Genomic DNA, 54,293 nt, shown 5'->3' with positions numbered 1-54,293 from the left:
GAACGGGCCTGGGACGAGAACGCCGACCCCTTCACCAACGCCGTCCGCATCACCGTCTCCGCCCTGCGCAAGCGGCTCGGCGAACCCTGGCTCATCGCCACCGTGCCCGGCGTCGGCTACCGGATCGAAGCACCCGGAGGCGACCGTGGATAGGAAGCCCGGCCTGAGCGTCCGCCTCAAGCTCACCCTCAGCTACGCCGGCTTCGTCATGGTCGCCGGGGCCCTGCTGCTCGCGGCCGTGGGCCTGTTCCTGCTGTACTACCAGCGCCTCGGCCTGGAAACCATGCCGGTGGTGATGTCGCCGCCGGGCCGGGTCCTCATCCGCGGCTTCGCGCCGTCCGCGATCGCGGTGCTGATCTTCCTGCTGGTGTTCGGCCTCGCCGGAGGCTGGGTGCTGGCCGGCCGGATGCTCGCCCCGCTGACCCGCGTCACCGACGCCACCCGCCTGGCCGCCGACGGCTCCCTGTCCCACCGGATCCGGCTCCCGGGCCGCAAGGACGAGTTCCGCGAGCTCGCCGACGCCTTCGACACCATGCTGGCGCAGCTCGAAGCCCACGTCACCGCCCAGCAGCGGTTCGCGGCCAACGCCTCCCACGAGCTGCGCACCCCGCTGGCCGTGACGCGGACGCTGCTCGAGGTCGCCCGCAAGGACCCCACCCGCGACGCGGGCGAGCTGGTCGACCGCCTGTACGCCGTCAACACCCGGGCGATCGACCTCACCGAAGCGCTGCTCGTGCTCAGCCGGGCCGACCAGCGGTCGTTCGCCCGGGAGCGCGTCGACCTCTCGCTGACGGCGGAAGAAGCCGCCGAAACGCTGCTGCCGCTGGCGGAGGAACGCGGCGTCACCATCGAGACGTCCGGGGAGACGACGCCCACGCTCGGCTCGCCCGCGCTCCTGCAGCAGCTGACGACGAACCTGGTGCACAACGCGATCGTCCACAACCTGCCCGGTGCCGGCACGGTGTGGGCCACGACCGCCGTGCGTCCCGGCAGCGTGGTGCTCACGGTCGAGAACACCGGCGAGCCCTTGCCGCCGCAGCTGGTGTCGACGCTCGTCGAGCCGTTCCGGCGCGGCACCGAGCGCATCCGCACGACCGACCACACCGGCGTCGGGCTCGGCTTGGCGATCGTCCACAGCATCACCCAGGCCCACGGCGGAACCCTGACCCTGGCCCCGCGCGACGGCGGCGGGCTCCACGTCACGGTCCGGCTGCCCATCTGCGTCGCCCGGCGCCCGCGGTGAGGTCCTTGAAGTAGCTGTGCGAGGTCGACGTGCGCAGGTAGCCGAGACCTTCGTAGAACGGGTGGGACTCGGGACGCACGACGTTCGAGCGGACCACGATCGCCGGCAGGCCGTGCCGGGCCGCCCACTGTTCGGCGGCCCGGACGAGCGTGCGGCCGAGGCCGGCCCGGCGGGCCGCCGCGTCGACGACCAGCCCGGTGATCTCGGCGTGTTCGTCCCGGTGCAGCAGGGCCGGCCGCCGTTCGACGCCGACGTACCCGGCCAGCCGGGACTCGTCGGCCGCGACGAGCACCTGCTGGGTGGCCGAAGCGAGGACGACCGCCAGCCGGCGGGTGACGGCTTCGTGACCGGCGGGGTAGCCGAGCTGGGCCAGCAGCTCGACCAGCCGCGGGGCGTCGGCGGCCCGCACCGGACGGATCATCGGAGCGCACCCCCGGTGATCGGGAAGTCGAAGTACGTGTCCGGGTAGGGCTCGTCCCGCAACGTGTAGTGCCACCACTCCCGGTCGTACCGCCGGAACCCGCACGACTCCATGATGGCGCACAGATCGCGCCGGTTCCGCGCTTCGGCCTCGGTGATCCCGGGCGCGCCGTGGTGGGAGATCGCGTCCATCAGGTCGTGGTCGCCGCCCATCGGGGCGAGTTCCCCGGTGTCGAGGTGGTACAGCGTCAAGTCGACCGTGCTGCCCCGGCTGTGTCCCGACTTCGGGGCCACATAGCCCTTTTCGACCATCTCGGCCCGGTCGATCTTCGGGTAGTGGCGCGGTTTCCGCAGGCCGTCCTCCGGCCGCCGGGACCAGCGCAGGAAGCAGTCCACCGCGCGCTGCGGGCGGTAGCCGTCCCACAGCAGCAGGCCGAACCCGCGCGAGGCGGCCTTCTCCTGCGCCCGGCGCAGCGCCGTGCCGAGCGCTCGCGTGCCGACGACCCGGTTCGCCAGGTAGCCGTCCACCGGCTTGCCCGTGAAGTTGTCCCAGGTCGCGTACTTGGCGTCCCAGCGGATCCCCGGGGCGCACTCGTCCACGAACACGAAGTCGTCGTTCACCGGGCCTCCGTGAGCACCCGGTCGAGGACCTCGCCGAGCGAGATCCCCGCGGCGGCCATCATCCGCGGGTAGCGGCTGTACGACGTCAAGCCGGGCAACGTGTTGACCTCGTTGAGGACCACGGTCCCGTCGCCGGTCAGGAACATGTCCACTCGCGACAGTCCCCGGCAGCCCAGTGCACGGTAGACGGCCTTCGCCGTCGCCAAGACGAGCGACCGTGCCTCGTCCGGGATGTCGGCGGGCACGATGAAGGTCGAGTTCTCCGAACCGCTCTCGGGGTTGGCTTCCTGGTGGATCTTGAAGAAGCCGTGGGACAGCGCGACCCGGTCCAGCTCACCGGTGCTCAGGCCGGGGCCGTCGCCCAAGAGGGCGCAGCCGATCTCGCTGCCGGCGACGGCCTCTTCGATCAGCACCTTCGAGTCGTACTGCCGCGCGATTTCCACCGCGTCGGCCAGGTCTTCCGCACGGGTCACCTTACTGACACCGAACGAAGACCCCGACCGCGCGGGCTTGACGAACACCGGGTAGGTGAGCCCGCCGGGGTCGGCCTTTTCGCCGGCGGGGACCGTCCGGAACCTCGGCGTCGCGATCCCCGCGCTCTTCACCGCCAGGTAGGTGAGCGACTTGTCCATGCACAGGGCGGAACTCTGGATGTCACAGCCGGCGTAGGGGACGCCGGCGAGTTCCAATAAACCCTGCATCGCACCGTCCTCGCCGAGCCGGCCGTGCAGGAGGGGCAGCACGACGTCGAGGCGGATCGTCTCGTACTTCCCGTCCTCCAGGACGAGCAGGCCGTGGACGCCGCGATCGGGGGACAGCACCGCCGGGCGGCCGTTTTCCCAGTTCGGCCCGTCGCACAGGAGCCAGGTGCCCTCGCGGGTGATCCCGATCCAGAACGGCTCGTACTTGTCCGTGTCCAGGTGTTTCGCGACCTCTGTCGCGGATTTGACGGAAACGGGGTGCTCTTCGGTGGATCCCCCGAAGATGATTCCGACCTTCACCTTATCCATGTCGCAGCTCGCTTTCGAAGGTCAGGCAGTTGATGAGGCAGTTTTCGACGGTGTCGCTCAGCGCGTGATCGGTGTAGTACGCGGTGTGCGGGCTGATCAGCACGTTCGGCATGCTCTGCAGCCGCACGAGCAGTTCGCTTTCCGGTGCGGTGGTCCGGTGGTCGGCGTAGAAGATCCCTTCCTCCCCTTCGAGGACGTCCAGCGCCGCGCCGCCCAGCCGCCCGCTTTCCAGCCCCTCGACCAGGGCGCGGGTGTCCACGAGCGCACCGCGTCCGGTGTTGACCACGACCGCGCCGCGCTTCAGCTGCGCGATGCGGCGGGAGTCGAGCAGGTGGCGGGTGTCCGCGGTCAGCGGCGTGTGGAGCGTGACGACGTCGCTCAGCTGCAGCAGCTCGTCGAGCGAGGTGTAGTCGGCGGAGTTGCGGGGGCGGATGTCGTGGGCCAGCACGCGGCAGCCGAAGCCGCGCAACCGGTCCATGACCGCCACGCCGATGCGCCCGGTCCCGATGATCCCGACGGCGAGGTCGCGCAGTTCCTTCCCGCGCACGGCGCTGAGCCGGTAGTCGTACACGTCCGCACGCCGGAGCAGGGCTTTGACGTCCCGCGCCACCATGAGCATCAGCATCACGGTGTAGTCGGCCACGCTGTCCGGGGAGTAGGAGACGTTCTCGACGGCGATGCCGATGCTCTTCGCGTACTCCACGTCGAGGTGGTCGTACCCGATGCTCCGCGTGGAGATGTACCGCACGCCGGCCCGGCCGAGCGCGCGCAGCGTGGAGTTCGTGACGGCGGTCTTGTGCGCGACGCTGATGCACCGGTTTCCGCACGCCAGTTCGACAGTGGCTTCGGAAACCGCGGCTTCCGTGATGGTCGGCACGACGCCGCAGCGCGGCGCCAGCTCACGGAACAACGCGGCCTCGTCCGGCGCGCAGCCGTAGATCGTGATGCCCAGAGCCGTGTCGGTCATGCCCGCCAGTCAAGGCGAGGCGATGTTGCCGCCACGTATGCGTTTTCCGATACACCGGCGATAGGGCGGGCCGCCGCGGCGGCCCGCCCTATCGCGGGGTCAGAGCAGGGCGAACCGCTGGGCCGCCGAACCGTTGCAGTCCCAGATCTGCAGCCGCGTCCCGTTGCCGGTGGCGCCGTTGGGGGAGTCGAGGCAGCGGCCGGACTGCGGGTTGCGCAGCGAGCCGTCGGCCTGCTGCGTCCACACCTGGCCGCCGACGCCGTTGCAGTCCCAGAGTTCGACCTGGGTGCCGTTGGCCGTGCCGTTGCCGTTGATGTCGAGGCAGCGGCCCAGGGTGCGCAGCGCGCCGCCGGCGAGGTGGAACCAGTGCTGGTCGACGGCGAAGGACTGGCAGTCCCACAGCTGCACGGCGGTCCCGTTCACGCCGTGGTCGTCGCCGTCGACGTCGACGCACTTGCCGCCGGGGCCGGTGATCGGGCCGCCGCCGGTGACGGAGAACTTCTGCGCCGCGGAGCCGTTGCAGTCCCAGATCTGCAGGCGCGTGCCGTTGGCGGTGGCGCCGCTGGGGGAGTCGAGGCAGCGGCCGGACTGCGGGTTGCGCAACGAGCCGTCGGCCTGCTGCACCCACTTCTGGCCGCCGACGCCGTTGCAGTCCCAGAGTTCGACTTGGGTGCCGTTGGCCGTGCCGTTGCCGTTGATGTCGAGGCAGCGGCCCACAGTGGACAGTGACGAGTCCGCGTTGTGCGCCCAGTGCTGGTCGGCCGCGTTGGCCTGGCAGTCCCACAGCTGCACGGCGGTGCCGTTGCCGCCGGTGTCGTCCCCGGAGACGTCGAGGCACTTGCCGCCGGGCCCGGAAACCGGTGCGGCGTAGGGCGGGGTTCCGGTGCTGCCCGCGTAGCCGACGGAGACCACATTGGACTGGACGGCGTCGTCCGCGGCGTCGCTGGGGTAGCCCGCGGTCATCACGCCTTCGAAGAACGAGCCGATGGAGGCGTTGCTGTTGTCGCCGCCGGTGCCGAGCACGATCGAGCCCTCCTGGTGCATCGGCATGTACCCGCCCGAGGGCAGCGTGCCGTTGTACCAGGTGGTGAGACCGCCGCTCTGGGAGTTGCCGCCCTTGAGCGCGAAGGTGGTCTGGCCGTTGTTCTTCAGCAGCGCGGTGACGAACGGCGTGGCGTTGCCGCGGTTGGCGGTGTTGGAGCGGTTGCCCTGGAACAGGCCGTTCTCGAGGTCGCCCGCCACCCACGGGCCGATTCCGGTGCAGGGCGGGAAGTAGCAGGTGGTGCCGAGGTTCACCGCGTCCATGTGGCCGTTGCCGGTGTCGGCGATCTGCGCCTCGACGTTGCCGTAGTCGAAGCAGCAGCCGCCGTTGACGTGCGTGCCGCTGGCGACCATGTACATGCCCTCGGGCTGGCCGTTGCGCGCGACGCCGGCGCCGACGTAGTGCCGGTACCCGGTGCCGGGGGAGACGTAGACGCCGTAGACCTTGTGCCCGCCGGCGGTGACGGGCAGGGCGGCCGCGTTCGCGCCGACGTCCTGCCCGCCCGCGGTGCCCGGGCCCTCGACGGTGAGGTCGTTGTGCCGCGGCGACTGGTCGTAGATGACGGTGATGGTGCAGGAAGTCCCGGCGCAGAAGGAGTCCTGCGCGGCGGCGTTGGCATACCCGCCGGCGGCGAGCAACCCGATGTCCGTTTCGGCCCGGTCGGAGGCGCGCTGCACGCGGTAGAGCGCGCCGCCGTAGGCCGAGTAGAGCGCCCGGGTGGTGCTGTGCGCGGCAACGCAGGCGGTACCGGCGGAACCGTAGATGTCGCACGGCAGCGAGCCGGCGGCTTCCGCGGGGGCGCCCAGGCCGAGGACGGTTCCGAGCACGAGCAGGAGGGTGGCGAGCAGGCTTCGACCGGCGGCGCGGGGCACGGGGACCTCACTCTCGAGCCGCAGGTCGACGACCCGGGCGGATTTTACAACGTTGTATTTCCGGGAGAGAAGGGGGACGCGGGAGGAGCGGTCGGGATGGGGGAAGGGTAGGTCCGGGTTCTCCGCCGTGTCAACGGGGTGGTCCAGTCCACCCACCGGACGGCCCAGTGGCGGCCGGGGGTGCCGGCTCGCGCACCGCCGGCAGCGGTGCCGCCGGGTCCGGCGGCACCGCCGGACCCGGCGGCGAGCACCCCGGCCCGGCGGCGCACAGCCACCACCCGGTGGCAGTTCGTTTTCGTTCCTTTCGCGAAAAGGCGTGGAGAATCAGTCCGGAAAACCGATTGCGGTCCACCCGACTCGCCGTCGTCCCCGGGTGGTGCGGTTCTGAACAACTGTGCGAATCCGTTTCCGCCGGGCTGCCCCGGGATCAGCCCATCGGGGCACTCATTCCCCGGTCAGCGGCTTCCGCGGCGCACACGATGGTGGCTCCGCGCGGAACCGAACGGCATTTTTCAGTACGTTTCCCCCATCCGGGACGGCCAACACACCTTGTCGCGGTCCCGGTCGTTTCGTACGTCTACTCGAGGAGTTCCCATGCTGAAGAAGCTCGGTATCGTCGTGGCCGCCACGGCCGCTGGCGCGTTCCTGGCCGGCGGCGTCGCGGCCGCCGGTACGCCGGACCACCACGGTCACCACGGCCACGACCACAGCAGCCAGCTCGGCCTGCTGAACCTGAGCAACACCGACGCGCTGCACAACCTGAACGTCACCCCCGGCGTCTGCGACAACAACATCAACGTGCTGGGCGTCCAGGTCCCGGTCCAGAACTCCCTCAACGGCATCGGCGTGCCGATCCTCTCGCCGGGCGAGAACGAGGCGAGCGGCGAGAACCCGGAGAACTGCGCGTCCGGTGCGATCGCCGACGGTGGCACCAGCCAGGACAACTGAGTCCCCGCGCCGCGGCCGCCCGTTGTGTGTGCGGAAGCCGGCCCTGGCGCGGAACCCGGTGTAGCACCGGAAGCCGTACTGCGTGCCCGGAACAGGGAGCGAGCTGCACACTCCGGTTCCCCGTCCCGGGCACGCCGCGGCGTCGGGTGTTCGCCGGCCCGGGTGGGGCCGGTCACGAGCCGGCCCCACCCCCGTCCGGCCGCGGGTCGAGCTGTCCCTTGTGGACGGCGCCGACGACCCGCCCGTCGGACAGCAGCCAAGCCGCCTCGTGCGCACCGAGGCGGTCCGCGGCCGCGGACCGGGTCTCGCCGAGCCCGACGGCCGGCAGCGGACCGGTGACGTACTCCGTGATCGGGTCGCCGGGCCGGACTACGCCCGCCTCGACGGCCCGGCGCAGCTCGCCGACGTCGAGCGCGCCCGTCACCTCCGCGACCGACGGCGGTTCCGGCGACGGCCGGACGCCCACCGGCAGCACCGCGTGCCCGCCGGCCGCGGCGAGCGCCTCGCCGGCCGTCGCCGTCGCGGGCAGCCCGGGTGCCGCCGCCGGCAGGGGACCGACGACGTCGGCGACGGTCGTTTCCCCCGCGTGCTCGACGGGGAAGCCGAGGCGGTCCAGCCACCCGTCGTCGTAGTACTTCGACAGGTACGACCGGCCGGAGTCCGGGACCACGACGACGACCAGGTCGTCCGGGGACAGCCCGGCGGCGACCCGCAGGGCCACGGCCACCGCGGTCCCGGCCGACGCGCCCAGCAGCAGGCCTTCTTCCCGCGCCAGCCGCCGGGTGACCAGGATGGACTCGCGGTCGCCGACCGGCACGACGTCGTCGACGACGTCGAGGTGGTAGGAGCGCGGCCACAGGTCCTCGGCGGTGTCCGGGTGCCGGTAGTGCCCGATGCTCTCGACCAGGTACGGGCTGCCATCGCCGCCGGAGTAGACCGAGTGCTCGGGATCCGCGCCGACCACCCGCACCCGGCCGCCGCTGACCTCCTTCAGGTACGCGCCGGCGCCGCTGATCGTCCCGCCGGTGCCGACCCCCGCGACGAAGTGCGTGAGCCGGCCGCCGGTCTGGCGCCAGATCTCGGGTCCGGTCGTCTCGCGGTGTGCCGCCGGGTTGGCGGGGTTGTCGTACTGGTCGGCGAGCCAGCCGCCCCGCTCCGCGGCGATCCGCCGGGCGAGCTGCCGGACGTGCGCCGGGTCTTCCCGCGGCACCGTCCCGGGCGTGGTCACCACTTCGGCGCCGTACGCGCGCAGGATCGCGATCTTCTCCCGGCTGGTCTTGTCGGGCACCACGACGGTCAGCCGGTAGCCGAGCTGGGCGGCCACGATCGCCAGCCCGATGCCGGTGTTGCCCGAGGTGCCTTCGACGATGAGCCCGCCGGGTTCCAGCGCGCCCGAGCGTTCCGCGTCGAGCACCATCGCCAGCGCGGCCCGGTCCTTGACGCTGCCGCCCGGGTTGAGGAACTCGGCCTTGACGTAGATGCGCGGGCCGTCCGGCGGCGCGATCCGGGCCAGCCGGATCAACGGGGTGCCGCCGATCGCGTCGAGCACGGAGTCGAACGCCTCGATCTCGGCGGGTTCTTCGGCTGCCACGCGCGCTCCCTCGGGTCCGGTTCTCCACAGCTGTCCCCGCCAGCGTGCCAGAAGCCCCCGTTGCCTAAGTGGGACAATGTCCCGTATCTTAACCGGGACGCTGTCCCATTTCAGGAATGAGTGGTCATGACGCTGACGTACGTACTGGTCCACGGGGCCTGGCACACCGGGCAGGCCTGGGCGCGGGTCGTGCCGCTGCTGGCGGCGAGCGGGCGGCGGGTGTTCACTCCGACGCTGACGGGTTATGGCGAGACCGCGCACCTGCTGAGCCCGGATGTCGGGCTCGGCACGCACACCGACGACGTCGTGCGGCTGCTCGAAGAGGAAGACCTGCGGGACGTCGTCCTGGTCGGGCACAGCTACGCGGGCATGGTCATCTCGGCCGTGGCCAACCGGGTGCCCGAGCGCATCGCGCGGCTGGTCTACCTCGACGCGATGGTGCCCACCGACGGGGAGAACGCGTTCGACGTCATGCCCATCCCGCGGAGCATGCTCGGGACGGGCTGGCGGATGCCTCCGCTGCCCGAGCTGCCCGCACCGTTCGGGCTGTTCGGCGTCACCGATCCCGGCGACGTCGCGTGGGTGCGCACGATGCTGTCCGACCAGTCGATCCGGTGCCTCGAAGAGCCGGTAGCCATGGACAACCCCGCGCTCGCCGCGATCCCGCGCACCCACATCCACTGCACGGTGAAACCCGATGGCTTCGATCGGCGCCCGGTGCCCGCCGTGCAACCGAACGGCGAGCCCGCGGACGTCCGGGAGCTGGCCACCGGGCACGACTGCATGATCACCGCGCCCGGCGAGCTCGCCGACATGCTGCTCGACGTGCCGGTTAGCATGCCGGTGTGACCGATTCCCGGGCGGCGGCGCCGCGACGCGCGGACGCGCGGCGCAACGCGTCGAACGTCCTCGAGGCCGCGGCCGCGGTGTTCGTGACGTCCGGCGTCGAAGCGCCGATCCGCGAGATCGCCGCACGGGCCGGCGTCGGCACCGCGACCATCTACCGCCACTACCCGACCCGGGCGGATCTGATCCTCGCGGTGTACCGGCTGCAGGTGGAGTCACTGGCCGAGGCCGGCCCGGCGTTGCTGGCCTCCGAACCGGGGCCGCACGAGGCCCTGATCAAGTGGATCGACCGGTTCGTCGACTTCGTCATCACCAAGCAGGGGCTCGCGTCGGTGCTGCAGTCCGACGAAGCTTGCTACGACCCGCTGCACGCGTACTTCCTGGAGCGGCTCGGCCCGGTGTGCACCGAGCTGCTGGAGGCGGCGGCCGCGGCGGGGGAGATCAACCCGGGCCAGGACGCGTACGAACTGATGCGCGGAGTGGGCAGCCTGTGTGCGGGAAGCACGAAGGGCTACGACGCGCGGCACCTCGTGCGGCTGCTGGTCGCCGGGCTGGCGGTCCGGCGCCCCTGAGGCGGGACGCCGGACCCGGATTCGTCAGCCGAAGTTCACGTCAGCCGAAGTTCACGTCACTGCACCACATGTAGGTCTGGTCCTGGTGCGAAGCCTGCCAGATCGTGAACACGACGTGGTGGCCCCGGTAGGCGCCGGACGTCTGGACGGTGAACGTGATGTCCTTGGCCGGGGCGTACTTGCCGGTCTGGGTGATGAAGTCGAGGTTGCCCCAGCCGAGGCGCTGGGTGGTGGGGTCGAACCCGTTCTTGCTGATGTAGACCCGCAAGTAGTCGGCACCGTGGCTGGCCTGGTCGTACAGGTGCATCGTGAAGCTGCTGCCGAGGCTGGTGGTTCGCCACGGTCCGGGCGTGTTCAGGGAGTCGTTGCGGGCGAGGGCGTTGCTGCAGAGCTGGCCGTCCGGGGTCGCGCCCTGGAAGTTGCCCTTGAGCCCGTCCCGCAGCGCGCTCATCCAGTTCCACATGGTGTCGGCGTTGGCCTGGAAAGCTTGCCAGCACATGGGGTCCTGCTGCTGCATGGCCGGGTTGGTGTGCTGGCTGCCCCAGTCCGACCAGCACTGGTAGGCGCGGGTGGCGGGGCTGACGATGGTGCCGTGCGCGGACGCCGCCGGAACCCCGATGAGCAGTCCGGCGAGGGTGCCGACGACGAGGGTGAGGACGCTCCGCCGGCGGGTGCCGGACCTGGAGCTGCTGCGCATACGCATGAATGGGCCTCCATTCTCGGGATGAGCGTGGTGATCCATGGGAGCGCTCCCAGCGTGCTGGGCAGCTTATCGGTCGCCCGGCAAAAGTTCAACCAACAGTAAAGGCGGATGGTGGGACTGTTCCTGCCGTCAGTGCCCGGCCGCGTCGAGCGGCCGGTCGTGGCGGCGCAGGGTGACGGCGGTCAGGACGCCCGCGATGGCGGACGCGATCCCCAGGACGGCGAGCGCGCCTTGGAGCCCGGTCCCCGCGCTGATCGCGGCCAACACGAGCGGGCAGGCGAACTCGCCGAGGAACAGCGAACCCGTCCACCGGCCGGTGCCGCGGCCGCGCTGGTCGAACGAGAGCCGGCCGACCGCCCACGTCAGCAGGGTCGGCAGCAGCATGCCGGTGCCGAACCCGGTGAGCACCGCGCCGAGCGTGATGACGACCGGCGACGCCGTCGCGAACACCAGCAGCAGGCCGGCGGCCGCGAGGCCGAACCCGGCGGGCAGCAGCACCCGGGGCGGCTTCCCGGCCAGGCGGCCGAACGCGAGCGCCCCGCCCGCGGTGGCCAGGGACATGATCGCGGAGATCGCGCCGATCGCCCCGGTCGACGTCACACCGACGCCGGTGAGTACAAAGGACAGTTCGACGATGAGCGCGTAGAAGACGACTCCGCCGAAAAGCGTTACGAGACAAGGCGCGGCGAGCTGCCGCCAGGGGAGTTTCGCCAGGGGCAGGGTCGTGGACCGCCGCCGGGGCTGCCACAGCTTCAGCGCCATCGGGACGGCCAGGGGCGCGGCGACGACGTAGAGCCAGAACGGCGTCCGCCAGCCCGACCCGCCGAGAATCCCGCCGAGCGCCAGGAACACCGTCGCCGACAGGGTGGCGACCAGCGTCTGCAGGCCGAGGTAGCGCGCCCGGCGCGCGCCGGACCAGTAGTCGCCGATCAAGGTGGTGCAGCAGGTCATGATCGCGCCCTCGCACAGCCCGACCAGCACGCGGCTGGCGAGGATCGCGCCGAGCGAGCCGAGGTATAGGGGCGCGGTGCCGAACACCGAGTAGGCCACCATCGCCAAGAGCAGCAGGCGTTTCCGGTCGATCCGGTCGGCGACCACGCCGGCGAACGGTGCCGTGAGCCCGATCAGCAGCGCCGGGGCGGTCAGCACGATCGGCACGAGCACCTCGGCACCGGGAGTGGCGGCGAAGGCCCGCGTCAGCTGCGGCAGGACGGGCGCGATGAGGACGGCGCCGAGCACGGACAGGCAGCTGCCGGCCAGCAGCAGGACCAGCTGCGGCAGGCTGGGCGTCCGGTCCGTGGCGGCGACGGCCGGGGCCGGGTTCAAGGCTGAGCGTTCGGACATGTCGGCACCAGGGCTTCCGTGAGGGTGCCGAAAGTGTGGGTTCCCGTGCGGCCGAGCGGAAATCACTTCTCCCGAACCGCGGTATCAGCGCGGTGGATGCCCGGCGACGTCGGCGGCGACGCGGGAGAGCAGGTCGCGCAGGTACTGGTGCTCGGGGTCGTGCTCGTACATCGGGTGCCACCAGAACGCCTCGACCAGCGGCCCCGCCTCGAACGGGCAGGGCAGTGCCCGGACCCCCAGATCCTTCGGGACGCGGTCGGCGAGGCGGCGCTGCAGCAGCGCCACCCGGCCCGTCCCGGCGACGAGGCCCGGCACCGTCAGGAAGTTCTCGGTGACGACCTGGACGTGGGGCTCGATGCCGAGCATCCGCATCTGCAGCGCGGCCGGCGTCGACGCGGTCGGCCCGTGGTAGGTGACCACCCACGGCATCGTCCGCAGCTGCTCGACGGTCAACCCCGTTTCGGCCGCCGGGTGCCCGGCGTCGACGAGGCACACCCAGTCGTCGCGGTGCAGGTCCCGGTGGGGGAGTCCGTCGAGGAAACCGTGCGGCAGCACCAGAAGGTCGATCGCGGTCAGGGCCTGCCGCGCGTTGTCGACCACCGCCGGGGTGTTGGCGAGGAACCGCAGGCGTGCGCCGGGCGCCTCGCGCTCGAGCGCGGCCGCGAGGTCCGGACCCAGCACGGCGACGCCGTAGTCGCTCATCACCAAGGAGAACTCGCGGGACGTCGAGGCGGGGTCGAAGTCCGGTTCGGCGGCGAAGACCCGTTCCACGCCGGTGACCGCCGTCCGCGCCCGGCCGCGCAGCTGCACCGCGAGCGGGGTCAGGCGGTAGGTGTTGCCGAAGCGCGCCAGCAGGTCGTCGCCGAAGTGCCGGCGCAGCCGGGCGAGCTGGGCCGACACCGCGGGCTGGCTGAGGCCGACCCGCTCGGCCGCGCGGCTCACGCTGCGGTGCTCCAGCAGCGCGTCCAGCGTGACCAGCAGGTTGAGGTCGAGGCTCGCCAGGTTCACGACCTCAGGTTATCCACCGCGCTGATATCGTGCATAGGGTATTTCGTCTTCCCTGATGCCGCGTGGTGCCGGACGGTGGGCCCATGGACCGCACCGATCCCGAAGCCGCGATCGCCGCCGCCGCGAAGCGGTGTTCGAACTGGGGCCGCTGGGGCGCCGACGACGTCCTCGGCACGCTGAACTTCCTCGACGACGCCAAGCGCCGCGACGGCGCCGCGCTCGTCCGGCGCGGCGTGAGCTTCCCGCTGGCCCAGCGGTTCGACGCCGATGGCCCGCAGAAGGGCTGGCGGCGCCGGACCAACCCGGTGCACACGATGCTCGACACCGGCCTCGACGCCGAGCGCGGCACGCAGGGTTTCCCGCACGGCATCGGCGGCGCCGACGACGTCGTGTTCATGCCGCTGCAGGCCTCGACGCAGTGGGACGGGCTCGGCCACATCTTCGACCACGGCGTGGCGTGGAACGGCCGCCGCGCCGGGGATGTGGTGACCAGCGAGGGCGATCGGGTCACCGGGATCGAAACCACGGCGGGCCGGATCGCCGGGCGCGGTGTCCTGCTCGACGTCGGCCGCGCGCTCGGCACCGGCGGCGAGCTGCCGGACGGGTTCGCGATCACTACCGCCCACCTCGAAGAAACCATGGCGGCGCACGGGGAAACCGCGCACGTCGGCCGCGGCGACGTGCTCCTGGTGCGCACCGGCCGGCTCACCCGGGCGCGGCGCGAAGGCTGGGGCGACTACGCCGGCGGGCCCGCGCCGGGGCTGTCGTTCACCACCGCGGACTGGCTGCACGGCACCGAGATCGCCGCGATCGCCACCGACACGTGGGGGTTCGAGGTCCGGCCCAACGAGTTCGACGACGCCTTCCAGCCGCTGCACCAGGTCGCCATCCCGCACATCGGGCTGTTCCTCGGCGAGATGTGGGACCTCGACGCGCTCGCCGCGGACTGCGCGGAAGACGGCCGCTACGAGTTCTGGCTGACCGCCGACCCGCTGCCCGTGACCGGCGCGGTCGGCGCGCCCGTCGCCCCGATCGCCGTCAAGTAGTCCACTTCGGACCGGACGAAGGAGTCCCCATGCCCGCCGTGCACACCGTCCTCGTGGTCGGCAGCGGCCTCGCCGGCACCGCGACCGCGATCCGGCTCGCCGCGCGCGGCGTCGCGGTCGACCTCGTCGAGGTCAAGCCGGACGTCGCCGCCCTCGGCTCCGGCATCACCCTGCAGGGCAACGCGTTGCGGGAACTCCGCGGGCTCGGGGTGTGGGAAAGCGTTCAGGAGAAGGGATACGGCTTCGACAGCGTGGGTCTGCGTGCCCCGGACGGCAGCCTGCTCGCGGAGCTCCCCGACGCCCGCACCGGCGGAGCCGACCTGCCGGCGGCGCTCGGCATGCCGCGGCCGGACCTGGCCCGGATCCTCGCCGAGCGCGCCGTCTCGGCGGGGGTGAAGGTGCATTGGGGATACACGGTCACCGCCGTCGCCCCGGAGGGGAGCGTCACCTTCTCCGACGGCTCGACCGGCCGCTACGACCTGGTCGTCGGTGCCGACGGGGTCCGCTCGGCCGTCCGCCGCCTGCTGGGCATCGACCTGGAGCCGCAGCCGACCGGGATGGGCATCTGGCGGGCTTTCGGGCCGCGTCCGGAGTCGGTGACGCGCACCGAAATCTGTTACGGCGGCCCGAGTTACATCGCGGGCTTCTGCCCGACGGGGAAGGATTCCCTCTACGCCTACCTCGTCGAGGACGCCCAGGACCGCAGTGGCCTGTCGCCGGAAGAGAAACTCGCGACCATGCGCGAGCTCGCGGCGGCCTACCACGGGCCGTGGGACGACATCCGCGCCACGCTCACCGACCCGGCCCGGGTCAACTACACGCGGTTCGACGCCCACCTGCTGCCGGCGCCGTGGCACCGCGGCCGGGTCGTGCTCATCGGCGACGCCGCGCACTCCTGCCCGCCGACCCTCGCCCAGGGCGGTGCCCAGGCCCTCGAAGACGCCGCCGTGCTGACCGAGCTGCTGCTCGCCGCGGACACCCTCGACGAGGACCTCTGGACCGCGTTCACCGAGCGCCGCCACGCCCGGGCCGCCGAGGTCGTCGCCGCGTCCGTCCAGCTAGGACAGTGGCTTTTGGACCGCGAACAAGGGGACGTGCCCGGTCTGATGGCCCGGATCGCCGCCCTCGTCACCCAGCCCGCCTGACCTCCCGGAGGAGACCGAGATGATCACCCACCTGCGGCACGTCGACCTCGCCGTGCCGGACCTGGCCCGCCAGCGGGACTTCTACACCGGCGCGTGGGGCCTGACGACCGAGCACACCGACTCCGGTGTCGCCTTCCTCGCCGCCGAGGGCTCGCCCGAGCAGTACGTGGTGCGGCTGCGCCAGGCGGACGACAAGCGCATCGACCTGATCGCCTTCGGTGCCGCCACCCCGGCCGACGTCGACACTCTCGCCGCTCGGCTGGCCACCGGCGGCGTCACCCTCGTCCACGAACCCCGCGCCCTGCACACCCCCGGCGGGGGCTACGGGTTCCGGTTCTTCGACAACGAAGGCCGCACCATCGAGATCAGCGCGGACGTCGCGGTGCGCGCCCACCGCAGGATCGAGGCGGGCGAGTCCGTCCCGGTCCGGCTCTCCCACGTCGTGGTCAACTCCGCGAACCCCGAAGCCACGCGGGCGTTCTACGAGAAGCACCTCGGGTTCCGGCTGTCGGACATCCTCATGCACCCGCGGATGGGCGAGATGATGTGGTTCCTGCGGGTGAACTCGTGGCACCACAGCATGGCCATCGCGCGCTGCCCGCACCCGTCGCTGCACCACGTGTCGTTCGAGCTGCGCGGCCTCGACGAGTACCTGCGCGGCACCGGACGGCTGCTGCGCGCGGGCGTCGAGAAGATCTGGGGCCCCGGCCGGCACCTGGCCGGCAACAACACCTTCAGCTACTTCCTCGATCCGCACGGCAACACGGTGGAGTACACCACCGAGCTGGAGCACGTCGACGAGGACACCTGGCACCCGCACCTCTACGACTTCAGCGATCCCGAGGTGTCCGACCAGTGGGGCACGGCGAACGCGATGAACGAGTTCGTGGCGCGGCGGTCGTTCAACGACCCGGACAAGGGCCTGTTCGCGGCCCCGCCGCTCTGATGCGCCTCGCCACCTACGAGCACGGCGGAACCGTGCGCGCGGGCGTCGTCTCCGGCGACGGCGTCCAGGCGTTCCCGGCCGGGATGACCGTGCTGGACGTGGTCCGCGGCGACCGGCCCGTCCCCGGCGGACCGGTCGTGCCGCTGGCCGAAGTGCGGTTGCTGTCCCCGCTCGACCCGCCGGCCGTCCGGGACTTCGTCGCCTTCGAAGAGCACGTCGAGGGCATGGTCGCGCCGGGTCGGGTGCCCCCGGAGTGGTACGAGGCGCCGACGTTCTACTTCACCAACCCGGCCGCGCTGGTCGGCGCGCACGACGACGTGCCGGTCCCGCCCGGCTCCCGGCGGTTCGACTTCGAGCTGGAAGTCGCCGCCGTCCTGGGCCCGGACGGGATCTTCGGCTACACGATCATGAACGACTGGTCCGCCCGCGACCTCCAGCGGCGCGAGATGAAGGTCAACCTCGGGCCGGCCAAGGGCAAGGACTCGGCGACGACGCTCGGCCCGTGGCTCGTCACGGCCGACGAGCTGGAGCCGTACCGCGACGCGGACGGCTTCCTGGCGCTCGCCATGCGGGTCTCGGTCAACGGCTCCGAGGTGGGCCGGGACCTGCTGTCCAACATGGGCTGGCCGTTCGAGGAACTGGCCGCCTACGCCGGCCGTGGCACGCGCCTGCGCCCGGGTGACGTCCTGGGCTCCGGAACCTGCGGCAACGGCGGCTGCCTGGCCGAGCTGTGGGGACGCGGCGACACCCGGGAGCCCCTGCGGCCGGGGGACGTCGTGGAGATGACGGTCGAAGGCATCGGGACGATCCGGAACACGGTCGTCCCCGGCGTCGAGCTGCCGCCGGTCCGCCCGGCCCGGTCCCGGCCGCGGCGGCGGTCGCGGTGACCGGCAAGGTCGTGGTCGTCACCGGTGCGGCACAGGGCATCGGCGCGGCGACCGCGCGGCGGCTGGCCGCGGACGGCGCGCGGGTGATCGGGGTCGACCGCGCCGAAGACCCCGGTCTGCCCGGCGTCGAACACCGCCGGTTCGACGTCACCGACGACGCCGGCTGGGCCGGGCTCGCCGCGAGCCTGGAGCGGGTCGACGGGCTCGTCGCCGGCGCGGGCGTCACCTGGCGGGCCCGGCTCGACGAGCTGGACGCCGCCGAGCTGGCCCACGTGCACGACGTCAACGTCGGCGGCGTCCTGCGCGCGGTGCGGGCGGTGGTGCCGCTGATGCGGGCCGGCGGGTCGATCGTCGTAGTCGGCTCGGCCGCCGCGCTGACCGGGCACTACCCGGTCGCCTACACCGCGAGCAAGTGGGCGCTGCGCGGCTTCGTCAAGGCCGCCTGCCTCGAACTGGGCGGCCGCGGCATCCGCGTCAACGCCGTGCACCCCGGCTACGTCGAAACCCCGATGACCGCCTCGGCGCCGCCCGGGTTCCGGGCCGCGAACGTCGCCGAGACCCCGCTCGGCCGCACCGGGACCGCCGAGGAGGTCGCCGCGCTCGTCGCGTTCCTGATCGGCGACGCGGCCTCGTTCGTCTCCGGCGCCGAGATCCCCGTCGACGGCGGCCTGACCGCGCACGGCGGCGTCAAATCGATCAGCGAAGCCGCCCGAACCTGAGAGGAACCCCCGTGTTCGAATACTTCCCCGGCAACTACGTCTGGAACCTCGGCGTGGTCGCCGCGCTCAACAGCGGTGGGCTCATCGACGAGATCGACCGCGCCTGCCGTCCCATCCGCGACGCCGCGGCCCGCGGCTCCGACGCCGGCACGCCGGACTTCCTGCGCGCGTGGACCGCGCTGACCGACCAGCTCGCCGGTCAGGCCGAAGAAGCGGAGAAGGCCGGCCACTCCCGCACCGCCGGCGAGCTGTACTTCCGGGCCACGAACTACCTCTGCCAGGCCGAGCGCATGCTCGCCCGCTCCGACCCGAACCGGCTGCCTGCCTACCGCCGGGTCCTCGACCTCGCGCGGAAGTCCTTCGCCCTGCGCGATCCCGGCGTCTCCCGGGTGGCGATCCCGTACGAGGGCACGACCCTGCCGGCCTACTTCAGCTCCGCGGGCCCGTCGGCGCCGGTGGTGGTGCTGGTCAACGGCCTGGACTCGACCAAGGAGCACATGTACGGCTCGGGCCACTGGCGGGAGCTGGCCGCCCGCGGCGTCTCGTGCCTGATGCTCGACCAGCCCGGCACCGGGGAAGCGTTGCGGCTGCAGGGACTCACGGCTCGCATCGACGCCGAGGCGTGGGCGGGCGCGGCCGTGGACTGGCTCGGGACGCGGTCCGATGTGGACCCCGGCCGGATCGGGATCGTCGGCTGGTCGCTCGGCGGCTACTACGCGCCCCGCGCGGCGGCGTTCGAGAAGCGGTTCGCGCTCTGCGTCGCCTGGGGCGCGAACCACGACTGGGGCGCGGTGCAGCGCCGCCGCCTCGAACGCGAGGGCGAGCGGCCCGTCCCGCACTACTGGGAGCACGTGCTGTGGGTGTGGGGCCACGACGACCTGGACACGTTCATCGAGTTCGCCGACGGCGTCCACCTCGACGGCGTCGTCGAGAAGATCACGGTGCCGTTCCTGATCGCCCACGGCGAGCACGACCGCCAGATCCCGCTGGAGTACGCGCACCGCTCGTACGAGCAGGCGGTCAACTCGCCGCGGCGCGAGCTGCGGGTGTTCACCGCGGAGGAGGGCGCGACCGAGCACATCGGACTCGACCACCTGCCCCACGTGAGCACGTACATCGCGGACTGGGTCGCCGACACCTTCGCAGCCACCGGGAGCCGGTGAGCTGTGCCAGGCTGGGGCGGACCCGACCCGGCCGGATGGCGGCGGCGTCGAGATGATCCACCAGCCGCTCAGCCGAACCCCGTGAACCTTCCGCCTCCCCGCCCCGACTGAACGGGGGAAGGAGGGCAGATGAGCGATGAGCTGCTGATCGTCCGGTGCCGGCTGGGCGAGCGCGACGCGTTCCCCGAGCTGGTGCGAGCCTGGCACGGGGCGGTCGACCGGTACGTCCGGCGGATGCTCGCCGGCCCGGACGACGACGTCGTCCAGGAAGTGTGGCTGGCCGTGTTCCACGGACTGCCGAAACTGCGCCGGCCCGAGCGGTTCGCGCCGTGGCTGTTCACCATCGCCCGCCGGGCGGTGACGAACCGGCTGCGCGACACCTACGCCCACGCCGGCCCCGAGCCGGCCGAGGAGCCGGCCGGCCCGGACGAGAGCGACGCGATCGTCGACCGGGAGGTGCTCGGCGAGGCCCTGGGCGCGTTGCCGGTCCGGGAACGCGAGGTGCTCCTGCTGTTCTACCTCGAAGACCTCCCGCTGGAGGCGTGCGCCCAGATCTGCGCCGTGCCGGTCGGCACGGTGAAGTCGCGGCTCAACCGGGCCCGGCGGCTGCTGCGCGAGGAACTGGTACGGAAGGAGTACGAGGCATGACCCCGGAAGAGCTGATCAAGCGGCTCGATCCGCCGTTGTCGCTGCGGCGGCGGGTGGGCTACGTGACGGTGGCACTGGCCGGGCTGCTCGGGAGCGGCCTCGTCGGGCTGCTGTGGGCGACCGAGCCCGGCCTTCCGCCGCGGACGGTGGTCGCCTTCGCCGTCCTCGTCGCGATCGGGCTGGCCTGGGCGGTGTTCGGCACCTGGGCGGTGGCGCGCCGGGCCCCGCTGTTCGCCCGCGACCGCGTCGTCGCCGGCTGGCTCGGGGTGGCGGCGTGGCTGCTGTTCACCGCGGGCGCGGTGGTCGTCACGACCCTGCGGCACCGGATCGAGCCCGGGCTGCTGGTCGTGGTGCTCGTGCTGGGCGCGGTGGCGGTGCTGCGGCTGCGGGCCGCCCGCCGCGGCCGGGCCGCGCTCCTGCGCCGGAAGGAGCAGCTCAGCCGCGGGTCGTAACCGTTCGCGGCGACCCGGTAGGGTGACCGTCGAACTGGGGGAGGTTCGATGACCGAGTTGTCCCGTGGCGGCCGGAACCGGACGTTCCTGCTGGTGCTCGCCGTGCTGCTGGTGATCATCCTGATCCCGTTCGGGCGCGGGCTGATCAAGGGACTCGCGGCGCCCGGTGCCGCGCCGGCGCCGAAGACACCCCCGGTGGACCTCGAGACCGTCCCCGGCACGGGCGCCGCCACCGCGTTCGACGCCTGCGCCGTGCTGGGTTCGGACGTCGTCGCCGCGGCCGGGCTGAAGTACGCGTCCGCGTTCGTGAAGACCGAGGCCCCCGGGTCGACTTCCTGCGGGGGCCCGGTCGAGCCGGCGAGCCCGAGTTCGGTTCCGACGGTGCTCCTGACGGTCGGCGAGCAGAAGGTGGGCGGCACGGCGACCAGCCACGGCATCCGGTACGAGCGGCAGGACGGCGTCCTCGACGTCACGGTCCTCTTCCCGGCGGCGAAGCTGCAGCTCACCCACTTCGCCGTCATCCCCGGCGGGGAAGGCGTGCTGGTCAAGCTGGTCGACGGCGTCGCCGCCCGGCTCGCGGACCGGCCGGAGCCGGCGCCCGGGTACCGGTACCCGGCGCCGTACGACCTGACCGCGAAACCGTGCGACGCCTTGCCGGACGGGCTGTTCACGGCGCTCACCAGCCACCCGGCGGGCGGATCCCGGAGCGAGTCGTTCACGCTGCACGAGGCGTTCTCCGTGTCCGGCAGCAACGTCAAGATCGGCTGCGCGCGCGAGTCGGCGGCGCGGGAGACGATGACGGTCACCCAGACGATCTACCGCGACGCGGACGCGGCGGCCGCCGAAACCCGGTTCCTGTGCGAGACGGAGCCGGGCTGGGCAGCGTTGCCCGCCCCGATCGGCGACACGAGCTGCGCGTCCCCGGAGGCCGGCGGACGGCGGCAGATCCTGTTCCGCGCGGGCCGGGACCGGGTGCTCGTCGAGTACCGGGCCGATCACCCGGCAGCCGGGGACTTCGGTGGCACCGCGAAGAAGGTCTACGAGTCGCTCCCGCACTGAGGGGTCTTCGGCCCGGCGACGTCGATCCCGGCGGCCGCGCGGACCGGGGCCTCGAAGAGACCCGCGATGCGCGCGTAGCCGACCTCGTTCGGGTGGAACCAGTCGTCGGCGAGGGTGCCGCGGATCGGGCCCAGCGCCGGGCCGCGCAGGTCCGCCACCCGCACCCGCCCGTCCGCCGCCGCGGTGTCGATCAGCGTGTTGACGGCCTGGGCCGCCGCGTTGCGCCTCGGCAGCGTCGCCACGACCGACCGGCCCGGCGGGAGCTCCTCGAGCAGCCGGGCGAAGCGGTCCGCGACCCCGCGGCGGCGCGAGCGGGTCAGCATGTCGTTGGCGCCCACCAGAACCGTGACCAAGGCCGCCCGCGCCGGCAGCCGGGGGAGCTGGTCCTCGAGGACGTCCGCGACCCGGGCGCCGGAAACCGACAGGTTCAGCACCGCGAACGGCGCGCCGAGCCAGGCGTTCAGCTGGGGGACCCAGCCGCCCGCGACGGTGCCGGCGCCGATGCCCTGCGTCATCGAGTCGCCGAGCGCCACCCACAAGGGCCGGCCCGAGGCGAGCGCCGCCCGGCCCGCCTCCGCCCACACCCGCGCGAACGGCTCCTGCTGCGCCCGGACCCGGCCGATACCGGGCAGCACCACGGCGGCGGCGTCGAGCACCCGGCCCGTCCACGTCGGCACGCGCATCCCCTCCTGGTTCCGTTTCCCGGGCATTCGGAGCCGGACCCGCATCGGTTTGGCAGCGGTCCGGACGGGTAAGCCGAGACTCCACGGACCGAAGGAGTGGCCGATGCCCGCGTTGACCCGTGTTCTCGGAGCGGTGACCGCCGCCTACAGCGTCACGATCATCGCCGCACCGCGCGTGCTGGCCAAACCCTGCGGCCTGACGACGCCCACCGGCGAGGTCACCGCCGCCGTGCGGACCTTGACCGCGGGCATCGGCGCCCGCGACGCCGCGATCGGCCTCGCGATGGTGTTCGCCCCCGCCGGCAAACCGTTGCGGACCGCGCTCGCCGCCCGCGTCGCGTCCGACGCCGCCGACGCGGTCGTCTTCGGCACCGGCCTGCCCGACCGGTCCGCCCGCAAGAAGGTCGCCGCGTTCGCCACGGCCTGGGCCGCGCTGTGCGCCGCCTCGGCCCTCGTCCCGTGGTGACCGGATAGCTACGTTTCGGCCGTATCATCGCCCTCCGGGACAGCGCCGTCGACGGAGGGGGAGCCGACATGGCAGGGCTGGATCGCGACCGCACGCCTGCCCTGTTCGCGGTGACCACGTCCGTGCTGAGCGGTGTCATCCTCGCCGTGCTCACCAAAGCGCTGCAGGCCGGGATCTCCGCCGGTGCAACGGTGCTCTGGTCAGCCCTCGTCTCCGCCGTCGTCGGCGGTTGCTTCTGGGTGGTGCTGCGGCGCCGGAACCGATCCGCCGCGGTCTTCCTGATGACCTCGGCCTTCACGCAGAAGTACTACGTGGCCGACCTCGTGCAGCAAGTGCACAGCGCGCTCGACCGCAACGACCTCGACCTCGTGCTGCGGATCCCGGACCGCGACTACGACGCCGGTGCCCAGGCACACCACCTGCGGCGCATCCTCCGCCGGAAGAACGCCTACGCCGGCGGCATCATCGTCGCCGGCGAGGTGCTGCGGCTGCGCGACGACCTGGCGGCGTTCTGCCGGGACGTCCGGCTGCCGGTCGTCTTCTCCGATCTCGAGCCGTTTCCCGGCGAGTCCGAATACCCGCCCCGGACCGCGTTCATCGGCTACGACACGGGGGAACTGGGCGAGCTGGCGGGGAACTGGCTGGTCGCGCGGCTGCGCGGGAAGACCGCGCCGCACGTGCTCGTCGTGGCCAGCCGGGAACACGACAGCCGGCAGCAGCGCTGCGAAAAAGCGCTGCGCGCCGCGCTGCCCGACGTCGACGTCACCGTCGTCGACCACTGCGAATTCATGCGCTCCCGCGCGTACCACGCGGTCCGCGCCCACGTCCGGCAGCTGCCGGAGGGCGGGTGCCTCGACGCGATCTTCGCCACCAACGACGAGATGGCACTGGGCGCGGCCGACGCGCTCCTGGCCACCCCGTCGGCGGCCACCCGCGAGACGGTCGTCGTCGGCATCGACGGCGTCCTCGAAGCCCGGGCGTTGATCGACACCGGCGGCAGCCCGCTGCGGGCCACCGTCGTCCAGGACACCCACCGCCTCGCGGTGGGCGCGGTCGACCTGCTCGTCAAGATGCACGGCGGCCACGCAGTGCCGCGGCGGACGATCCTGGCCGCCGAGCTGTACGAGGCCGGCTGACCGGTCGCGCTCATCCTGGACGGTTTGCGCGCCCCTCGGCGGTGAGGGCACGGCCCTCGGCGAAGAAGGCCGCGATGGCGGTGGCACCGCCCAGGTTCGCGACCGGACGGGCGGCGCCGAAGGGCGCGTTCCAGAACTCGCCCCGCCGCGGTGTGAACGGGCCGACGTAGGCGTAGGGCTCGCCGAGGTGGCCGTCGCCGGGGGAGACGCCGTAGTTCACCTCGTCGAGGGCGATCGCGACGTCGAAGTGCTCCGGCCACAGGATCGGTACCGACGCGGGCGCGAACTCGCGCAGCGCGCGGTCGCCGTCGGCGAAGGCCTGGAGAAGCAGCTTCAGCGCGTCGGCGGCGAAGACGATCGTCTCGTCCGGCCGGACGCCGGGACCGCCGGAGTAGACGCCCGCGGGTTCGCCGGCCTCGATCCCCGCCTCCGCCGCGGCTTCGGCGTAGGTGCGGCCGGCGAGCCGGACGCGGGCGGCGCCGGCCAGGAGTTCGTCCCCTTCGAGGCGCAACGCCGGTTCGGCGGCCGTCGCGAACCCGCCGTCGGTCACGGCCAGGTCGATGCGCCCGGTCGCCCGGTGCTGCGGGCCCGCGAGCAGCAGTTCGGCGACGCCGTGCAGCGACCGTCTCGTCGGTTCCCAGTCCATCCGAACTCCTCGTGTAACGCCCGGGAGGGTTCCGGGCACTGAGCCTGCCGTCACCGCAGTGTCCCCGAACCCTGGAGGCGTTACATGGCGGACTGGCATCGGGTGGACCCCGCCGACGTGCCCGCGGACGGCCGGGTCCGCAGCGTCACCGTGGACGGCCGCAGCGTGGCGCTGTCCCGGTGCGGCGCCCGGCTCGGCGCACTGGAAAACCGCTGCCCGCACCAGGGCGGCCCGCTCGGCGAAGGCTCGATCGAGAAGGGCTGGCTGCGCTGTCCCTGGCACGGCTACGACTACGACCCGGTCACCGGCGAGTCACCCGGCGGGTTCGGCGACGCCGTCGCCACCTACCCGGTCGAGGAGCGCGCGGACGGTGTGTTCGTCAGCCTGCCGGCACCGGCGGTCCCGGCCAGGACGGTCGCCGACGTGCTGGTCGAGACGCTCGTCGCCTGGGGGGTGCGGCACGTGTTCGGCATGGTCGGGCATTCGAACCTCGGGTTCGCCGAGGCCCTGCGCCGCGCCGAAGCCCGGGGTGACCTGACGTACTTCGGGATCCGGCACGAGGGTGCGGCGGCGTTCGCGGCGAGCGCGTACGGCAAGCTCACCGGCCGGCCCGCGGCGTGCTTCGCGATCGCCGGGCCGGGCTCGACGAACCTGCTCACCGGCCTGTACGACGCCAAGCTCGACGGCGCGCCGGTGCTCGCGATCTCCGGGCAGGTGCCGTCGAAGGTGCTCGGCCGCGGCGCGTTCCAGGACGTCGACCTCTCCGCGGTCTTCCGCGACGTCGCCGTGTCCACCACGACCGTCCACAGTGGAAGCGACCACGCCGAGCTCGCCGCGCTCGCGGTCAAGCACGCCGTCGACCGGCGGGGCGTGGCGCACCTGGTGCTGCCCGACGAGGTCCAGGTGCTGCCGAGCGACGCACCGCCGTCCACCCCGGACGGTCGCCGCGCGGGCCGGGCCGGGCGGCCGGACGCCGCCGCCGTCACCGCGGCCGCCGCGCTCGTGCGGGACGCCCGCCGGCCGGTGTTCGTCGTGGGCCACGGGGCCCGCGGCGCCGCCGCCGAGGTCACCGCGCTGGCCGAGCGCCTCGGCGCGCCGGTGCTCACCACGTTCAAGGCGAAGGGCCTGGTGCCCGACACCCACCCGCTCGGGGCGGGCGTGCTGGGCCGCAGCGGGACGCCGGTGGCCAGCTGGCTGATGAACGAAGCCGACCTGATCGTCGCGGTCGGGGCGTCGTTCAGCAACCACACCGGCATCGCCGCCTACAAGCCGATCCTGCAGGTCGACGACGACCCCGGTGCGATCGGCCGGTTCGACGCGGTCACGACGTCCCTGCTCGGCGACGCCCGGCTCGCTCTCGACGCGCTCGTGGCCGAACTGGGGGAGGCCAAGGCCGAAGACCAGCGCGCCGACGTCGCCGCCCGCTGGGCGATCTGGCGGGCGGAGAAGGCCCGCCGGGTCGCCGACGACCGCGGCCGCGGCGTCTCGGCGGCGGCGGTCTTCGACGCGCTGTCGCGCCACCTGCCCGAAGCCGCCGTGGTGACCGTGGACGTCGGCAACCACGCCTACTCGCTGGGCCGCTACCTGGAGTCGAAGGGCCAGCCGGTGCTGATGTCGGGGTACCTCGGTTCGATCGGCTTCGGCTACCCGGCGGCGCTGGGCGCGTGGGCGGCGGCGCCGGACCGGCCGATCGTGGCCGTCACCGGTGACGGCGGGTTCGGGCAGTACGCGACCGAGCTGACCACGGCGGTCAAGTACGGCATCCCGGTGAAGCACGTGCTGCTGAACAACAACGCGCTCGGCAAGATCAGCAAGGAGCAGCTCGCCGGCGACTACCCCGTGTGGCAGACGTCGCTGGTCAACCCGGACTGGGCCGCGTATGCCGAACTCTGTGGTGCCCAAGGCATCCGCGTCACCGCGCGCGAGCAGCTGGACGACGCGATGACCGCGCTCTTCGCCGCCGACGGACCCACCCTGCTCTGCGTCGAACAGGACGCCGAACTCCTCTGAAAGGGACGACCCATGCCGAACTACGACGACCTCAGCGCCCTGTTCCTCAACGGCACCCTCAAGCGCTCGCCCGAGCCCAGCAACACCGACGGCCTGATCGAGGTCAGCCGCGGCATCATGGAGAAGAACGGCGTCCGCGTCGAGGTGCTGCGGGCGATCGACCACGACATCGCGACCGGCGTCTGGCCCGACATGACCGAGCACGGCTGGGCCACCGACGCCTGGCCGGCCATCTACGAGAAGGTGATGGCCGCCGACATCCTCGTGCTGGCCGGGCCGATCTGGCTGGGGGACAACAGTTCCGTCACCAAACAGGTCATCGAGCGGCTCTACGCGTGTTCGCACCTGCTCAACGACGCCGGGCAGTACGCCTACTACGGCCGGGTCGGCGGCTGCCTGATCACCGGAAACGAAGACGGTGTCAAGCACTGCGCGATGAACGTCCTCTACAGCCTGCAGCACCTCGGCTACACCGTCCCGCCCCAGGCGGACGCGGGCTGGATCGGCGAGGCGGGGCCCGGACCGTCCTACCTGGACCCCGGCTCGGGCGGCCCGGAGAACGACTTCACCAACCGCAACACCACGTTCATGACGTGGAACCTGCTGCACCTGGCCCGGATGCTCAAGGACGCGGGCGGGATCCCGGCGCACGGCAACCAGCGCAGCGAATGGGACGCCGGCTGCCGCTTCGACTTCGCCAACCCCGAATACCGCTGAGCCATGCCCGGCGTCGGCTTCGTCAACCTGTTCGCGGTGGCGGCGGTCGCGCTCGCCGCGCCGCTGCTGCTCGGCCTAGCGCCGAAGCTGCGCGTGCCGGCCGTGGTGCTGGAGATCGTCGCCGGGATCGCGCTCGGGCCGTCGGGCCTCGGCTGGATCCAGCCGGACCTGCCGGTGCAGATCGTCGCCCTGCTCGGGCTCGCCTTCCTGCTTTTCCTGGCGGGGCTGGAAATCGACGTCCACCGGCTGCGCGGCCGGGCCCTGCGGGTGGCGCTGCTGGGCTACGTCCTGACACTGGCACTCGGCCTCGCGGCCGGCGCGGGCTTCGCCGCCGCAGGGTGGGTGCGCAGCCCGCTGCTGGTCGCGGTGGCGTTGTCGGCCACCTCGCTCGGCCTGGTCGTCCCGGTGCTCAAGGACGCCGGGCAGGCCGAAGGCGGCTTGGGGCAGGCGGTCATCGCCGCCGCGTCGGTGGCCGACTTCGCCGCCGTCCTCCTGGTCTCGCTGCTGTTCTCGGCCTCCGGTGGCAGCACCGGCGCCCGGGTGGTGCTGCTCGCCGCGTTCGCGGGCCTGGTGGTCGTGACCGCCTTCGTGGTCGCGCGGGCCGGCCGGTCGCGCCGGCTCGGCGCGACCCTGCTGCGGCTGCAGGACACCACCGCCGAGATCCGGGTCCGCGCGGCCGTGGTGCTGCTGGTCGCGTTCGTCGCCTTGGCCGAAACTTTCGGCCTGGAAAGCATTCTCGGCGCCTTCCTCGCGGGCGCGGTCGTCGGCGTGCTCGACCGCGACCCGGCGTCGCACCCGAGGTTCCGGATCAAGCTCGACGCCATCGGGTACGGCTTCCTGGTGCCGGTCTTCTTCGTCACCAGCGGCCTGCGGCTCGACTTGTCCGGGCTGCTCGCCGACCCGGCCGCGCTCGCCAGGGTCCCGCTGTTCCTGGCCGCGCTGCTGCTCGCGCGCGGCGTCCCGGCGTTGCTGTTCGCCCGGGAATTCGGTGCGCGGCAGGCGATCGCGGCCGGGCTGCTGCAGGCGACGTCGCTGCCGTTCCTCGTCACCGCCACCCAGATCGGGGTGCTCGTCGGGCTGATGACCCCGGTGACCGCGGCCGCGCTCGTGTGCGCCGGCCTGCTTTCGGTGCTGCTGTTCCCCGCCGGGGCGCTGTCGCTGCTGCGGTCCCGGGAGCGGGCGGCCGTAAGATGACTGTCACCGGTTTCGCCCGTTCCCGCGGCTATATTCGGCTGGTGAGCCCGCTTCCGCCGGATTCCGAACTCGTCGCCGCGCTGCGCGGCGGGGACGAGGGCACCTTCGCCGCCGTCCTCGACGCGTGGTCGGCGCCGATGCTGCGCCTGGCCCGCTCGTTCGTCTCGACCCACGCGTCCGCCGAGGAAGTCGTCCAGGACACGTGGCTCGCGGTGGTCAAGAGCCTCGACGCGTTCGAGGGCCGGTCGGCGTTCAAGACGTGGGTGTACCGGATCCTGGTCAACACGGCCAAGAAACGCGGCACCGCCGAACACCGCAGCATCCCCTGGGCGAGCCTCGCGCCCGACGGCGACGACCGCGGCCCCACCGTCGACCCGGCCCGGTTCCGCGGCCCCGGCGAGGACCACCCCGGTGGCTGGCGCCAGTTCCCGGCCAGGTGGCCGTCGCCGGAAAACACCGCACTGGCCCTGGAAATCCGCCAGGTGATCGCCGGCGCGCTCGACGAGCTGCCCGCCCGGCAGCGCGCCGTCATCAGCCTCCGCGACGTCGCCGACCACAGCGCGGACGAGGTCTGCGCGCTGCTGGAGATCACCGCGGCCAACCAGCGGGTGCTCCTGCACCGCGCGCGGGCCGCGGTCCGCGAGCGGCTCGCGGAATACCTGGGCGCCGAGGGGAAACCGGCATGACGTGCGAAGAGTTCGTCGAACTCGTCACCGCCTTCCTGGACGGCGCGCTGGATCCGGGTACCGAAGCCCGGTTCGTCGAGCACCTGGCGCTGTGCGAGGGGTGCGAAACCTACCTCGACCAGTTCCGCACGACGATCGCGGAACTCGGTTCGCTCCCGGCCGAGACCCTTTCGGCCGACGTCCGCGACAGCGTCCTCGACGCCTTCCGCGATTGGCACGCCCGCTGACCACGCCACGACGGTCCACAGGGGATCCCGGCTGCCCGCCGTCGTGCGGATCGTGCTCGGCGTGACCGGGCTGGCCGAGCGGGTGGCTCACCCTCATCGCGATCGCGGTCGTCCTGCGCCGCGGCGACTCGCCGGCGGCCCGGGAGGACTTCGCCGAGGACGAGTCAGCCCTGCGGGCCGGGTTCGCGCGGGGCCGGCCGGTCCCGGTTGAGGTGCTCGTCGATGGCGCGCTGGTGGGCGACGATGCGGTCGTGCAGGTCGCGAAGGGCGAGCTCGTCTTCGTTCGGGCGGCTTTCCGGCGCGGGGTCCTCCCCGTCGTCCGCCATCGGCGCCTCCCGCGAGCCCGGCCGCCGTGCGCGGCCCCCAAGACTTGCGGAGCACAATACTTGTATGGGCGAACCGTCCTGCGGGCGCGCTACTGGGCGCGCAATCCTGTCCGTTACGGGCACTAATCAAGCACTATCGAGCACTTGACATGCCCGGTTCTGCTCGCTTTACTGCTGGACACGTCGGAACGGACGCCCGACGCCAGAGGTACGCCCAGCCGGTATGTCGGCCGCCGCCGCGAGCCCGGACTGAGTCGCCAGGACGTGCTCGTGGTCCGAGGCGGGGTCGTGCCCACCACCATCCGGAGTCCCAGGATGCCCCTTCCCCGCGTTCGGTTCCGCACCGGAGCCGCAGCCGCACTGGCCGCCGTGGTCCTGGCCGCCACCGCCTGCTCCGCCGACGCGACCCCCGCGACCCCCGCGGCCGGCGCGACGACGACGGCCGCCGTCACCCCGCCCCCGGCCGGGGCCGGCTTCGACTACCAGATCGGCGGGGCCTACACCCCGGCGAGCGACGTCAAGGTCGTCAGCCGCGACCACACCGCCCAGCCCGCCGCCGGCCGCTACAACATCTGCTACGTCAACGCCTTCCAGGCGCAGCCCGGCGCCGAGGGGGAGTGGGGCGACCTCCTCCTGCGGGACGCGAACGGCACCGTGGTCATCGACGAGGACTGGGACGAGGCCCTCCTCGACCTGCGCACCGCCGACAAGCGACAGCGCGTCGCCGCGAAGGTCAACGGCTGGGTCGACGACTGCGCGGCCAAGGGCTACCAGGGGATCGAGCCCGACAACTACGACAGCTTCACGCGCTCGCGCGGCCTGCTGTCCGACGCCGACGCCCAGGCCTACATCCGCCTGCTTTCCGCGCACGCCCACCAGAAGGGCCTGGCGATCGCGCAGAAGAACACCTCCGAACTGTCCGGGAACCGCCAGGCCAACGGCCTCGACTTCGCCATCGCCGAGGAGTGCGGGCAGCAGAAGAACTGCGGCGAGTTCACGCCCGCGTTCGGCGACCACGTGATCGTCATCGAATACACCGACAGCGGCCTCAAGACCGCCTGCAGCCGGTGGGGCTCGCTCAGCATCGTCCGCCGCGACCACGACGTCGTCCCGAAGGGCGAAGCCGGCTACGTCCGCAAGACCTGCTGATGGACCGCCGCGGATTCCTGCGCGGCGCGGCCGGGGTGGCGCTCGGCGCGGCCGTGGCCGGCTGCGGCCCGGCCCGCAGCGCCGGCGGCCCGGTCACCGTCGAGGTCTGGCACGGCCAGACCGACACCGGCAAGAAGGTGCTCGACGCGCTCGTCGCGGACTTCCACCGGACCCACCCCGGGATCCGGATCGACCTGGGCGGCGGGGTCCTCGCCGACGCGATGCTGCAGAAGGTCACCGCGGCGCTCGCGTCGGGGTCCTACCCGGACATCGCCTACGTCTTCGGGTCGGACCTCGCGAGCGTCGCGCGCAGCCCGCAGGTCGTCGACGTCACCGACCTCGTCGGCGCCGGCCCCGGCTTCTGGGCCCCGGCGCGGGAAGCCGTGACCGTCAACGGCCGCGTGCGCGCGGTCCCCGCGTTGCTGGACTCCCTGGCCGTGGTGTGCAACAAGGCGTTGTTCGCCAAGGCCGGGCTGCCACTGCCGGCCGCGGGGTGGACGTGGGCCGATTTCGTCGGTACCGCACGGAAACTCACCGATCCGGCCGACGGCACGTTCGGCACCGCCTGGCCCGCCACCGGCGACGAGGACACCGTCTGGCGGATCTGGCCGATGGTGTGGGACCTCGGCGGCGACGTCATCGGCGCGGACGGCCGCGGCATCGGGTTCGCCGGCCAGGGCGTGCGGGCCCTGGAGGTCGTCCGCGACCTCGCCGCCGCCAAATCCGTCTACCTCGACCCGAAAACCGGCAGCGAGCAGATGTACCAGGCGTTCGAAGCCGGCCACATCGGCATGGTGCCGACCGGCCCGTGGCAGCTGCCGGACATCACCGACGCCGGGATCGACTACGCGGTCGTGCCGCTGCCCAGCTTCAGCGGCCGTCCGGTGACGATCTCCGGCCCGGACACCTGGACGCTCTTCGACAACGGCGAGGAGCGCGTCCAGGCCGCGCGCACCTTCCTGTCCTGGCTGGCGGAACCGGCCCAGGACGTCCGGTGGGACGACGGCGCGGGCAGCCTCCCGCTGAGCCCGCAGACCAAGGACCTGCCCGCGTGGCAGGAGAAAACCGCCGGAACGCCGGGCCTGCCCGTCTTCGTCGACGCGCTGGCGAACGCCCGCGTGCGGCCGGTGCACCCGGCCTACCCGCAGGTGTCGGCGGCCGTCGGTACCGCGATCGTCGCGGTGCTGCTCGGCCAGGCGAGCCCGGCCGACGCCCTGCGCGACTGCGCCGCGGCCGCCAACGCCGCCCTGATCATCCCACGCTAGGGAGCCGCCATGCCCGGACTGCCCAGTCCCCTCACCGTCGCGAACGCGGCCACCAGACGCCGCCGCGAAACCGCGGCCGCGTGGGCCTACGTCTCGCCCGCCGTGCTCATCATCCTCGGCCTCGGCGTGGTGCCCGTGGCCTGGTCGCTGCTGCTGTCCTTCCAGGCCGACGACCTCGTGACGCCGAGCCGGTTCGTCGGGCTCGACAACTACGCCGCGCTCGCCCAGGACCCGCACTTCGCCCAGGCCGTCGGCAACACCGTCCTCTACACGGTGCTGTACGTCCCGCTGAGCATCCTGTTCGGCTTCCTGCTGGCGCAGGCGCTGAACCGGCGCATCCGGCTGATCGGGGTGTACCGGACGCTCGTGTTCGTCCCGTTCGTGCTGTCGGCGACCGCGCAGGGCGTGCTGTTCTCCTTCATCCTCGACCCGCAGTTCGGCGCCGCGAACTCGCTGCTGCACCACCTCGGGGTGTCGCCGCAGGGCTTCCTGACCGACCCGGCGCAGGCGCTGCTGGTGCTCGTCGGCATCACGCTGTGGAGCGGCACCGGTTTCTGCGTCGTGGTGTACCTGGCCGCGCTGCAGGACGTCCCGCCGTCGCTGGTCGAGGCCGCGCGGCTGGACGGCGCGGGCACCTGGCGCGTGCTGCGGCACGTGACGCTGCCCGCCGTGCTGCCGGTGACGGCGTTCCTCGTGCTGTGGCAGCTGATCACGTCGCTGCAGGTGTTCGACCTCGTGTACGTGACGACCAAGGGCGGGCCGCTCGGCTCCACGACGGTGATCGTCTACTTCGTCTGGGAGCAGGCGTTCAAGAACTTCACCGCCGGCTACGGCGCGGCCTCGGCCTACGTCCTGGCGCTGGCCCTGCTGGTGGTCGTCGTCGCCGTGCGCCTGGTCCGCCGGCCGCGAAAGGCACTGCGGTGACCGCCCGGATCGACAGCGTGCCCGCGCCGCGCGCGCTGCCCGCGCTGCGCCGCCCGCGGCTGCCGTTCAGCGCCTGGCACCTGCTGCTCCTCCCGTTGGCGCTGGTGTTCGCCGCGCCGCTGGTGTGGCTGCTGCTCAGCTCGGTGATGAGCAACGCCGAGATCAACCGGTTCCCGCCCGCGCTGTGGCCGTCCCGGGTGGACTTCGCGGGGTACCGGTACGTGCTCGAGAACGCGCTGTTCCTGCGCTGGATCGGGAACTCGCTGATCGTGTCGGCGGTGACCGTCGGGTCGAACCTGCTGTTCGGCGCGCTCGGCGGGTACGCGTTCGCGCGGATGCGGTTCGCCGGCTCGCGGGTGCTGCTGGCCCTGATGGTCGCGACGATGGCGATCCCGTTCCAGCTCACCATGATCCCGACGTTCCTGGTGATGAAGAAGCTCGGCCTGATCGACAGCCTCGGCGCGCTGATCGTGCCGTCGCTGGTCACGCCGTTCGCGGTGTTCCTGCTGCGCCAGTTCTTCCTGTCCCTGCCACGGGAACTCGAAGAGGCAGCGTGGATCGACGGCTGCTCGCGCCTGCGGGTGCTCTTCACGATCGTGCTGCCGCTGTCGCGGCCCGCGCTGAGCACGGTGGCCGTGCTGACGTTCCTCGGCACCTGGAACGACCTGACCTGGCCGCTGATCGCGCTCAACCACGACACGACGTACACCCTGCAGCTCGGGCTCACCACGTTCCAGGGCCAGCACCACACGAACTGGGCCGCGGTGATGGCGGGCAACGTCATCACCGTCCTGCCGGTGCTGCTCGCGTTCCTCGGCGCGCAGAAGACGTTCATCCAGTCCATCACCTCCAGCGGGCTCAAAGGGTGAAGATGGTCGACCTCCTGGTCGTCGGCGACGCCAACCCCGACGTCATCATCGGTCCACTTCGGACGGACCTCGCGTTCGGCCAGCGCGAGCAGCTCGCCGCCTCGGGCACGCTCACCCTCGGCGGCTCCGGCGCGATCACCGCCGCCGGCGCCGCTCGGCTGGGCCTGAAGGTCGCCATCGCCGGGCGCGTCGGCGACGACGAAGGCGGCCGGTTCGTCCGCGCCGCCCTCGAAGCCCGCGGCGTCGACACGAGCGCGTTGCAGACCGACCCGGAGCGGCCGACCCCGCTGACCACCGTGCTCACCCGCGACGGCGACCGCGCCATCGTCACCGCTCCCGGCACCCTCGCCACGACGACCGCCGCCGACGTCCCGGCGGAGCTGCTGGCCGCCGCCCGGCACGTCCACTCGTCGTCGTACTTCCTGCTGCCGGAACTCGCCCCCGGCCTGCCCGCGCTGCTGCGCGCCGCCCGCGCGCACGGCGCGACCACCTCGGTGGACACCAACGACGACCCGGCCGGCCGCTGGGACGTCGGGGAACTGCTGGGGGAGACGGACTTCCTGCTCCCCAACGCCGCCGAGGCCGTCCGGCTGGCGGGCGTGGCGGATGCCCGGGCCGCGGCGGCGGCACTGGCCGCGCGCGGCCCGACCGTCGTGGTCAAGGACGGCGCCGAGGGCGCATTCGCCTGCCGCGCCGGCGAATTCGCCTTCGCCACCGGAGAGCCGGCGGACGCCGTCGACACCGTCGGCGCCGGCGACAGCTTCAACGCCGGCTTCCTCGCCGGCGTCCTGGCCGGGCTGCCGCTCGCGACGGCGCTGCGCTGCGGCGTCGTCTGCGGCGGGCACTCCGTCCGCGCCGCCGGCGGCACGGCGGGCCAGGCCACGTGGGACGACGTCCTCGTCCACCTCGAACGCACCGGATCGGACCTCGCATGACCGCCCCCAAGATCACCTTCGTCGGCGCCGGTAGCGTCGTGTTCACCCAGGGCCTGCTCGCCGACCTGTTCGCCTACCCCGAACTGGACGGCCTGCACGTCGCCCTGCACGACATCGACCCGGGCCGGCTCGCGACCGCGCTGGCCGCGGCCCGGCGCATCGCCGCCGTCCGCGGGGTCAAGCCGGTGCTCACCGCGCACGAGGACCGCCGGGAAGCCTTGGCGGGCGCGGACTTCGTCGTGAACATCGTCCAGATCGGCATGGGGGAGTCGACGCGGATCGACTTCGAGGTCCCGGCGCGGTACGGGCTGCGCCAGACCATCGGCGACACCCTCGGCATCGGCGGGATCTTCCGCGCGCTGCGGACGTTCCCGTTCCTGGCGGAGCTGGGCCGCGACATCGCCGACGTCTGCCCGGACGCCTGGCTGCTCAACTACACGAACCCGATGGCGATGAACGTCCAGTACCTGACCGAGGCGACCGGGCTGACCCGGGTCGTCGGGCTCTGCCATTCGGTGTACTGGACCGTGCACGGGCTCGCCGAGCTGGTCGGGGTGCCGTTCGAGGAGGTCACCTACCTCGCCGCGGGCGTCAACCACCAGGCGTGGGTGCTGCGGTTCGCGCACCGGGGCAGCGACCTGTACCCGCGGCTGGCCGAGCTGGCCGAGACCGACGGGCAGCTGCGCCGGCGGGTCCGGTTCGACATGTTCCGGCGCCTGGGCTACTACCCGACGGAGACCAGCGAGCACTCCGCGGAGTACGTCCCCTGGTACCTCGGGCACGACAGCGAGGTCGAGCGGCTGCGGCTGCCGATCGGCGCCTACCTCGGCATCGTCGCCGAGAACGAAGCGGAGTACGAGAAGACCCGGCAGGCGATCGCGGCCGACGAGCCGCTGCCCGTCGAAGGCACGAACGAATACGCGCCGCAGATCGTCCACAGCCTGGTCACCGGCACGCCGCGGACGGTCTACGGCAACGTCGTCAACCGCGGCCTGATCGAGAACCTGCCGGCCGGCGGGGTGGTCGAGGTGCCGTGCCTGGCCGACGGCACCGGCGTCCGGCCGACCCGGATCGGCGCGCTGCCGCCGCAGCTCGCCGCGCTCAACCGGACGTACCTGAGCGTCAACGACCTGGTCGTGCGCGCGGCGGTCGAGGACGACCCGCGCCATGTCCGCCACGCGGCGATGACCGACCCGGCGACGGCGGCCGCGCTGCCGGTCGAGCGGATCTTCGAACTGTGCGACGACCTGGTCCGCGCGCACGGCGACCGGCTCCAGCCCGGCCTGCGCGCCGTCCTGGGCCGCTGACCCGGCAAGATCGTCCCGGGCACGGGCAGATCGGCGCCACGGCCCGGCCGGGCGTAAGGTGGGGCCTCGTTTCCGGTTCAGCCAGCAGCCGTCGTCCAGCGCCGAGCCCCGGCCGGCGTTCGCCCTCAGCCTGCGGAGGTCGCCGCTTATGCTCGGTGAGCACGACGGCGACAGCACCCCGACCGCTCCCCGGTTTTCGCTGGACGTGGCCGGCGTGCGGCCGTGGTGGGCCCGCGACGAGGCGCCGGAGGTGATCGCCGGGCGCTACGAGGTCGGCGGCCTGATCGGCACCGGCGGCACCGCCCGCGTCTACCGGGCCTTCGACCGGCGGCTGTGCCGCGACGTCGCGGTCAAGGTGTACGACCGCGGGGCGGTGGCCGTCGAACGGCTGCGCCGGGCGCGGGAGAAGGCGATCCAGGCCAGCATCGACCACCCCGGCGTCGTCGCCCTGTTCGACAGCGGCACCGACGGCGACCGGGCCTACCTGGTGATGCAGCTGGTGCACGGGGAGAACCTCGCGCAGCGCCTGCTCGCCGGGCCGCTGCCGCCGGCGGAGGTGACCGAGCTGGCGATCCGGCTCGCCGGGGCGCTGGCCCACGTCCACGACCGGAGGATCGTGCACCGCGACCTCAAGCCCGCCAACGTCCTGCTCGGCGGCGACGGCCCGCTCATCTCCGACTTCGGCATCGCCCACGAGCTGGAGTCCACGCACGTCACCGGCTCCGGCCTGGTGACCGGCACGGCCGCGTACCTGGCCCCGGAGCAGGTGGCCGGCGAGCCGATCGGGCCGCCGGCGGACGTCTACGCGCTGGGCCTGATCCTGCTGGAGTGCCTGACCGGGGAGCGCGAGTTCCCGGGTACGCCCGCGGAGTCGGCGACGGCGCGGCTGAACCGGTCGCCCCGCGTGCCCGCCGGGCTGCCCGCGCCGCTGGCCCACGTCCTGGGCCGGATGACCGCGCTGGACCCCGCGCGGCGCCCGGTCGCCGGCGAGGTGGTGCGGCTGCTGCGGGAACCGGCCACGCCGATCCTGGCGCCGGTACCCGCGCGGCGGCGGCACCGGCTGGCGGCGGCCGGCGGCCTCGCGGCGGCGGCCGCGGCGGTGCTGCTCGGCGTGCTGCTCACGCGGCCCGACAGCGCGGATCCCGACGCGGGCCGGGAGCCCGTCGCCGGCTCGGTCACGCCGGGCAGCCCGGTGCAGCCACCGCCTTCGGGACCCGCGACGCTGCCTGCGTCGACGGTCCTGATGGGCTCGCCCCAGGGCGGCTCGTCGGTGACGTCGGAACCGGCGGCCGCGCCGCCGCCCGCACCCGCGACGTCCGGCGCCGCGCACAGCACGAACGCCGAGAGCGGCAAGGCCAAGGGCAAGACGCGGGGGAACGGCCCGGTCAAGGGCAAGGGGCAGTCCGGCAACTGACCGGTCACGGCTCCCGCGTCACCCCGAGGGCGACCGCGCGCAGCAGCGTCGTCAGCTGCTCGCGGAACCGCAGCGCGCTGTGCGCCCACCGCGGCACCTCGTCGTAGAGGCGGCGCAGGGTCGGCGACGGCCGTGACAGCTGGAACAGGTACGCCGCGCAGCTCATCGCCGCCGTCAGGATCGTGCGCGCGCCTTCGGCGTCCAGGCCTTCGCCGGCCTCGGCGAGCGCGGCCGTCATCACGTCGAAGGACTCCGAGGCCGCCGTCTTGTACCGGCGCGCCCGCTCCAGCCGGACCGCGCCCTCCAGGCTGAGGCCGACGTGCGTCTGCAGGTCGCAGAACAGGGGGAGCGCGTCGAGGGACCCGGCGACGACGTCGGCGACCTCCGCCGCGGTCAGGCTCCGGCCGGCGAGACCGGCGAGCAGGCGGTCACGCCACTCGGGCCACTCCCGCTCGGCCAGTTCGAGCAGCAGCTCTTCGCGGGATTCGAAGTAGCGCCGCAGCGCCGACGGGTGCAGGCCGACGCGGCTGGTGACCTCGGTGAGCGTGACCTCGCGCACGCCGAGCTCGACCGCCAGCTCGCGCGCGGCGGTCAGCAGGGCGGTCTTGCGGGCCTCTTTGTCCTGGTCGGAGCGGGCGCGCTGGCGGGGCTGGGACACGCCTCCACGATAACGCAAGCGCTTTGACTTAACCGCGTGCCCGGCGTACGGTCGAGTTAACGCAAAGACGTTGCGTTAACTGAGGAGCATCCCATGAGTTCAGTGTTTTTCGTGACCGGTTCCTCGCGCGGGCTCGGCAGGCGGATCGCCGAGCGGGCCCTCGCCGCCGGGCACCGCGTCGTCGCGACGGCCCGTGACCCACGGGCCTTGGCCGACCTCACGGACCGGTACGGCGACCGCGTACACGTCGAGCGGCTCGACGTGACCGACGCGGCGGCCGCTGAAGCCGCGCTCGCCGCCGGGGTCGCCGCGTTCGGCCGGATCGACGTCGTCGTCAACAACGCCGGCCAGGCCGACCGGGCGGCCCTGGAGGACACCACCCTCGACGCCTTCCGCCGCCAGCTCGAGACGAACTTCCTCGGCACGGTGTACGTCACCAAGGCGGCGGTGCCGGTGCTGCGCCGGCAAGGCGGCGGCCGGATCATCCAGGTCTCGTCCCTCGGCGGCCGCGTCGGCAGCCCAGGGTTGACGGCTTACCAGTCGGCGAAGTGGGCCGTCGGCGGGTTCAGCGAGGCGCTGGCCACCGAAGTCGCCCCGCTGGGCATCAAGATCACGGTGCTCGAGCCGGGCGGCATGCGCACGGACTGGGGCGGCGCATCGATGAGCACACCGCCGATCAGCGAGCCGTACGAGGCGACGGTCGGCGCGTCGGCCCGCGCGATGGCGGACTTCGAGAAGCACGCGAACAGCGACCCGGCGAAGGTCGCCGACCTGGTGCTCACGGTCGCGGGCCTCGACGAGCCACCGCTGCGCCTGCTGGCGGGCAGCGACGCCTACGAGTACGGCCGGGAGGCGTGGCAGCACCGCGTCGACACGGACGCGAAGTGGGCCGACTTGAGCAGGTCCACCGATGACGCCGAGACCGGTGACGCGTGGCGTCGGCAGCGGGGCAAGAGCCTGCCGGACGTGCGGGCGTGACGACACCGGCGGGTGGTTCGGCGGTTGCGGGCGGTGGTTTGTGGTGGCGCGTGGCGTCGGCGGCGCGGTAGGGGCTTGCCCGGATGTGTGGGCGTGACGGCACTGGCGGGTGGTTCGGCGGTTGCGGGCGGCGGTTGCGGTGACGCGTGGCGTGGCAAGAGCCTGCCGGACGTGCGGGCGTGACGACACCGGCGGGTGGTTCGGCGGTTGCGGACTGCGGTTGCCGTGACGCGTGGCGCCGAGAGCGTGCCCGACGTGCGGGCCTGACGACACCGACGGGTGGTCCGGGGATTCCGGACGGCGGTTTGCGGGTAGCCCGGTGGTGTGAGGTTGAGCAGGCCCTGCCTGCGGACTAGTGAGAGGTGAGCACATGAGCCAGGGCGATGCTCCGGTCGGGCGATCCGTGAAGACGGCGGCGGCCGGCGTACGGGACCTCGCGGCCGAGGCGGCGCGGGTGGGTGCGGCCGCGGCCGCACGGGCGGTGGAGATCACCGACCGCAAGCTGGCCGAAGGCGCGGACGAACTCGCGAAGGTCGGCCGGTCGGCGACCAAGGACTTCGACAAGAGCACCCGGTCCTCCCGCCGGGACGTGCGCAAGCACTCGGCCGCGGCCCGCGACGAGGTGCTGAGCCGCGCGGTGAAGCTGCGCGACCCGGGCCGCAAGGCGGCCCAGGCGCTGGCGACGGTGGCTGGGTCGGCGAACGAGTCGAACCGCAAGCGCCGCAAGGCGGTGGCCGCGGCCAAGCGTGATCTGGCGGTGGCGCTGCAGGAAGCGAAGAGCGTGGCGCGCGGGGAACGCAGCCGCCGGGCCCGCTGGCCGTGGTTCCTGGCGCTGGGCGCCCTCGCGGCGGCGGTCGTGGCCGTCACGAAGGTGAAGCGGTCGAACCCGCTGGCGGAGGAGACGCCCGCGCCGGCTCCGGTGGGGGAGAAGCCCGCGGTGCCGGCGGACAAGACGGTGACGCCGGCGGACCAGGCCGTCCCGCCGACCCCGGCGAAGCCGGAACCCCCGAAGCCGGCGACGTCCAAGCCCGTCAACGGCGGCAACGGCCACGCGGCCGCGGGCAAGGGCAAGAGCGAGCACAAGGCCCGCTGATCCGGGTCCGGCCGGGGCGTCGCCCGATGAGGCGACGCCCCGGCTTTCTCATGTCGTCCGCCGGGACCGTCCACAGTGGACAGCGGGGCGGCCGGCCACGTCTGGCGCGGACCAAAACCTGGTGTCGGCGGGCCACCGGAGCCCGCTCGCGCGCTAGCGTGCGGTCGTGGTCCCGTCGGAGGAGGTTCTGCGCTGGGCGGCCGGCGCGGTCGGAAGCGACGGGCGCGTCACCGCCGTCACCGGTTTGCGGGAGGGCGCCAACCCGTGGCTGCTGCGGTTCGAGCCCGCCGGCCCGGTCGCGGCGGCCGTGCTGCGGCTCGGCGATCCGGCCGACCCCGACCACCGCCTGCGGTTCGCCACCGAGGTGGCGGCGCTGCGGGTCGCCGGGGCGCACCGGTTGCCCGCGGCCCGGCTGATCGCCACCGACCTCGACGGCACCGGGACGGGCGCCCTGGCCGTGCTGACCACGGTCCTGCCCGGGGACAGCAAGATCCCGCCGGTCGCGTCCGCCGAGCGTTTGCGCAGTCTGGGCGCCGCGGCCGCCGCGCTGCAGTCCGTCCCGTTGCCGCCTGGCCCCGCGCTGCCGCTGCGGACCCGGTCGATCGCGGACGTGGACTTCGCGGCCCGCCGGCGCGAAACGGGGACCACCGCGCTGCTGACGGCCGCCGAGGAGCGCCTCGACCGGCTCGCGGTGCCCGACGGCCCGACGGTCTTCGTGCACGGCGACCTGTGGCACGGCAACACCCTGTGGTCCGGCGACCACTGCACCGGCCTCGTCGACTGGGACTGCGCGGGCGCCGGCTCACCGGGGATCGACCTCGGCGGCGCGCGGTTCGACGCGGCCCTGCTGTTCGGGCTGCCCGCCGCCGAGCAGGTGCTGGCGGGCTGGCAGCAGGCGGCCGGCCGCCGGGCCGGCCAGGTCGCCTACTGGGACGTCGTGGCGGCGACCTGCAGCCTGGCCGACATGGGGTTCTGCGTCCCGGTGATGCACGACCAGGGCCGGCCGGACCTCGACGCCGCCGTCCTGGGGCGACGCCGGGACGCGTTCCTCGAGAACGCGCTGGCCCGGCTCGACGGCACCGCCTAGCCGACCCGCGGCCAATGGACATCCGTCGTCCCGCGCCCGCCCGATTCGCGACAGCTGTCGGGCGACGGCGGGCTCCCCGCTCCGCACACTGGGGCGCGGAACCACCGGGAGGTCGAAGACGATGAACTCGCGAGACAGCGCGGACGCGGTCGTGGTCGGCGCGGGGGTGATCGGATCCGCGATCGCGCTCGAACTGGCCAGGGCGGGGCGGCGGGTCGTGGTCGTCGACCGCGCGAGCGGGGCGGGGCAGGGCTCGACGAGCGCGTCGAGCGCCGTGATCCGCTACAACTTCTCCACCCTCGCCGGGGTGACCACCGCCTGGGAGGCGCAGTTCTGCTGGTCCGCGTGGGCCGGGCACCTCGGCCACGACGTCGGCGCCCTGGCCCGGTTCGAACGCAGCGGCCTGGTCATGCTCGACGTCGAAGCCGCGCCGCGGGCCGGCTGGCTGCCGCTGTTCGACGAGGTCGGCGTGCCGTACGAGGAGTGGGACACCGCGACCCTGCTCGAGCGCGTGCCCGCCTTGGCCGCCGGCCGGTTCTGGCCGCCCAAGCGCATCGACGACGAAGCGTTCTGGGCCGAGCCCGCCGGCACCCTCGGCGCCGTCCACACCCCGGACGCCGGGTACGTCACCGATCCGCAGCTCGCCGCGCGGAACCTCGCCGCGGCGGCCGCGGCGGAGGGCGCCGCGTTCCGGTTCCGCGCCACGGTGTGCGGGGTGGCGTCCCGGGCCGGCCGGGTCGACGCCGTCGTGCTGGCGGACGGAACCGAGCTCGTCACCCCGGTCGTGGTCAACGCCGCCGGACCCTGGTCGGGCCGGATCAACGAACTGGCCGGCGTCGGCGCGGACTTCACCATCGGCGTGCGGCCGCTGCGGCAGGAGGTCGCCCACGTCCGCGCGCCCGAGGGCTACCACCCGCCCGGCGGCGTGGGCCCGGCCGTGGCCGACATGGACCTGGGGACCTACTTCCGCGGCGAGGTCGGCGGCGGCCTGCTCGTCGGCGGCACCGAGCCCGCGTGCGACCCGCTGCACTGGCTCGACGACCCCGACGAGGCGTCGCCACACCCCACGATGGCGGTGTTCGAAGCGCAGGTCACCCGGGCGGCGCGCCGGCTGCCCGGGCTGCGCGTGCCGAACCGGGCGCGCGGGGTGGTCGGCGTGTACGACGCCGCCGACGACTGGACGCCGATCTACGACCGCACCGCGTTGCCGGGCTTCTACGTCGCGATGGGCACCAGCGGCAACCAGTTCAAGAACGCCCCCGTCGTCGGCCGGCTCATGGCGACGCTGATCGACGCCGTCGAGGCCGGTGCCGACCACGACCGCGACCCCGTCCGCTACCGCGGTGTCCACACCGGACTCGAGATCGACCTCGGCGCGTTCTCCCGCAAGCGCGAGCGCAACACCGGCAGTTCCGGGACGGTGCTGGGCTGAGCGGCGGGCTACCGTGGACGGCAGCCGGAAAAGGGGGCGCCGTGGCCGATCGCGATCTCCAGTCCATCGTGGACGAACTCGCCGAGCGCCTGCGGCGGTCGGTCGCGATCGACGACCCGGCCATCCGCCTGCTCGCCGCCAGCCGCCACTTCGGGGACGAGGACGCCCTGCGCGTCGGCTCGGTGCTGAACCGGGCGGTGGAACCGCGGATCGTCGACCACGTTCTCGCCCACGGCATCAGCCACTGGAGCGCCCCCGGCATCGTCGACGTCGAAGGCGCGGCACCGCGGCTGTGCGCCCCGATCCGCCGCGACGGCATGCTGCTGGGCTACCTGTGGCTGATCGACGAGAACGGCGCATTCACCGACCGCGAAACGACAGCCGCCCGCGACGCCGCCGCCACCGCCGGAGCGGTGCTGTTGCCCCGCCTGCTGCTGCACGAGCGCGCGAAAGCACGGCAGGAAGGCATCCTGCGCGAACTCGTCTCCGGCGACCCCGCCGTCCGGGCCCAGGCGGTCGACGACCTGCGCGCCGAACAGCTCTTCGGCGCCGAAAGCAGTCACTTCACCGTCCTCGCCGTGCAAAGCCGGGCCGCCGCCGTACCGCGGGAGGTCGTGTTCGAAGCCGCGGTCGAGGAAGGCGTCCGCGCGGTCACCGACGACGTCGCCCTGATGGCGGCGAACCGGTCCCGCGCGTGGATCCTGCTCGGGCAACGCCGGCCGCCGGCCCGGGCCCTGGTCGACGCGGTCACCGAGCGGATCACGACCCGCTTCCGCCGGCTCGGCGAGGAGACCGCCCGGCCGGTGTTCGGGCTCGGCGGCACGGTGACGGCTCTCGGCGACGTCGTCACGTCCTACCGGGAGGCGGTGCTGGCCGCCCGCGCGGCCCTGCTGCTGCCCGGCATCGGATCGCCGGCCCGCTGGGGCGAGCTGGGGCCGTACGAACTGCTGCTGAAGCTGCCGCCGGCGGACCTGCTCGGCGCGTCACCGGTGCCGGCGCTCGCGGCGGTGGAGCGGGCGGACACCCACGACGTCCTGCTCACCACGCTGACCGCTTTCTTCGACCACGGCGGCAACATCCAGCGCACCGCCGACGCGCTGCGCGTCCACCGCGCCACGCTGTACCAGCGGCTCAAGCGGATCGAGCAGATCACCGGGTGCAGCCTCGACTCCGGCGACGACCGGCTGATGCTGCACCTCGGGCTCAAGCTGCGGGTCCTCGCCGCGGCCTACCGCGACCAGCCGGACCGGTGAGTTTCCGCGGCGATCAGGCGGTGCTGCCGGCGTCCTCGAAGCGCTCGTTGCCCAGCACACCCAGCAGTTGCAGCTTCTCGAACGCCTCGGTCCGCGGGGGAGCCGTCAGCACCAGCAGCGCCTGGGACTGGTCCTCGGTGAACAGCGCCTGGCAGTCCACCTCGATCTCGCCGAGCTGCGGGTGCACCAGCACCTTGTGGTCCTCGAACCGCTTCGCGACCTCGTGGCGCTCCCACAGCCGCGCGAACTCCTCGCTCTCGCGCTGCAGCGCCCGCACCAGCTCCCCGGCGCGCGAACGCGGGCCCATCGAGCCGTGCGCCGCGCGCAGGTTCGCGACGAGGGCGCGGCTTTGCCGGTCGCGGTCGCCCTCCGGGTAGATCAGGCGCTCGTCCGGGTCGGTGAACCAGCGGTAGATCTCGCTGCGCGCGAGCCCGGTGTGCTCGGCCTTGCCGCCGTAGAGCGCCTCGGCGAGGCGGTTGCGCACCAGGACCTCGCCGAGGTTGGACAGGATGAGCGCGGGCGTGTCCGACAGCCGGTCCAGCACCCGCAGCAAGGCCGGCGCGACGTGCGCGGCCGTCGCGGCGGGGGAGGGGGCCGTGCGGCCGGCGACCACGAACAGGTAGTCGCGCTCGTCGTCGCTCAGGCGCAGCGCGCGGGCCAGCGCGGCCAGCATCTGCTCGCTCGGCTGCGGGCCGCGTTGCTGCTCCAGGCGCGTGTAGTAGTCCGTCGACATCGCCGCCAGCGACGCGACTTCCTGCCGGCGCAGCCCCGCCGTCCGGCGGCGCGCGCCCGGCAGCAGGCCGACGTCCTCGGGACGCAGCTGCTCGCGGCGCCGCCGCAGGAAGGCCGCCAGTTCCGCTCGGTCCATACCCCCAGTATCGCGCTCGCCGCGGCCGCAACCAGGGAGCGCCGATCCCCCGATGAGCGCTCTCTGCCGCCGGCGGGCGGACCCGGCGAGAGTCGGGGCATGGACATCACCGGAAACACCGTCTTCATCCCCGGCGCCACCAGCGGCATCGGCCTGGCCCTCGCGCTCGCCCTCCAGGACCGGGGCAACACCGTGGTCGTCGGCGGGCGCCGCACCGAACTGCTGGAGAAGATCGCCGCCGAGCACCCCGGCCTCGGCACCGTCCGGATCGACACCACCGACCCCGCGAGCATCCAGGCGGCGGCGAAGGAGGTGCTCGCCCGCCACCCCGGCCTGAACGTCCTGGTGACCATGGCCGGTGTCATGCGGGTCGAAGACTGGCACCGGCCCGAGACGTTCCTCGAATCGGCCGAGAACGTCGTGACGACCAACGTGCTCGGCCCGATCCGGCTGATCGCCGCGTTCGTCGAGCACCTGCGCGAGCAGCCCGACGCCACCATCGTGACGGTCTCCTCGGGCCTGGCGTTCGCCCCGCTGAAGGTGACCCCGAGCTACAACGCGTCGAAGGCCGCCATCCACATGCTCAGCGAGTCACTGCGGCTGCAGCTGGCGGACACGTCGGTGAAGGTCGTCGAGCTGGAGCCGCCGTCGGTGCGGACGGACCTGCTGCCCGGCCAGGCCGAGAACGAGCACGCCATGCCGCTCGGCGAGTTCGTCGCCGAGGTCATGACCATCCTCGAAACCCGGCCGGACGCCACGGAGATCCAGGTCGAGCGGGTCAAGTTCCTCCGCTACGGCGAGGCCCGCGGCGACTACGACCAGGTCGTCGCGACCCTCAACAGCACCGATCCGCACTAGACCGTCACGACGACCTTGCCGTGCACCGCGCCCGCGGCGGCGCGGGCGTGCAGGGCCGCCAGCTCGGCCAGCGGCACGCGCTCGGCGACGTCGACGCGCAGCTCGCCGGAGTCGACCAGCGCCACCAGCTTCGCCAGCTGCCCGGCGTCGCTGCGGACGAACAGGTCGATCCCGCGCACCCCGCGGTCCTCGTCGGACGGCGCGGGCATCCACACCGTCGTGTTCACCACGGCCCCGCCCGGCCGGACCAGGGCGAGCAGCGCCGCGAGTTCCGCCGGGTCGACCGGCGCGAGGTTGAGCGCGACGTCGACCGGCTCCGTCACCGCCGCGCTCAGCTCGGTGGTGGTGTGGTCGACGATCTCGTCGGCGCCGGCGGCTTCGACCGTGCCGGCGCTGCGCGGGCTGGCCGTCGCGATGACGTGGGCCCCGGCCTCCTTGGCGAGCTGGACGGCGTAGCCGCCGACCGCGCCGCCGGCGCCGTTGACCAGCACCCGCTGGCCGGCGGTCAGCTTGCCGTGGTCGAACAGCGCCTGGTAGGCGGTCAGCCCGACCACCGGCAGGGCGGCCGCGTCGGCGAGGGGGACGTTTTTCGGTGCGGCGGTCAGGATTTCGGCCGGCGCGAGGACGTACTCCGCGGCGGCGCCGGGCTTGTCCATCGGCAGGAAGCCGACGACCCGGTCGCCGGCCGCGAAGCCGTCGACGCCGTCGCCCAGCGCGTCGACCGTCCCGGCGACGTCGAGGCCGGGGGTGTGCGGCAGCTCGACCGGGATCGGGCCGCGCATGAAGCCGCCGCGGATGTTGCCGTCGACGGAGTTGAACGACGTCGCGGCGACGCGGACGCGGACCTGCCCGGCGGCGGGGACGGGCACCTCGACGTCCTCGTAGCGCAGGACGTCGGGGTCGCCGTAGTCGTGGAAACGCACTGCCTTCATCGGACTCTCGCTTTCGGGAAGAGCTTCGAATTCGAAGCAACTGAAGAGCACGGTACTGCTGCTTCGAATTCGAAGCAAGTGAGGCCGGTCACCCTCGCCGGATCCCTTGATCCACTCGGGTCCCAGGATCGTGGTCGCGGGCCCGGTCAGCCTGGGCCGGCTTGGCCCACCCTGAGCACGGCCGGGGCGCCGGACGCGCGGACGACCTCGGCGAGGCGGGCCGCGTCGGCCGAGCCCGGTGCCGCGGTGAGGACCACCGCCAGCAGGTCGTCCCCGGGCACCCCCAGCAGGTTGCCGTCGAGCGTGATGCCCTCGCCGTCCGGCGTGCTGAACACGGCCCGGTTCTCGTAGGCGGCCACGGTGTTCGGCGTGCGCCACAGGGTGTCGAACGGCCGGCTGGTGCTCCGCAGCTCGTCGACGAGCTCGGCGAGCCCGGTGTCGGCGGGATAGCGCAGCGCGGTGTCCCGCAGCCGGGCGGCGAGCGCGGCCTGGAACCCCGCCCGGTGGTCGTCGGTCCGGGCGATTTCCCTTCGTGCGTCGCGGAAGGTGCGCCACGCGACGTTCCAGTCCCGGGCCGGTCCACCCGTGGTCCCGCTGCCGAGGGCCAGCCACGCGCCGTTGACGGCGACGACGTTCCACGCCGCGTCGGTCAGGAACGCGGGGGTTTCGGGGAAACGTTCCAGCAGCCGCATCGCCGCCGCGCCGGCTTCGCGCGGCACTCGGCCGTCCATCGGGGCGTACCCGGCGAGGGCGCAGAGCCGTTCGTAGTCCGCGCGGCTGATCCGCAACGCGCGCGCGATGGCGGTGACCACGCCCGCCGACGGGTGGCGCCGCCCCTGCTCCAGCCGCCGGACGTAGTCGGCGGACACCCCGGCCAGCTCGGCGAGCTCTTCCCGGCGCAGGCCGCGAACCCGCCGCCGGGTCCGGTCGCCGGCCGGCTCGGTGTGCTCGCGCAACCAGCGGACGGCGGCGCCGAGTTCGGACAGCGACATGGCGCCAGTGTGCCCGCGTCCGCGTTCGCGTGGGCCCTTCGAATTCGAAGCAGTAGACTCCGGTCATGGCCGACGCACCACCGTCGCTCGACCCCGTGCAGCTGGGCGCGTACTTCGACCTCATCGAGGTGACCAGCCTGCTGCGGCACGCGGTCGAGCAGCAGCTGCGCGACGCGGGCGAGCTCAGCTACGTGCAGTTCCAGCTGCTGGCCCGGCTCGGGGACTCGCCGACGGGCAGCCACCGCATGACCGACCTGGCCGACGGCGTCGTCTACAGCCGCAGCGGCTTGACGTACCAGGCGGGCCTGCTCGAGAAGGCGGGCTTGGTGGAGCGGGCACCGTCCCCGGACGACGAGCGGGGAATCACGGTGACGATCACCGACGCCGGCCGCGAGCGGCTCGCGGCGGTGCTCCCGGGCCACGTCGAGGTGGTCCGCGGCTTGTTGTTCGAGCCGCTTTCGCGCGCGGACGTGGAGAGGCTGGCGGCGCTGCTGGCACCGGTGCGTGATCACATGCGCTCGACGCCTCCCCGGTCGGCGGCACCGCGCCGGCGGGTCAAGGGGGAGTGAGTTCGGGCAGGGCGGCCGTCACGAGGGTCCGCGCGGTGCGCTGCAGGCTCGCGATCGCCGCCTCCGTGTCCAAGCCGCAGAGGTCGGTGAGCGAGAAGAACGCGTCGGCGCTGACCACCGCGGCCAGGTCCTGCTTCAGCTGGGCCAGCCGTCGTGCCGCCGCGGGCGTGTCCGCCGGGATGACCGGGTCGAGCGCCTCGTCGATGAGGCCGAACCGGAAGCCGGGCCGGGCCTGCGCGCGCGGGGGGTTGACCACTGTCGCCGCGATGACCGCGCGGACCGATCCCTGGTAGGCCACCACCCGCCGCAGCAGGACGTTCGTGGCGAACTCCAGCCGGTCCGCCGGATCGGTGCTGCCCGCGATCGGCTCCAGCGCCTCGGCGGGCGTGGGCCACATGCCCACCAGCGCGGCGTTGATCAGCTCCACGATCTCCGAGAAGTGGCGGTACGCGGTCGCTTCCGAGACGCCCGCCAGCTCGGCGACCTCGGGCATGGTCAGCATCCGGCCGGACGTGATCAGCGTGCGGCACGCGTCGACGATCGCGGCGCGCGTCCGCGCCTTCTGCTCCGCCCGGCTGACCCGTTCGCGCTTGCTCGTCGTGGGCATTCCGCTCCTGTTCGTCCGGCTTCTCTCCCAGGCTATTAGCGTACTTGTGAGAGTGTACTTGCGCGAGTTGACTCTCATAAGTAGGTTGGCTGCAGGACCTCGGAAAAGGAGCACGGCATGGCGGACGTATCGGTCGTCGGACCGGAGGGCGGCGAGTCGATCGGCATCGGCACGACCGTGGTGCGGATCCTGGAAGACGGCAGCACCACCGAGCACCGGCTCGGCATGGCGGAGATCGTCGTCGCCCCGCACACCGACGGGCCGCCGCAGCACCGGCACGCCCAGCACGACGAGGGCTTCTACGTCGTGTCGGGCCGGGTGACCTTCACCGTCGGCACGCAGGAGCACCACGCGACGGCGGGCACGCTCGTGATGGTCCCGCCGGGAGCGCCGCACACGTTCGCGAACCCGGGCGACGAGCCCGCGGTCATGCTCAACACCTTCACCCCGGACCTGTACGTCAACTACTTCCGCGACCTGCGCGACATGATCGCCGGCGGGCGCCCGCCGACGCCCGAAGCGCTGACCGAGGTCATGCGGAACTACGCCACCGAACCCGTCACCGACTGACCAGGAGCCCACCCATGACGAACAGCCAGCGCGTCGACCTCGCCGAGTCCGGTCCGGTCGACGTCACCTACACCGAGTACGGCACCGGCCGCCCGCTGCTCCTGCTGCACGGCGGCGCGGGACCGGCGTCGGTGACCGCGTTCGCCGAGCGCCTCGCCGCGGACGGCTTCCGGGTGCTCGTGCCGGTCCACCCCGGTTTCGAGGGCACGCCCCGCCCCGAGCCGCTGACGACGATCGCCGGGCTGGCCCGGCTCTACTCCGCGCTGCTGGACGCGCTCGACCTGACCGGTGTCACGGTGGCCGGCAACTCCATCGGCGGGTGGATCACCGCGGAGCTGGCCCTGCTCGGCTCCCCGCGGGTCGCCGGGGTGGTGCTGGTCGACGCGGTCGGCCTCGACCTCCCGCAGGCGGCGATCGCGGACTTCTTCAGCCTCACCATGGACGAGGTCGCCGAGCTGAGCTACGCGAACCCGGACGCGTTCCGCATCGACCCCGCGAAGCTCCCGCCCGAGCGCCAGGCGGCGATGGCGGGCAACCGCGCGGCGCTGCAGGTCTACGGCGGCACGACGATGGCCGACCCGACACTGCTGGGCCGGCTGCCGGCGGCGGCCACGCCGGCGCTGGTGGTGTGGGGCGCGGCGGACCGGATCGTGCCGCCGGAGCACGGAAAGGCCTACAGCGACGCCTTGCCGGACGCGAAGTTCGTGCTCATCGAGGACGCGGGACATCTGCCGCAGCTGGAAACGCCCGCGAAGCTGCAGGAGCTGGTCGCGGAGTTCGCGGAGGAGGCCTGAGCGGCGCCCGGCTGAAGGGCACCTTCAGCCGGGCCAGCTCCAGCGCATGCCCCGGATGCCCGGGCCGCCGCTGGTGAACACGTGCGCCGGGGCCGCCGCAGACAGCGGTATCGCGGTCACGTCCCGCTCCGGCCCGCCCGGGGAATCCAGCCGGTAGCCGTGGCACGTCGCCGGCAGGCGGTCGAAGTGGACCTCCAGCAGGTGTTCCGCCACCGGGTGGCGGAACCGGCGGTCGTAGCTCGTGTCCGGCACCCCGTCGGTGTAGGCGAACTCGTACTCCAGGATCGCCGTCTCGCCGACGGCCAGCGACCGGCTCGGCACCAGCTCGCCGAGCACGAACCCCGCCTCCGGCAGCACTTCGGTCCGCACGGCCCGGCAGTAGCGCGTCGACACCAGCCTCGGCGGGCGGCCGGGCACGCAGCCGCGCAGCACCACGACCTTGGCCTGCACCGGTTCTTCGACCGCGCGGACGACCTCGCGCACCCGCAGCCGGGTCAGCGACCGGTCGGCACCCACGTGCAGCTCTTCGTGCACGCTGACGGCCACCAGCGACGTCTCGTCGGCCGCGTCGAACGACCGCAGCGCCGGCAGGATCCGGTTGCGGTGGCCCCACAACCGCTCCCACCGCACCGCATCCGGCGCGCCCGGCCGGCCGGGGCGGGCCAGCAGCTCGGTCAGCGCCCGCGCGGGCACGCCGAGGACGTCTTCCAGCACCGTCACCGCGCGCAGGGAATCCGGCCGCTCCGGGCGGGTCCGGCCGGTCCGCCAGTAGCTGAGCGTCGTCGTGCTGACCGGGGCACCCGCGGCCGCCAGCCGGTCCCGGAGGCGGGCGAGGCCGAGGCCGCTGCGGTCGATGGCCAGGGAAAGCGCCCGGCTGAACGGGCCGGCGGCGAGGGCGTGCGCCAGCTCCCGCGCGGCGAGGTCCGGGTGCGGCACCGCGAACAACGGCATCGGTGATCCTCGGTGTCGATGCGGGGCAGGGGTTTCCGGGACAGGCGGATCACGCGCGGCCGGCACTGGCGTCCGGTCGCGGTGGTGCCGGACGGCATTCGGTTTAGCAGCCGCGGATCGCCGCTGTCACCCGACGAACGTCGGCCGCGGCCGGGGCAACCCGTCGAAGGGACTGTCTTGTTCCGTTGATCGGCTCGGATCTTCGGACGGTTACCCGTGGCGCACCGCGCGCTTACGTTCGGTGAGTCCCCACCGGTTCCCCGAGGAGTCCCCATGCGTGAGTCATCCCGCCGTTTCGTCCGCGCCGCCGCGCTGCTCGCCGGTTCGGCCGCGGCCCTCGCGACGCTCGCCGCCCCCGCGTCGGCCGCCGCACCCGTCACGCCGCTTTCGCCCGACGCCCAGCCGTCGATCATCGGCGGCAGCACCGCCCAGAACCCGGGCTACCTCACCCGGTTCAACGGCCACGCCAACGGTTACACGTTCTTCTGCACCAGCACGCTCATCGGCGCGCGCTGGGTGCTGACCGCCAAGCACTGCATGTACGACAACAACGGGCGGCGGCTCACCGACATCGACCTCTACGTCGGGTCGAACAGCGCTTCCGGTGGCGTGCACGCGAAAGCGTCGTCGACCTACGTGTACTCCGGCGGCGACCTCGCCCTGATCCAGCTGAACACCACCGGCGGCAGCACCTACGCGCGGCTCGCGTCGAGCTCCTCGGACGCGCAGGAAGGCGACGGCGCCACCGTCTACGGCTGGGGCGCGACCCAGTCCTCCGACGAGGGCAACCACCAGTCGAGCGTGCTGAAGAAGGCGTCGGTGCAGATCTCCGACACCTCCGCGAGCGACTACTTCGGCGGGCCGGCGATCTCCGCCGACACGCCGAACGGCGCCGTCGCCGGTGGTGACTCCGGCGGCCCGATGGTCGACGACGGCGTGCAGGTGGGCGTCTGCTCGACCAGCGACCGGTCCAGCACCACCACCTACGGCAGCGTCGCCGCCGGCCGGAGCTGGATCCGCCAGGTCAGCGGCGTCTGAGAAAGACCCGGGTCGCCGGCCGTGCCCCCGACCGGCCGGCGGCCCGCACCCACGCCTCAGCCGAGAGTGGCGTAGACCGCGTCGACGTAGGTGGTGCTGCGGTCGGAGCCGATGACGCCGGGCGCCATCTTGTTCATCACGTAGGAGATCGTCAGGCGCCGGTCGAGGTCCATGACGATCACCGAACCGCCCCAGCCGCCCCAGAAGCAGACCCGGCCGTCGCGGACCCACGGCACCGCGTCGGGGCGGGGGAGGGCGTAGCCGATGCCCCAGCGCAGCGGGATGCCCAGGCCGAGGTCGGTCCCGTTCGCCTGCTCTTCGAAGACGAGGCCGATGGTGTCCGGGTCGAGCAGCCGGACGCCGTCGACCGTGCCGCCGAGGGCGAGCGCCGAGAGCATCCGCGCGACCGAGCGGGCGTTGCCGTGGCCGTTCACCGCCCCGATGTCCGCGCGGCGCCAAGCCGGGGTGTTGGCGACGGCCGCGTCGACGGCCGGGCCGCCCAGCGTCTTGGCCATGACGCTGCCGGGCTCGGGGGTGAACCGCGCCGGCGGGGGCGGGACGACCGGCGCGATCCGCGGCCAGTCCGCTTCCGCGGCCCCGATCCGGAAGTCGGCGTCCAGCGGCCCGGCGAGCTCCTCGGCGACGAAGTCCTTGACGGTCCTGCCGCTGACCCGCCGAATCACCTCGCCGATCAGGTGGCCGAAGTTGGTGGCGTGGTAGCCCGATGCGGTGCCCGGCGGCCACCACGGCGCCTGCGCGGCGAGCCGGGCCGTCGTCTTGTCCCAGTCGTAGAGGTCCGCCACCGCGGCCGGCTGCGCCAGCCCGGACACCCCCGATGTGTGCGACAGCAGGTGCCGCACCTCGACGTGCTCCTTGCCGTTCTCGGCGAACTCGGGCCAGTACCGGGCGACCGGCGCGTGGACGTCGAGGGCGCCGCGGTCGGCGAGCACCAGGGCCGCCAGGCTGACCACGGTCTTGGTGGTCGACCAGACGTTGGTGATGGTGTCCCGCTCCCACGGCGTCGTGCGCGCTTCGTCGCGGAAGCCGCCCCAGAGGTCGAGGACGAGTTCGCCGTCGAGGTCGACGACGAGCGACGCGCCGAGCTCTTCTCCGGAGGCGAGGGCGCGCCGGAACGCGTCGTGGACGGAGGCGAAGCGGGAGTCGAAGGTTCCGCGTACTTCGGTCATGGCCGTACGCTAAAACCTGACGTTGACGTCAGAGGCAAGGGTGGATCGGCGTGCGGATCGGAGAGCTCGCCGCGAAGACGGGCGTGAGCGTCCGGGCGCTGCGGTACTACGAAGAGCAGGAGCTGCTGGTTTCGCAGCGCAGCCCCAGCGGCCAGCGGCACTACGCGGACGCCGCGGTCGGCCGCGTCGAGCTGATCCGGCAGCTCTACGCCGCGGGGCTGTCCAGCCGGACGATCCTGGGCATCCTGCCGTGTGTGGTGACCGGCGAGGTCACCCCCGAGCTGCTGGCGCGGCTGACCGCCGAACGCGACCGCATCGACGAGCGCGTCCGCGACCTGAGCGCGACCCGCGCCCGGCTCGACGCGATCATCGCGACCTCCAGCGGCTCGCTCGCGGCGGGGAAGCCCTGCGAGGTACCCGCGTCGTCGGCGGTGTGACGCGCGTCGGCTTGAGAGGATGGCGGCGGCGCGCATAATGGGCACCTGACCGACCGCTTAGCATGTGCCGGGTACCACACCGCGAAGGAGACACACAGCCGTGAACTCGTTCAAGGATCGCGTCGCGATCGTCACCGGGGCCAGCCGGGGCATCGGCCTCGGGATCGCGAAGACGCTCGTCGAGCGCGGGGCCAAGGTGTGCATCACCGCGCGCAAGCCCGAGGCGCTCGAAGAGGCCGTCAACGAACTCGGCGGGCCGGACGTCGCCATGTTCGTGCCCGGCAAGGCCGACGACACCGACCACCAGGACGAAGCCGTCGCCAAGACGATCGAGACCTTCGGCCGGCTCGACTACCTGGTCAACAACACCGGCATCAACCCCGTCTACGGCCCGACCCTGGACATCGACCCGGCCGCGGCGGCGAAGATCCTCGGCGTCAACGTGCTCGCGCCGCTCGGCTGGACCAAGCGCGCCCGCGACGCGTGGATGGGGGAGCACGGCGGCGCGGTCGTCAACGTCGCTTCCGTCGCCGGGCTCGGCGCTTCGCCGGGCATCGGCATGTACGGCGTCAGCAAGGCCGCGCTGATCCGGCTCACCGTCGAACTCGGCGCGGAGCTCGGGCCGAAGATCCGGGTCAACGCCGTCGCGCCCGCCGTCGTCAAGACGAAGTTCGCGACCGCGCTCTACGAAGGCCGCGAGGAAGAGGTTTCCGCGGCATACCCGATGAAGCGGCTCGGCGTGCCGGCCGACATCGCCGGCGCCGTCGCGTTCCTGCTGTCCGA

Annotated in this window: 59 protein-coding genes (2 of these 59 running past the window's edge); 40 read left to right on the top strand and 19 right to left on the bottom strand. The window is 73.1% G+C overall.

Going from position 1 to position 54,293, the window contains the following annotated elements; translation table 11 throughout:
• Both AB0J40_RS09750 and AB0J40_RS09745 read left to right on the top strand, forming a co-directional pair.
• Positions 1-153 carry the 3' end of a response regulator transcription factor gene (locus AB0J40_RS09750; RefSeq protein ID WP_364450013.1) on the top strand. The gene continues 525 nt to the left of window position 1, outside the view, so only the last 153 of its 678 coding nucleotides appear in the window; the start codon falls outside the window, past its left edge; the stop codon is at positions 151-153.
• Positions 146-1,243: a HAMP domain-containing sensor histidine kinase gene (locus AB0J40_RS09745; RefSeq protein ID WP_364450011.1), complete on the top strand. Its 1,098-nt coding sequence runs from the start codon at positions 146-148 to the stop codon at positions 1,241-1,243. The genes AB0J40_RS09750 and AB0J40_RS09745 overlap by 8 nt, the downstream gene beginning before the upstream one ends.
• Here AB0J40_RS09745 and AB0J40_RS09740 read toward each other — a convergent pair.
• The 5 genes from AB0J40_RS09740 to AB0J40_RS09720 form a co-directional block, all read right to left on the bottom strand.
• Positions 1,200-1,664: a GNAT family N-acetyltransferase gene (locus AB0J40_RS09740; protein WP_364450008.1), complete on the bottom strand. Its 465-nt coding sequence runs from the start codon at positions 1,662-1,664 to the stop codon at positions 1,200-1,202. The two genes, AB0J40_RS09745 and AB0J40_RS09740, sit on opposite strands and share 44 nt — an antisense overlap.
• The gene (vanX, locus tag AB0J40_RS09735) at positions 1,661-2,284 is read right to left on the bottom strand and encodes a D-Ala-D-Ala dipeptidase VanX (protein WP_364450006.1); all 624 of its coding nucleotides are present in this window, start codon (positions 2,282-2,284) and stop codon (positions 1,661-1,663) included. The genes AB0J40_RS09740 and vanX overlap by 4 nt, the downstream gene beginning before the upstream one ends.
• Entirely contained in the window at positions 2,281-3,294 is a 1,014-nt protein-coding gene (gene vanA, locus AB0J40_RS09730) for a D-alanine--(R)-lactate ligase (protein WP_364450003.1), read from the bottom strand. Before vanA ends, vanX begins: the two co-directional genes overlap by 4 nt.
• Complete coding sequence (locus tag AB0J40_RS09725) at positions 3,287-4,261, bottom strand: D-isomer specific 2-hydroxyacid dehydrogenase family protein (protein WP_364450000.1); 975 nt, start codon at positions 4,259-4,261, stop codon at positions 3,287-3,289. The genes vanA and AB0J40_RS09725 overlap by 8 nt, the downstream gene beginning before the upstream one ends.
• Positions 4,262-4,360: 99 nt before the next feature.
• Positions 4,361-6,175, bottom strand: a complete 1,815-nt coding sequence (locus AB0J40_RS09720) for an arabinofuranosidase catalytic domain-containing protein (protein ID WP_364449998.1) — start codon at positions 6,173-6,175, stop codon at positions 4,361-4,363.
• 594 nt (positions 6,176-6,769) lie between these two features.
• Between AB0J40_RS09720 and AB0J40_RS09715 the strand changes: the two genes are divergently transcribed.
• Positions 6,770-7,123 (top strand): hypothetical protein, encoded by a 354-nt coding sequence (locus tag AB0J40_RS09715; protein ID WP_364449995.1) that lies wholly within the window; start codon positions 6,770-6,772, stop codon positions 7,121-7,123.
• A 172-nt stretch (positions 7,124-7,295) separates the two neighbouring features.
• On the opposite strand, the gene AB0J40_RS09710 is transcribed toward AB0J40_RS09715, so the two are convergent.
• Positions 7,296-8,714: a pyridoxal-phosphate dependent enzyme gene (locus tag AB0J40_RS09710; protein ID WP_364449992.1), complete on the bottom strand. Its 1,419-nt coding sequence runs from the start codon at positions 8,712-8,714 to the stop codon at positions 7,296-7,298.
• 126 nt (positions 8,715-8,840) lie between these two features.
• Here AB0J40_RS09710 and AB0J40_RS09705 point away from each other — a divergent pair, with 126 nt between their 5' ends.
• Both AB0J40_RS09705 and AB0J40_RS09700 read left to right on the top strand, forming a co-directional pair.
• The gene (locus AB0J40_RS09705) at positions 8,841-9,563 is read left to right on the top strand and encodes an alpha/beta fold hydrolase (RefSeq protein WP_364449990.1); all 723 of its coding nucleotides are present in this window, start codon (positions 8,841-8,843) and stop codon (positions 9,561-9,563) included.
• On the top strand, positions 9,560-10,132 hold the full coding sequence (locus AB0J40_RS09700; protein ID WP_364449987.1) for a TetR/AcrR family transcriptional regulator: 573 nt from the start codon (positions 9,560-9,562) through the stop codon (positions 10,130-10,132). The genes AB0J40_RS09705 and AB0J40_RS09700 overlap by 4 nt, the downstream gene beginning before the upstream one ends.
• A 40-nt stretch (positions 10,133-10,172) precedes the next feature.
• Here AB0J40_RS09700 and AB0J40_RS09695 read toward each other — a convergent pair whose 3' ends face one another.
• The 3 genes from AB0J40_RS09695 to AB0J40_RS09685 form a co-directional block, all read right to left on the bottom strand.
• Positions 10,173-10,835: a lytic polysaccharide monooxygenase gene (locus AB0J40_RS09695; protein ID WP_364449984.1), complete on the bottom strand. Its 663-nt coding sequence runs from the start codon at positions 10,833-10,835 to the stop codon at positions 10,173-10,175.
• Positions 10,836-10,964: 129 nt separating this feature from the next.
• Entirely contained in the window at positions 10,965-12,179 is a 1,215-nt protein-coding gene (locus tag AB0J40_RS09690) for an MFS transporter (protein ID WP_364449981.1), read from the bottom strand.
• 84 nt (positions 12,180-12,263) lie between these two features.
• The gene (locus AB0J40_RS09685; protein ID WP_364449978.1) at positions 12,264-13,187 is read right to left on the bottom strand and encodes a LysR family transcriptional regulator; all 924 of its coding nucleotides are present in this window, start codon (positions 13,185-13,187) and stop codon (positions 12,264-12,266) included.
• 83 nt (positions 13,188-13,270) lie between these two features.
• Between AB0J40_RS09685 and AB0J40_RS09680 the strand changes: the two genes are divergently transcribed.
• From AB0J40_RS09680 to AB0J40_RS09640, 9 genes are all read left to right on the top strand, one after another.
• Entirely contained in the window at positions 13,271-14,233 is a 963-nt protein-coding gene (locus AB0J40_RS09680; protein WP_364449975.1) for a cyclase family protein, read from the top strand.
• A gap of 29 nt (positions 14,234-14,262) precedes the next feature.
• Positions 14,263-15,378 carry an FAD-dependent oxidoreductase gene (locus tag AB0J40_RS09675; RefSeq protein ID WP_364449972.1) on the top strand — a complete coding sequence of 372 codons (1,116 nt, stop codon included), beginning with the start codon at positions 14,263-14,265 and terminating at the stop codon, positions 15,376-15,378.
• A 19-nt stretch (positions 15,379-15,397) separates the two neighbouring features.
• Positions 15,398-16,324 carry a VOC family protein gene (locus AB0J40_RS09670; protein WP_364449969.1) on the top strand — a complete coding sequence of 309 codons (927 nt, stop codon included), beginning with the start codon at positions 15,398-15,400 and terminating at the stop codon, positions 16,322-16,324.
• Positions 16,324-17,211, top strand: a complete 888-nt coding sequence (locus tag AB0J40_RS09665) for a fumarylacetoacetate hydrolase family protein (RefSeq protein ID WP_364449966.1) — start codon at positions 16,324-16,326, stop codon at positions 17,209-17,211. The genes AB0J40_RS09670 and AB0J40_RS09665 overlap by 1 nt, the downstream gene beginning before the upstream one ends.
• The gene (locus AB0J40_RS09660; RefSeq protein ID WP_364449963.1) at positions 17,208-17,930 is read left to right on the top strand and encodes an SDR family NAD(P)-dependent oxidoreductase; all 723 of its coding nucleotides are present in this window, start codon (positions 17,208-17,210) and stop codon (positions 17,928-17,930) included. Before AB0J40_RS09665 ends, AB0J40_RS09660 begins: the two co-directional genes overlap by 4 nt.
• Before the next feature lie 11 nt (positions 17,931-17,941).
• Positions 17,942-19,093, top strand: coding sequence for an alpha/beta fold hydrolase (locus AB0J40_RS09655; RefSeq protein WP_364449960.1), 1,152 nt, complete (start codon positions 17,942-17,944; stop codon positions 19,091-19,093).
• Between the two features lie 129 nt (positions 19,094-19,222).
• Positions 19,223-19,741 (top strand): sigma-70 family RNA polymerase sigma factor, encoded by a 519-nt coding sequence (locus tag AB0J40_RS09650; protein ID WP_364449957.1) that lies wholly within the window; start codon positions 19,223-19,225, stop codon positions 19,739-19,741.
• The gene (locus AB0J40_RS09645) at positions 19,738-20,193 is read left to right on the top strand and encodes a hypothetical protein (RefSeq protein ID WP_364449954.1); all 456 of its coding nucleotides are present in this window, start codon (positions 19,738-19,740) and stop codon (positions 20,191-20,193) included. The genes AB0J40_RS09650 and AB0J40_RS09645 overlap by 4 nt, the downstream gene beginning before the upstream one ends.
• 48 nt (positions 20,194-20,241) lie before the next feature.
• Positions 20,242-21,252, top strand: coding sequence for a hypothetical protein (locus AB0J40_RS09640; RefSeq protein ID WP_364449952.1), 1,011 nt, complete (start codon positions 20,242-20,244; stop codon positions 21,250-21,252).
• Here the strand turns inward: AB0J40_RS09640 and AB0J40_RS09635 are convergent.
• The gene (locus AB0J40_RS09635) at positions 21,231-21,935 is read right to left on the bottom strand and encodes an SGNH/GDSL hydrolase family protein (protein WP_364449949.1); all 705 of its coding nucleotides are present in this window, start codon (positions 21,933-21,935) and stop codon (positions 21,231-21,233) included. The genes AB0J40_RS09640 and AB0J40_RS09635 overlap by 22 nt on opposite strands.
• 103 nt (positions 21,936-22,038) lie before the next feature.
• On the opposite strand from AB0J40_RS09635, the gene AB0J40_RS09630 reads away from it, so the two are divergent.
• Together AB0J40_RS09630 and AB0J40_RS09625 are read left to right on the top strand one after the other, a co-directional pair.
• Positions 22,039-22,401 carry a hypothetical protein gene (locus AB0J40_RS09630; protein WP_364449947.1) on the top strand — a complete coding sequence of 121 codons (363 nt, stop codon included), beginning with the start codon at positions 22,039-22,041 and terminating at the stop codon, positions 22,399-22,401.
• A gap of 68 nt (positions 22,402-22,469) precedes the next feature.
• Positions 22,470-23,537 (top strand): substrate-binding domain-containing protein, encoded by a 1,068-nt coding sequence (locus tag AB0J40_RS09625; protein ID WP_364449944.1) that lies wholly within the window; start codon positions 22,470-22,472, stop codon positions 23,535-23,537.
• A 10-nt stretch (positions 23,538-23,547) separates the two neighbouring features.
• On the opposite strand, the gene AB0J40_RS09620 is transcribed toward AB0J40_RS09625, so the two are convergent.
• Positions 23,548-24,183, bottom strand: coding sequence for a hypothetical protein (locus AB0J40_RS09620; protein WP_364449941.1), 636 nt, complete (start codon positions 24,181-24,183; stop codon positions 23,548-23,550).
• Between the two features lie 84 nt (positions 24,184-24,267).
• On the opposite strand from AB0J40_RS09620, the gene AB0J40_RS09615 reads away from it, so the two are divergent.
• Genes AB0J40_RS09615 through AB0J40_RS09595 form a run of 5 tightly spaced genes read left to right on the top strand, consistent with a single transcriptional unit; the run spans position 24,268 to position 29,017 of the window.
• Positions 24,268-26,193: a thiamine pyrophosphate-binding protein gene (locus tag AB0J40_RS09615; RefSeq protein WP_364449939.1), complete on the top strand. Its 1,926-nt coding sequence runs from the start codon at positions 24,268-24,270 to the stop codon at positions 26,191-26,193.
• Positions 26,194-26,205: 12 nt separating this feature from the next.
• A complete protein-coding gene (locus AB0J40_RS09610; RefSeq protein WP_364449936.1) occupies positions 26,206-26,910 on the top strand; it encodes a flavodoxin family protein in 705 nt (234 codons plus the stop codon).
• 3 nt (positions 26,911-26,913) lie between these two features.
• Positions 26,914-28,104, top strand: a complete 1,191-nt coding sequence (locus AB0J40_RS09605) for a cation:proton antiporter (protein WP_364449933.1) — start codon at positions 26,914-26,916, stop codon at positions 28,102-28,104.
• Positions 28,105-28,145: 41 nt separating this feature from the next.
• A complete protein-coding gene (locus AB0J40_RS09600; protein ID WP_364449930.1) occupies positions 28,146-28,790 on the top strand; it encodes a sigma-70 family RNA polymerase sigma factor in 645 nt (214 codons plus the stop codon).
• Positions 28,787-29,017: a zf-HC2 domain-containing protein gene (locus AB0J40_RS09595; RefSeq protein WP_364449927.1), complete on the top strand. Its 231-nt coding sequence runs from the start codon at positions 28,787-28,789 to the stop codon at positions 29,015-29,017. Before AB0J40_RS09600 ends, AB0J40_RS09595 begins: the two co-directional genes overlap by 4 nt.
• Before the next feature lie 164 nt (positions 29,018-29,181).
• On the opposite strand, the gene AB0J40_RS09590 is transcribed toward AB0J40_RS09595, so the two are convergent.
• Positions 29,182-29,343, bottom strand: a complete 162-nt coding sequence (locus tag AB0J40_RS09590) for a hypothetical protein (RefSeq protein WP_364449925.1) — start codon at positions 29,341-29,343, stop codon at positions 29,182-29,184.
• 315 nt (positions 29,344-29,658) lie between these two features.
• On the opposite strand from AB0J40_RS09590, the gene AB0J40_RS09585 reads away from it, so the two are divergent.
• From AB0J40_RS09585 to AB0J40_RS09555, 7 genes are all read left to right on the top strand, one after another.
• Positions 29,659-30,492 (top strand): endo alpha-1,4 polygalactosaminidase, encoded by an 834-nt coding sequence (locus AB0J40_RS09585; protein ID WP_364449923.1) that lies wholly within the window; start codon positions 29,659-29,661, stop codon positions 30,490-30,492.
• Complete coding sequence (locus AB0J40_RS09580; RefSeq protein ID WP_364449920.1) at positions 30,492-31,757, top strand: ABC transporter substrate-binding protein; 1,266 nt, start codon at positions 30,492-30,494, stop codon at positions 31,755-31,757. The genes AB0J40_RS09585 and AB0J40_RS09580 overlap by 1 nt, the downstream gene beginning before the upstream one ends.
• A 9-nt stretch (positions 31,758-31,766) precedes the next feature.
• Positions 31,767-32,681, top strand: a complete 915-nt coding sequence (locus tag AB0J40_RS09575; protein WP_364449919.1) for a sugar ABC transporter permease — start codon at positions 31,767-31,769, stop codon at positions 32,679-32,681.
• A complete protein-coding gene (locus AB0J40_RS09570) occupies positions 32,678-33,550 on the top strand; it encodes a carbohydrate ABC transporter permease (RefSeq protein ID WP_364449917.1) in 873 nt (290 codons plus the stop codon). The genes AB0J40_RS09575 and AB0J40_RS09570 overlap by 4 nt, the downstream gene beginning before the upstream one ends.
• Positions 33,551-33,552: 2 nt before the next feature.
• Positions 33,553-34,485, top strand: a complete 933-nt coding sequence (locus AB0J40_RS09565) for a carbohydrate kinase family protein (RefSeq protein ID WP_364449914.1) — start codon at positions 33,553-33,555, stop codon at positions 34,483-34,485.
• The gene (locus AB0J40_RS09560) at positions 34,482-35,792 is read left to right on the top strand and encodes an alpha-glucosidase/alpha-galactosidase (protein ID WP_364449911.1); all 1,311 of its coding nucleotides are present in this window, start codon (positions 34,482-34,484) and stop codon (positions 35,790-35,792) included. The genes AB0J40_RS09565 and AB0J40_RS09560 overlap by 4 nt, the downstream gene beginning before the upstream one ends.
• Before the next feature lie 148 nt (positions 35,793-35,940).
• A complete protein-coding gene (locus tag AB0J40_RS09555; RefSeq protein WP_364449909.1) occupies positions 35,941-37,206 on the top strand; it encodes a serine/threonine-protein kinase in 1,266 nt (421 codons plus the stop codon).
• Positions 37,207-37,210: 4 nt separating this feature from the next.
• Here AB0J40_RS09555 and AB0J40_RS09550 read toward each other — a convergent pair whose 3' ends face one another.
• The gene (locus tag AB0J40_RS09550) at positions 37,211-37,864 is read right to left on the bottom strand and encodes a TetR family transcriptional regulator (RefSeq protein ID WP_364449907.1); all 654 of its coding nucleotides are present in this window, start codon (positions 37,862-37,864) and stop codon (positions 37,211-37,213) included.
• A 93-nt stretch (positions 37,865-37,957) separates the two neighbouring features.
• On the opposite strand from AB0J40_RS09550, the gene AB0J40_RS09545 reads away from it, so the two are divergent.
• From AB0J40_RS09545 to AB0J40_RS09525, 5 genes are all read left to right on the top strand, one after another.
• Positions 37,958-38,842 carry an SDR family NAD(P)-dependent oxidoreductase gene (locus tag AB0J40_RS09545; protein ID WP_364449905.1) on the top strand — a complete coding sequence of 295 codons (885 nt, stop codon included), beginning with the start codon at positions 37,958-37,960 and terminating at the stop codon, positions 38,840-38,842.
• 370 nt (positions 38,843-39,212) lie between these two features.
• A complete protein-coding gene (locus AB0J40_RS09540; protein WP_364449903.1) occupies positions 39,213-39,935 on the top strand; it encodes a hypothetical protein in 723 nt (240 codons plus the stop codon).
• A 166-nt stretch (positions 39,936-40,101) separates the two neighbouring features.
• Positions 40,102-41,022 (top strand): aminoglycoside phosphotransferase family protein, encoded by a 921-nt coding sequence (locus AB0J40_RS09535; RefSeq protein WP_364449900.1) that lies wholly within the window; start codon positions 40,102-40,104, stop codon positions 41,020-41,022.
• 121 nt (positions 41,023-41,143) lie between these two features.
• Entirely contained in the window at positions 41,144-42,454 is a 1,311-nt protein-coding gene (locus AB0J40_RS09530) for an FAD-dependent oxidoreductase (protein WP_364449897.1), read from the top strand.
• Positions 42,455-42,495: 41 nt separating this feature from the next.
• A complete protein-coding gene (locus AB0J40_RS09525) occupies positions 42,496-43,707 on the top strand; it encodes a helix-turn-helix domain-containing protein (RefSeq protein WP_364449895.1) in 1,212 nt (403 codons plus the stop codon).
• 13 nt (positions 43,708-43,720) lie between these two features.
• Here the strand turns inward: AB0J40_RS09525 and AB0J40_RS09520 are convergent, their stop codons facing one another.
• Positions 43,721-44,575 (bottom strand): helix-turn-helix transcriptional regulator, encoded by an 855-nt coding sequence (locus AB0J40_RS09520; protein WP_364449892.1) that lies wholly within the window; start codon positions 44,573-44,575, stop codon positions 43,721-43,723.
• Between the two features lie 99 nt (positions 44,576-44,674).
• Here AB0J40_RS09520 and AB0J40_RS09515 point away from each other — a divergent pair, with 99 nt between their 5' ends.
• Positions 44,675-45,433 (top strand): SDR family NAD(P)-dependent oxidoreductase, encoded by a 759-nt coding sequence (locus tag AB0J40_RS09515; protein WP_364449889.1) that lies wholly within the window; start codon positions 44,675-44,677, stop codon positions 45,431-45,433.
• On the opposite strand, the gene AB0J40_RS09510 is transcribed toward AB0J40_RS09515, so the two are convergent.
• Both AB0J40_RS09510 and AB0J40_RS09505 read right to left on the bottom strand, forming a co-directional pair.
• Positions 45,430-46,365 (bottom strand): NADP-dependent oxidoreductase, encoded by a 936-nt coding sequence (locus AB0J40_RS09510; protein ID WP_364449887.1) that lies wholly within the window; start codon positions 46,363-46,365, stop codon positions 45,430-45,432. The two genes, AB0J40_RS09515 and AB0J40_RS09510, sit on opposite strands and share 4 nt — an antisense overlap.
• 146 nt (positions 46,366-46,511) lie before the next feature.
• On the bottom strand, positions 46,512-47,357 hold the full coding sequence (locus AB0J40_RS09505; RefSeq protein ID WP_364449884.1) for a helix-turn-helix domain-containing protein: 846 nt from the start codon (positions 47,355-47,357) through the stop codon (positions 46,512-46,514).
• A 65-nt stretch (positions 47,358-47,422) separates the two neighbouring features.
• Here AB0J40_RS09505 and AB0J40_RS09500 point away from each other — a divergent pair, with 65 nt between their 5' ends.
• Complete coding sequence (locus AB0J40_RS09500) at positions 47,423-47,926, top strand: MarR family transcriptional regulator (protein ID WP_364449881.1); 504 nt, start codon at positions 47,423-47,425, stop codon at positions 47,924-47,926.
• Here AB0J40_RS09500 and AB0J40_RS09495 read toward each other — a convergent pair.
• Positions 47,913-48,533 (bottom strand): TetR/AcrR family transcriptional regulator, encoded by a 621-nt coding sequence (locus AB0J40_RS09495; RefSeq protein WP_364449879.1) that lies wholly within the window; start codon positions 48,531-48,533, stop codon positions 47,913-47,915. The two genes, AB0J40_RS09500 and AB0J40_RS09495, sit on opposite strands and share 14 nt — an antisense overlap.
• Before the next feature lie 117 nt (positions 48,534-48,650).
• On the opposite strand from AB0J40_RS09495, the gene AB0J40_RS09490 reads away from it, so the two are divergent.
• Complete coding sequence (locus AB0J40_RS09490; protein ID WP_364449877.1) at positions 48,651-49,103, top strand: cupin domain-containing protein; 453 nt, start codon at positions 48,651-48,653, stop codon at positions 49,101-49,103.
• A 14-nt stretch (positions 49,104-49,117) separates the two neighbouring features.
• A complete protein-coding gene (locus AB0J40_RS09485) occupies positions 49,118-49,897 on the top strand; it encodes an alpha/beta hydrolase (RefSeq protein ID WP_364449874.1) in 780 nt (259 codons plus the stop codon).
• A 24-nt stretch (positions 49,898-49,921) separates the two neighbouring features.
• On the opposite strand, the gene AB0J40_RS09480 is transcribed toward AB0J40_RS09485, so the two are convergent.
• Positions 49,922-50,848 carry a hypothetical protein gene (locus tag AB0J40_RS09480; RefSeq protein WP_364449872.1) on the bottom strand — a complete coding sequence of 309 codons (927 nt, stop codon included), beginning with the start codon at positions 50,846-50,848 and terminating at the stop codon, positions 49,922-49,924.
• Positions 50,849-51,121: 273 nt separating this feature from the next.
• Between AB0J40_RS09480 and AB0J40_RS09475 the strand changes: the two genes are divergently transcribed.
• Entirely contained in the window at positions 51,122-51,886 is a 765-nt protein-coding gene (locus tag AB0J40_RS09475; RefSeq protein WP_364449870.1) for a trypsin-like serine protease, read from the top strand.
• Positions 51,887-51,942: 56 nt separating this feature from the next.
• Here AB0J40_RS09475 and AB0J40_RS09470 read toward each other — a convergent pair whose 3' ends face one another.
• On the bottom strand, positions 51,943-53,073 hold the full coding sequence (locus AB0J40_RS09470) for a serine hydrolase domain-containing protein (RefSeq protein ID WP_364449868.1): 1,131 nt from the start codon (positions 53,071-53,073) through the stop codon (positions 51,943-51,945).
• Between the two features lie 50 nt (positions 53,074-53,123).
• Here AB0J40_RS09470 and AB0J40_RS09465 point away from each other — a divergent pair, with 50 nt between their 5' ends.
• Positions 53,124-53,510: a MerR family transcriptional regulator gene (locus AB0J40_RS09465; protein WP_364449865.1), complete on the top strand. Its 387-nt coding sequence runs from the start codon at positions 53,124-53,126 to the stop codon at positions 53,508-53,510.
• 100 nt (positions 53,511-53,610) lie between these two features.
• Positions 53,611-54,293 carry the 5' portion of an SDR family oxidoreductase gene (locus AB0J40_RS09460; RefSeq protein WP_364449862.1) on the top strand. The gene runs 70 nt beyond the window's last position, so only the first 683 of its 753 coding nucleotides appear in the window; its start codon is at positions 53,611-53,613; the stop codon falls past the right edge of the window.

The organism is Amycolatopsis sp. NPDC049691 (genome assembly GCF_040675005.1).
Taxonomy (GTDB): Bacteria; Actinomycetota; Actinomycetes; order Mycobacteriales; family Pseudonocardiaceae; genus Amycolatopsis.
This window is presented reverse-complemented; position numbering and strand designations above follow the sequence as displayed.

Bases quoted from the DNA above. Each gene is read 5' to 3' on its own strand.
- AB0J40_RS09740 (WP_364450008.1), bottom strand. From the start codon at position 1,664: ATGATCCGTCCGGTGCGGGCCGCCGACGCCCCGCGGCTGGTCGAGCTG.
- vanA (WP_364450003.1), bottom strand. From the start codon at position 3,294: ATGGATAAGGTGAAGGTCGGAATCATCTTCGGGGGATCCACCGAAGAG.
- AB0J40_RS09725 (WP_364450000.1), bottom strand. From the start codon at position 4,261: ATGACCGACACGGCTCTGGGCATCACGATCTACGGCTGCGCGCCGGAC.
- AB0J40_RS09715 (WP_364449995.1), top strand. From the start codon at position 6,770: ATGCTGAAGAAGCTCGGTATCGTCGTGGCCGCCACGGCCGCTGGCGCG.
- AB0J40_RS09705 (WP_364449990.1), top strand. From the start codon at position 8,841: ATGACGCTGACGTACGTACTGGTCCACGGGGCCTGGCACACCGGGCAG.
- AB0J40_RS09695 (WP_364449984.1), bottom strand. From the start codon at position 10,835: ATGCGTATGCGCAGCAGCTCCAGGTCCGGCACCCGCCGGCGGAGCGTC.
- AB0J40_RS09690 (WP_364449981.1), bottom strand. From the start codon at position 12,179: ATGTCCGAACGCTCAGCCTTGAACCCGGCCCCGGCCGTCGCCGCCACG.
- AB0J40_RS09680 (WP_364449975.1), top strand. From the start codon at position 13,271: ATGGACCGCACCGATCCCGAAGCCGCGATCGCCGCCGCCGCGAAGCGG.
- AB0J40_RS09675 (WP_364449972.1), top strand. From the start codon at position 14,263: ATGCCCGCCGTGCACACCGTCCTCGTGGTCGGCAGCGGCCTCGCCGGC.
- AB0J40_RS09670 (WP_364449969.1), top strand. From the start codon at position 15,398: ATGATCACCCACCTGCGGCACGTCGACCTCGCCGTGCCGGACCTGGCC.
- AB0J40_RS09665 (WP_364449966.1), top strand. From the start codon at position 16,324: ATGCGCCTCGCCACCTACGAGCACGGCGGAACCGTGCGCGCGGGCGTC.
- AB0J40_RS09650 (WP_364449957.1), top strand. From the start codon at position 19,223: ATGAGCGATGAGCTGCTGATCGTCCGGTGCCGGCTGGGCGAGCGCGAC.
- AB0J40_RS09645 (WP_364449954.1), top strand. From the start codon at position 19,738: ATGACCCCGGAAGAGCTGATCAAGCGGCTCGATCCGCCGTTGTCGCTG.
- AB0J40_RS09640 (WP_364449952.1), top strand. From the start codon at position 20,242: ATGACCGAGTTGTCCCGTGGCGGCCGGAACCGGACGTTCCTGCTGGTG.
- AB0J40_RS09635 (WP_364449949.1), bottom strand. From the start codon at position 21,935: ATGCGCGTGCCGACGTGGACGGGCCGGGTGCTCGACGCCGCCGCCGTG.
- AB0J40_RS09630 (WP_364449947.1), top strand. From the start codon at position 22,039: ATGCCCGCGTTGACCCGTGTTCTCGGAGCGGTGACCGCCGCCTACAGC.
- AB0J40_RS09625 (WP_364449944.1), top strand. From the start codon at position 22,470: ATGGCAGGGCTGGATCGCGACCGCACGCCTGCCCTGTTCGCGGTGACC.
- AB0J40_RS09620 (WP_364449941.1), bottom strand. From the start codon at position 24,183: ATGGACTGGGAACCGACGAGACGGTCGCTGCACGGCGTCGCCGAACTG.
- AB0J40_RS09615 (WP_364449939.1), top strand. From the start codon at position 24,268: ATGGCGGACTGGCATCGGGTGGACCCCGCCGACGTGCCCGCGGACGGC.
- AB0J40_RS09610 (WP_364449936.1), top strand. From the start codon at position 26,206: ATGCCGAACTACGACGACCTCAGCGCCCTGTTCCTCAACGGCACCCTC.
- AB0J40_RS09605 (WP_364449933.1), top strand. From the start codon at position 26,914: ATGCCCGGCGTCGGCTTCGTCAACCTGTTCGCGGTGGCGGCGGTCGCG.
- AB0J40_RS09595 (WP_364449927.1), top strand. From the start codon at position 28,787: ATGACGTGCGAAGAGTTCGTCGAACTCGTCACCGCCTTCCTGGACGGC.
- AB0J40_RS09590 (WP_364449925.1), bottom strand. From the start codon at position 29,343: ATGGCGGACGACGGGGAGGACCCCGCGCCGGAAAGCCGCCCGAACGAA.
- AB0J40_RS09585 (WP_364449923.1), top strand. From the start codon at position 29,659: ATGCCCCTTCCCCGCGTTCGGTTCCGCACCGGAGCCGCAGCCGCACTG.
- AB0J40_RS09580 (WP_364449920.1), top strand. From the start codon at position 30,492: ATGGACCGCCGCGGATTCCTGCGCGGCGCGGCCGGGGTGGCGCTCGGC.
- AB0J40_RS09575 (WP_364449919.1), top strand. From the start codon at position 31,767: ATGCCCGGACTGCCCAGTCCCCTCACCGTCGCGAACGCGGCCACCAGA.
- AB0J40_RS09565 (WP_364449914.1), top strand. From the start codon at position 33,553: ATGGTCGACCTCCTGGTCGTCGGCGACGCCAACCCCGACGTCATCATC.
- AB0J40_RS09560 (WP_364449911.1), top strand. From the start codon at position 34,482: ATGACCGCCCCCAAGATCACCTTCGTCGGCGCCGGTAGCGTCGTGTTC.
- AB0J40_RS09555 (WP_364449909.1), top strand. From the start codon at position 35,941: ATGCTCGGTGAGCACGACGGCGACAGCACCCCGACCGCTCCCCGGTTT.
- AB0J40_RS09545 (WP_364449905.1), top strand. From the start codon at position 37,958: ATGAGTTCAGTGTTTTTCGTGACCGGTTCCTCGCGCGGGCTCGGCAGG.
- AB0J40_RS09540 (WP_364449903.1), top strand. From the start codon at position 39,213: ATGAGCCAGGGCGATGCTCCGGTCGGGCGATCCGTGAAGACGGCGGCG.
- AB0J40_RS09530 (WP_364449897.1), top strand. From the start codon at position 41,144: ATGAACTCGCGAGACAGCGCGGACGCGGTCGTGGTCGGCGCGGGGGTG.
- AB0J40_RS09520 (WP_364449892.1), bottom strand. From the start codon at position 44,575: ATGGACCGAGCGGAACTGGCGGCCTTCCTGCGGCGGCGCCGCGAGCAG.
- AB0J40_RS09515 (WP_364449889.1), top strand. From the start codon at position 44,675: ATGGACATCACCGGAAACACCGTCTTCATCCCCGGCGCCACCAGCGGC.
- AB0J40_RS09510 (WP_364449887.1), bottom strand. From the start codon at position 46,365: ATGAAGGCAGTGCGTTTCCACGACTACGGCGACCCCGACGTCCTGCGC.
- AB0J40_RS09505 (WP_364449884.1), bottom strand. From the start codon at position 47,357: ATGTCGCTGTCCGAACTCGGCGCCGCCGTCCGCTGGTTGCGCGAGCAC.
- AB0J40_RS09500 (WP_364449881.1), top strand. From the start codon at position 47,423: ATGGCCGACGCACCACCGTCGCTCGACCCCGTGCAGCTGGGCGCGTAC.
- AB0J40_RS09495 (WP_364449879.1), bottom strand. From the start codon at position 48,533: ATGCCCACGACGAGCAAGCGCGAACGGGTCAGCCGGGCGGAGCAGAAG.
- AB0J40_RS09490 (WP_364449877.1), top strand. From the start codon at position 48,651: ATGGCGGACGTATCGGTCGTCGGACCGGAGGGCGGCGAGTCGATCGGC.
- AB0J40_RS09485 (WP_364449874.1), top strand. From the start codon at position 49,118: ATGACGAACAGCCAGCGCGTCGACCTCGCCGAGTCCGGTCCGGTCGAC.
- AB0J40_RS09480 (WP_364449872.1), bottom strand. From the start codon at position 50,848: ATGCCGTTGTTCGCGGTGCCGCACCCGGACCTCGCCGCGCGGGAGCTG.
- AB0J40_RS09475 (WP_364449870.1), top strand. From the start codon at position 51,122: ATGCGTGAGTCATCCCGCCGTTTCGTCCGCGCCGCCGCGCTGCTCGCC.
- AB0J40_RS09470 (WP_364449868.1), bottom strand. From the start codon at position 53,073: ATGACCGAAGTACGCGGAACCTTCGACTCCCGCTTCGCCTCCGTCCAC.